The organism is Synergistota bacterium (genome assembly GCA_025060595.1).
Taxonomy (GTDB): Bacteria; Synergistota; GBS-1; order GBS-1; family GBS-1; genus 42-11.
Genome location: JANXBX010000005.1, coordinates 57,672 through 115,342 on the forward strand (window position 1 = coordinate 57,672; position 57,671 = coordinate 115,342).

The 57,671-nt window shown below is 38.6% G+C and carries 42 protein-coding genes and 1 tRNA gene (2 of these 43 cut by a window edge); 30 read left to right on the plus strand and 13 right to left on the minus strand.

Features of this window, described 5'->3' with window-relative positions:
* The 9 genes in view from pheT to NZ900_04895 are tightly spaced (at most 36 nt apart) and all read left to right on the plus strand, a layout consistent with a single transcriptional unit that may run on beyond the window.
* Positions 1-2,254: the 3' portion of a phenylalanine--tRNA ligase subunit beta gene (gene pheT, locus NZ900_04855; GenBank protein MCS7233413.1), read on the plus strand. Its footprint begins 143 nt before the window's first position; 2,254 of the gene's 2,397 nt are visible here — the last part of the coding sequence; the start codon falls outside the window, past its left edge; it ends in the stop codon at positions 2,252-2,254.
* A gap of 12 nt (positions 2,255-2,266) precedes the next feature.
* Complete coding sequence (zapB, locus tag NZ900_04860; GenBank protein ID MCS7233414.1) at positions 2,267-2,509, plus strand: cell division protein ZapB; 243 nt, start codon at positions 2,267-2,269, stop codon at positions 2,507-2,509.
* Positions 2,509-2,760, plus strand: coding sequence for a cell division protein ZapA (zapA, locus tag NZ900_04865; protein ID MCS7233415.1), 252 nt, complete (start codon positions 2,509-2,511; stop codon positions 2,758-2,760). The genes zapB and zapA overlap by 1 nt, the downstream gene beginning before the upstream one ends.
* Positions 2,742-3,251 carry a CvpA family protein gene (locus NZ900_04870; protein ID MCS7233416.1) on the plus strand — a complete coding sequence of 170 codons (510 nt, stop codon included), beginning with the start codon at positions 2,742-2,744 and terminating at the stop codon, positions 3,249-3,251. The genes zapA and NZ900_04870 overlap by 19 nt, the downstream gene beginning before the upstream one ends.
* On the plus strand, positions 3,242-5,575 hold the full coding sequence (locus NZ900_04875) for an endonuclease MutS2 (protein ID MCS7233417.1): 2,334 nt from the start codon (positions 3,242-3,244) through the stop codon (positions 5,573-5,575). The genes NZ900_04870 and NZ900_04875 overlap by 10 nt, the downstream gene beginning before the upstream one ends.
* Positions 5,576-5,586: 11 nt before the next feature.
* Positions 5,587-7,737 (plus strand): cell division protein FtsA, encoded by a 2,151-nt coding sequence (locus NZ900_04880; GenBank protein MCS7233418.1) that lies wholly within the window; start codon positions 5,587-5,589, stop codon positions 7,735-7,737.
* A 13-nt stretch (positions 7,738-7,750) separates the two neighbouring features.
* On the plus strand, positions 7,751-10,360 hold the full coding sequence (locus NZ900_04885; protein ID MCS7233419.1) for a UvrD-helicase domain-containing protein: 2,610 nt from the start codon (positions 7,751-7,753) through the stop codon (positions 10,358-10,360).
* A 36-nt stretch (positions 10,361-10,396) separates the two neighbouring features.
* Entirely contained in the window at positions 10,397-10,858 is a 462-nt protein-coding gene (locus NZ900_04890) for a chemotaxis protein CheW (GenBank protein ID MCS7233420.1), read from the plus strand.
* Between the two features lie 26 nt (positions 10,859-10,884).
* Complete coding sequence (locus tag NZ900_04895) at positions 10,885-12,024, plus strand: HD-GYP domain-containing protein (protein MCS7233421.1); 1,140 nt, start codon at positions 10,885-10,887, stop codon at positions 12,022-12,024.
* Here the strand turns inward: NZ900_04895 and rnr are convergent.
* Both rnr and guaA read right to left on the minus strand, forming a co-directional pair.
* Positions 12,010-14,088 carry a ribonuclease R gene (gene rnr / locus NZ900_04900; protein MCS7233422.1) on the minus strand — a complete coding sequence of 693 codons (2,079 nt, stop codon included), beginning with the start codon at positions 14,086-14,088 and terminating at the stop codon, positions 12,010-12,012. The genes NZ900_04895 and rnr overlap by 15 nt on opposite strands.
* Before the next feature lie 4 nt (positions 14,089-14,092).
* Complete coding sequence (gene guaA / locus NZ900_04905) at positions 14,093-15,616, minus strand: glutamine-hydrolyzing GMP synthase (protein MCS7233423.1); 1,524 nt, start codon at positions 15,614-15,616, stop codon at positions 14,093-14,095.
* Between the two features lie 88 nt (positions 15,617-15,704).
* Between guaA and NZ900_04910 the strand changes: the two genes are divergently transcribed.
* Positions 15,705-18,041, plus strand: coding sequence for a diguanylate cyclase (locus tag NZ900_04910; protein ID MCS7233424.1), 2,337 nt, complete (start codon positions 15,705-15,707; stop codon positions 18,039-18,041).
* Here NZ900_04910 and NZ900_04915 read toward each other — a convergent pair.
* The gene (locus tag NZ900_04915) at positions 17,973-19,775 is read right to left on the minus strand and encodes a DUF2207 domain-containing protein (GenBank protein MCS7233425.1); all 1,803 of its coding nucleotides are present in this window, start codon (positions 19,773-19,775) and stop codon (positions 17,973-17,975) included. The genes NZ900_04910 and NZ900_04915 overlap by 69 nt on opposite strands.
* Positions 19,753-20,298, minus strand: a complete 546-nt coding sequence (locus NZ900_04920; GenBank protein ID MCS7233426.1) for a LemA family protein — start codon at positions 20,296-20,298, stop codon at positions 19,753-19,755. Before NZ900_04920 ends, NZ900_04915 begins: the two co-directional genes overlap by 23 nt.
* Before the next feature lie 120 nt (positions 20,299-20,418).
* Between NZ900_04920 and NZ900_04925 the strand changes: the two genes are divergently transcribed.
* Both NZ900_04925 and NZ900_04930 read left to right on the plus strand, forming a co-directional pair.
* On the plus strand, positions 20,419-21,051 hold the full coding sequence (locus NZ900_04925) for an aspartate/glutamate racemase family protein (protein MCS7233427.1): 633 nt from the start codon (positions 20,419-20,421) through the stop codon (positions 21,049-21,051).
* Positions 21,041-22,264: a M20 family metallo-hydrolase gene (locus NZ900_04930; GenBank protein ID MCS7233428.1), complete on the plus strand. Its 1,224-nt coding sequence runs from the start codon at positions 21,041-21,043 to the stop codon at positions 22,262-22,264. The genes NZ900_04925 and NZ900_04930 overlap by 11 nt, the downstream gene beginning before the upstream one ends.
* Here the strand turns inward: NZ900_04930 and NZ900_04935 are convergent.
* The gene (locus NZ900_04935; GenBank protein MCS7233429.1) at positions 22,261-22,722 is read right to left on the minus strand and encodes a bifunctional nuclease family protein; all 462 of its coding nucleotides are present in this window, start codon (positions 22,720-22,722) and stop codon (positions 22,261-22,263) included. The genes NZ900_04930 and NZ900_04935 overlap by 4 nt on opposite strands.
* Positions 22,723-22,805: 83 nt before the next feature.
* Between NZ900_04935 and NZ900_04940 the strand changes: the two genes are divergently transcribed.
* The 4 genes from NZ900_04940 to NZ900_04955 are packed head-to-tail and all read left to right on the plus strand — an operon-like array spanning position 22,806 to position 27,341.
* The gene (locus NZ900_04940; protein ID MCS7233430.1) at positions 22,806-24,566 is read left to right on the plus strand and encodes a hypothetical protein; all 1,761 of its coding nucleotides are present in this window, start codon (positions 22,806-22,808) and stop codon (positions 24,564-24,566) included.
* Between the two features lie 32 nt (positions 24,567-24,598).
* Positions 24,599-25,312 carry an ABC transporter permease gene (locus NZ900_04945; protein MCS7233431.1) on the plus strand — a complete coding sequence of 238 codons (714 nt, stop codon included), beginning with the start codon at positions 24,599-24,601 and terminating at the stop codon, positions 25,310-25,312.
* Positions 25,309-26,061: an ABC transporter ATP-binding protein gene (locus NZ900_04950; protein MCS7233432.1), complete on the plus strand. Its 753-nt coding sequence runs from the start codon at positions 25,309-25,311 to the stop codon at positions 26,059-26,061. Before NZ900_04945 ends, NZ900_04950 begins: the two co-directional genes overlap by 4 nt.
* A complete protein-coding gene (locus tag NZ900_04955; protein ID MCS7233433.1) occupies positions 26,043-27,341 on the plus strand; it encodes an MlaD family protein in 1,299 nt (432 codons plus the stop codon). The genes NZ900_04950 and NZ900_04955 overlap by 19 nt, the downstream gene beginning before the upstream one ends.
* Here NZ900_04955 and NZ900_04960 read toward each other — a convergent pair.
* From NZ900_04960 to NZ900_04980, 5 genes are read right to left on the minus strand one after another with little or no spacing between them, the layout of a single operon-like run.
* Complete coding sequence (locus tag NZ900_04960) at positions 27,338-28,669, minus strand: aminopeptidase (GenBank protein MCS7233434.1); 1,332 nt, start codon at positions 28,667-28,669, stop codon at positions 27,338-27,340. The genes NZ900_04955 and NZ900_04960 overlap by 4 nt on opposite strands.
* A complete protein-coding gene (locus NZ900_04965) occupies positions 28,666-30,690 on the minus strand; it encodes a methyl-accepting chemotaxis protein (GenBank protein MCS7233435.1) in 2,025 nt (674 codons plus the stop codon). Before NZ900_04965 ends, NZ900_04960 begins: the two co-directional genes overlap by 4 nt.
* A gap of 48 nt (positions 30,691-30,738) precedes the next feature.
* On the minus strand, positions 30,739-32,022 hold the full coding sequence (locus NZ900_04970) for a TRAP transporter large permease (GenBank protein MCS7233436.1): 1,284 nt from the start codon (positions 32,020-32,022) through the stop codon (positions 30,739-30,741).
* Positions 32,019-32,519, minus strand: a complete 501-nt coding sequence (locus NZ900_04975; protein MCS7233437.1) for a TRAP transporter small permease subunit — start codon at positions 32,517-32,519, stop codon at positions 32,019-32,021. The genes NZ900_04970 and NZ900_04975 overlap by 4 nt, the downstream gene beginning before the upstream one ends.
* On the minus strand, positions 32,516-33,532 hold the full coding sequence (locus NZ900_04980) for a TRAP transporter substrate-binding protein (protein MCS7233438.1): 1,017 nt from the start codon (positions 33,530-33,532) through the stop codon (positions 32,516-32,518). Before NZ900_04980 ends, NZ900_04975 begins: the two co-directional genes overlap by 4 nt.
* Positions 33,533-33,928: 396 nt before the next feature.
* Here NZ900_04980 and NZ900_04985 point away from each other — a divergent pair.
* The 6 genes from NZ900_04985 to speD all read left to right on the plus strand — a co-directional run bounded on the left by NZ900_04985 (position 33,929) and on the right by speD (position 44,357).
* Positions 33,929-34,004: transfer RNA gene (locus tag NZ900_04985), tRNA-Arg, on the plus strand.
* A gap of 198 nt (positions 34,005-34,202) precedes the next feature.
* Positions 34,203-37,595 (plus strand): DNA-directed RNA polymerase subunit beta, encoded by a 3,393-nt coding sequence (gene rpoB / locus NZ900_04990; protein MCS7233439.1) that lies wholly within the window; start codon positions 34,203-34,205, stop codon positions 37,593-37,595.
* Positions 37,585-42,621, plus strand: coding sequence for a DNA-directed RNA polymerase subunit beta' (gene rpoC, locus NZ900_04995; protein ID MCS7233440.1), 5,037 nt, complete (start codon positions 37,585-37,587; stop codon positions 42,619-42,621). Before rpoB ends, rpoC begins: the two co-directional genes overlap by 11 nt.
* Positions 42,622-42,628: 7 nt before the next feature.
* Positions 42,629-43,396, plus strand: a complete 768-nt coding sequence (locus NZ900_05000; protein MCS7233441.1) for a fumarylacetoacetate hydrolase family protein — start codon at positions 42,629-42,631, stop codon at positions 43,394-43,396.
* Positions 43,377-43,802, plus strand: a complete 426-nt coding sequence (locus tag NZ900_05005) for a YkgJ family cysteine cluster protein (GenBank protein ID MCS7233442.1) — start codon at positions 43,377-43,379, stop codon at positions 43,800-43,802. The genes NZ900_05000 and NZ900_05005 overlap by 20 nt, the downstream gene beginning before the upstream one ends.
* A gap of 153 nt (positions 43,803-43,955) precedes the next feature.
* Positions 43,956-44,357 (plus strand): adenosylmethionine decarboxylase, encoded by a 402-nt coding sequence (gene speD / locus NZ900_05010; GenBank protein MCS7233443.1) that lies wholly within the window; start codon positions 43,956-43,958, stop codon positions 44,355-44,357.
* 84 nt (positions 44,358-44,441) lie between these two features.
* On the opposite strand, the gene cysS is transcribed toward speD, so the two are convergent.
* A complete protein-coding gene (gene cysS / locus NZ900_05015; GenBank protein ID MCS7233444.1) occupies positions 44,442-45,857 on the minus strand; it encodes a cysteine--tRNA ligase in 1,416 nt (471 codons plus the stop codon).
* Between the two features lie 82 nt (positions 45,858-45,939).
* Here cysS and NZ900_05020 point away from each other — a divergent pair, with 82 nt between their 5' ends.
* Together NZ900_05020 and NZ900_05025 are read left to right on the plus strand one after the other, a co-directional pair.
* On the plus strand, positions 45,940-46,893 hold the full coding sequence (locus NZ900_05020; protein MCS7233445.1) for a hypothetical protein: 954 nt from the start codon (positions 45,940-45,942) through the stop codon (positions 46,891-46,893).
* Positions 46,894-46,937: 44 nt separating this feature from the next.
* Complete coding sequence (locus NZ900_05025; protein MCS7233446.1) at positions 46,938-48,371, plus strand: excinuclease ABC subunit UvrC; 1,434 nt, start codon at positions 46,938-46,940, stop codon at positions 48,369-48,371.
* Here NZ900_05025 and lgt read toward each other — a convergent pair.
* Together lgt and NZ900_05035 are read right to left on the minus strand one after the other, a co-directional pair.
* Positions 48,270-49,181 (minus strand): prolipoprotein diacylglyceryl transferase, encoded by a 912-nt coding sequence (gene lgt, locus NZ900_05030; GenBank protein MCS7233447.1) that lies wholly within the window; start codon positions 49,179-49,181, stop codon positions 48,270-48,272. The two genes, NZ900_05025 and lgt, sit on opposite strands and share 102 nt — an antisense overlap.
* Positions 49,123-49,827, minus strand: a complete 705-nt coding sequence (locus tag NZ900_05035; GenBank protein ID MCS7233448.1) for a hypothetical protein — start codon at positions 49,825-49,827, stop codon at positions 49,123-49,125. Before NZ900_05035 ends, lgt begins: the two co-directional genes overlap by 59 nt.
* A 104-nt stretch (positions 49,828-49,931) precedes the next feature.
* Between NZ900_05035 and dnaX the strand changes: the two genes are divergently transcribed.
* The 6 genes in view from dnaX to pyk are tightly spaced (at most 15 nt apart) and all read left to right on the plus strand, a layout consistent with a single transcriptional unit that may run on beyond the window.
* Positions 49,932-51,521, plus strand: a complete 1,590-nt coding sequence (gene dnaX, locus NZ900_05040) for a DNA polymerase III subunit gamma/tau (protein ID MCS7233449.1) — start codon at positions 49,932-49,934, stop codon at positions 51,519-51,521.
* The gene (locus NZ900_05045) at positions 51,508-52,500 is read left to right on the plus strand and encodes a polysaccharide biosynthesis protein (protein MCS7233450.1); all 993 of its coding nucleotides are present in this window, start codon (positions 51,508-51,510) and stop codon (positions 52,498-52,500) included. Before dnaX ends, NZ900_05045 begins: the two co-directional genes overlap by 14 nt.
* Positions 52,497-55,862 carry a DNA polymerase III subunit alpha gene (locus NZ900_05050; protein ID MCS7233451.1) on the plus strand — a complete coding sequence of 1,122 codons (3,366 nt, stop codon included), beginning with the start codon at positions 52,497-52,499 and terminating at the stop codon, positions 55,860-55,862. The genes NZ900_05045 and NZ900_05050 overlap by 4 nt, the downstream gene beginning before the upstream one ends.
* A 15-nt stretch (positions 55,863-55,877) precedes the next feature.
* On the plus strand, positions 55,878-56,117 hold the full coding sequence (gene mtrB, locus NZ900_05055) for a trp RNA-binding attenuation protein MtrB (GenBank protein ID MCS7233452.1): 240 nt from the start codon (positions 55,878-55,880) through the stop codon (positions 56,115-56,117).
* Positions 56,113-57,072 carry a 6-phosphofructokinase gene (gene pfkA, locus NZ900_05060; protein ID MCS7233453.1) on the plus strand — a complete coding sequence of 320 codons (960 nt, stop codon included), beginning with the start codon at positions 56,113-56,115 and terminating at the stop codon, positions 57,070-57,072. The genes mtrB and pfkA overlap by 5 nt, the downstream gene beginning before the upstream one ends.
* Positions 57,073-57,083: 11 nt before the next feature.
* On the plus strand, positions 57,084-57,671 hold the 5' end (the start) of the coding sequence (gene pyk, locus NZ900_05065) for a pyruvate kinase (protein MCS7233454.1). Its footprint extends 1,167 nt past the window's final position; 588 of the gene's 1,755 nt are visible here — the first part of the coding sequence; its start codon is at positions 57,084-57,086; its stop codon lies beyond the right edge, outside the window.

The following is a 57,671-nucleotide window of genomic DNA, read 5'->3' on the forward strand; positions in this document are numbered from 1 at the left end:
GACTTTATCTGGTTTGAGTAGGCTTGATGATGGTTATATTGTTTATCTTAGGGTTAAAGATAAAACGTATAGAGCTTTTTATAAGGGCGAAGCAGTCTTGATCGAGGGTAAGAAAGTTGCTATTGCCACAGTAGGAGCTTCTATAGCTTCTAAATTGGTTAAAAGCTATGAAGTTTCTGGCTTAGAATTCGATGCTTTTCTTCCTTCGGAGGAAGAGCTTCGTATAGGTGAGGGGAAAGGACCTATCTTTCTTCCTGATGAATCTCAAGAGGGCGATACTCTTGTTAGGCTTTATGAGCTTGATGATGTCATATTGGATATAAGCGTTACTCCTAATAGAGGAGATTGTCTTAGTGTAATAGGTATAGCGAGGGAAATAGCAGCTATAAAGGGTATTGGTCCTAGGGGGCTTTTACCTAAGTTTGATCTTGAGGAGAAAGGAAGAGATATAAGAGAGCTTGTGAGTGTGGAAGTAGAAGATTACGATTTGTGTCCAAGATATGTTGGTAGAGTGATAGAGGGCGTTAAAGTTACTGAAAGCCCTCTTTGGTTAAAAAGAAGGTTGATTCACTGTGGGCTAAGGCCTATAAATAATGTGGTTGATGCTACTAATTATGTTATGCTTGAGCTTGGGCAACCACTTCATGCCTTTGATCTTAATTTAATAAGAAAGAGGAAAGTTATAGTTAGGAGAGCGCGAAACGGAGAAAAAATACGTTGTATAGATGGTGTTGAAAGAACTCTTTCAAACAACGACCTTGTTATAGCTGATGCAGAAAGAGCTATAGGTATAGCTGGAGTTATAGGAGGAGAGAATACCGAGATATGGAGCGGAACTAAAGATGTATTTCTAGAATCTGCCTTTTTCAATCCCTCTTCGATTAGAATGACTGCGCGATCTTTAGGGATAACTACAGAGGCTTCCTATAGATTTGAGAGAAGGGTTGATCCAGGTAATACTCTTTTTGCTGCAGATAGAGCCGCTTATCTTATTTCTAAAATTGCCCTCGGTAGGGTTTCGAAAGGATATCATGATCTTTGTAGAGATAGCTTTAAACCATGGTTTGTCATAATGAGACCCGAGAGAGTCAATAGAATTTTGGGGACTCAGCTTAAACCGGATGAAATTATAACTATTATTTCTTCTCTTGGTTTTAGCTCAAGATATAAAGAGGACCTTCTTGAGGTTGAAGTGCCTACCTACAGGGGTGATATTCAGAGAGAAATAGACCTTATAGAGGAAGTGGCTCGCATATACGGTTATGTTAAAGTTCCGCCAAGAATGCCTTGGGGAGAAACTCAGGTTGGGGGTTTAGATGAGATACAGAAGCTAGAGTGGAGGGTAAGAGATATTCTTATAGGAGAGGGTTTTAATGAGGTTATAACTTATAGCTTCATAGATCCCGAGATTTTCGATAGACTTCTTTTGCCTCAGGGACACCCATTGAAAGAGTGTATTTCTTTACTTAATCCTCTTAAAGAAAATCAATCTGTAATGAGAACATTTATGCTTCCTGGGCTTATTTCTGCTCTATTATTTAACTATAGAAAAGGGAGTAAAGACATATTTTTATTTGAAGTAGGTAAGGTCTTTAGAACAGAATTAACCTTTGAAGGACTCCCTGTGGAGATCAACAAGCTAGGGATGATAATGCTTGGAGGAATAGATAAGGAGCTGATTACAGGGTCTGTTATTCCTAGAGATATTCTTAACCTTAAGGGAGCTTTAGAAAACCTGTTCGAAAGCTTTAAAGTTGTTGCCGATTTTAGGGATATCGAGGAAGACTTGCCTTTTCTTGTAAAGTTTAGGTCTTCATCGATATATATTCTCGGTGAGAGAGTAGGTTGGATCGGTGAAATAAGTCCTAAAATAAGTATTGCTTTTGAAGTGAACGAACCTATATACGCTGCTGAAATAGACCTTGATAGGTTCTTTACTTTAGTTCCTAAGGAGATAAAGTATAAGGAGCTTCCTAGATTTCCATCTACGAGAAGGGATGTTTCTGTATTAGTTCCCTTAGATAGAAAGGCAAAGGAAGTGGAGTCTGTAATAAAGAGCATTGGAGGAGAAATCGTTGAAGAAGTTAGACTCTTTGATTTCTATCAAGGGCCTCAGGTTCCTCAAGGGTATAGAAGCTTGACTTTTTGTGTAATTTATAGAGCTAAGGATAGAACATTAAAAGACGAAGAGGTTGAGGAGGTTCATCTTAAAGTTAGAAAGGAGCTAGAAAGAAGCGGTTTTAAAGTTAGATAGGGGGGATAGCGATTGCTGGAGGAGCTTAAAGCCCTTGAGGAAAAGATAGATTCTCTTGTAGCCTTGGTTGGAAAGCTCAGAGAAGAAAACAGGGCTTTAAAAGAGGAACTTTCAAAGGTAAATGAGAAACTCAAAACCTATGAGGAGCTGGAAAAAGAAAGGGAACGCTTTTTAATGGAGAAGAAAGATATGGAAGATAGGATAAAGCGTATATTTAGCAAGCTTGTAAGTGTGGTTAACAAGGAAAGCAAGTAATGGCTAAAGTTAGGTTGACAGTGCTTGGGGAATCCTATTGGATAAAAGGTGAAGATCCGGAGGAAAAGCTTCAGGAGGTCGCTCTCTTAATAAGCTCTACTTTAGAGGATGTGGAGAGAAAGTATCCTCAACTTAAGGACAAGGAGAAGTTACTTATGCTTGCCTTAACACTTGCGGAAAAGTTGGTAAGCCTTAAATTTGAGTTAATAGGTATAAGTAGGAAGGTAGAGGAGTGTCTGGCGAAAGATTAAGTTTTGGGTTCTTAGATCTCCTTTCTTTAATAACGTTATTATTTTTCTCTGTAAGAGGGTGGTTTAAGGGAATAGCAAGGGAGTTATGCGCTATGATTGGTTTGGTTTTAGGATTGGTCGCAGCATTTAAGTATTCTTCAGCTTTATCCTCTATCTTGGGGAGAAACTTCCCAACTATCTCTCCTCTCTCTAGAGTTATAGCTTTCGCTCTGATATTTTTATGCATTTTGGTGTTTTTCTCCCTTTTAGGTGGATTTCTTAATAAAATTCTTAGAATTTTGTGGCTTGGCTGGTTTGATAGGATGGGAGGTTTGCTTTTGGGTTTGGTAGAGGGAGGTTTTATTATCTCTATTCTTTTCTGGGGGATTAATCTTTTGCCTGATAGTACCATTCTTAAGGAGCTTAAAGGGGAATCTTTTATTTATAAAATTTTTGAAAGTCATGCATTACCTTACTTAAGGGAGATGATAGGTAAACTAAAATGGAGGTAGGAAAGAGAACCATAGAACTTCTTGAATTTGAGGAATTTAAGGATATTTTATCTAAGTGGGCTTTTACCGAGCTTGGTAAAAAGAGAATCTTAGACAAAAGTATACTGTCTCGTGAGGAACTTGAAAGGGAGTTGTACATTCTCAAAGAGGCTTATGTTCTTCTTTCATCTAAAGAAACACCTCCCTTTTCTGGAGGTCTGGTGGATCTAACGCCGCTTCTTGGAAATCTAAAGGTTTCTCTAAAGTTGCTACCTGAGGAACTTCTTAAGATAAGGGATTTTTGTAAGGGGGTAGAAAAGCTTAAAGAGTTCTTTTTTAATAAAAGAGAGGCTTTCCCAGGAATTTACTCTGTAGCGAGGGAGCTAGAGCCTTTAAGGAATCTTAGCTCTGCAATTTCTAAAGCTATAAACGATAGGGGAGAAATAGACTCAGAGGCCACTCCTTTACTTTCTTCCCTAAGAAGGAGAATAAAAGCTTTAGAGGAAAAGATAAAAAACGAATTGCTTAAGTTAATACATTCCCCTGAGTTCGAGGATATTATTCAAGAGCCAATATACACATTACGAGAGGGAAGGTTTGTTATTCCCGTTAAAAGGGATAGGAAAAGCTCCTTTCCTGGAATAGTTCATGACCTTTCTGGTAGTGGAATGACTCTCTTTATGGAGCCTCTCTCAACACTCTCTCTTCAGAATGAGCTCAGAGAGCTTAAATCAGAGGAGGAAAATGAGGTAAACAGGATACTTTATAGTCTCGGGGAAATGGTAATGCTTCACTCTTTAGAACTTAAGAAAAATATAGATCTTGTGGCAAAACTGGACGACTTGTTTGCACGAGCTGCGTTTATGGCTGAGGAAGGAGCTGTAATTCCTGAAATAGATAAAAGGCCGTTGTTAAGATTAGTGGATGTTAGGCATCCACTTCTAGGGAAGGGAGCAGTTCCTATAACTATAGAAGTCGGAAGAAGGTTTGGCATTCTCGTTATAACCGGACCTAATACGGGAGGTAAAACCGTAGCGTTAAAAACTGCGGGTCTTATGTTACTTGCAGGGTGGTGTGGTTTTCCTATACCTGCGAAGGAGGCTATTATAGGTGAGTTTGATTTGCTCTTTGCTGATATAGGAGATGAGCAGAGCATAGCTCAAAATCTTTCTACTTTTTCCTCTCATATTGGGCCTATATCCGAAGTTTTACCTAAGATAACCTCAAGATCTCTTTTGCTTCTTGATGAGCTCGGGGCAGGTACCGATCCTCAAGAGGGTGCTGCCTTAGCTATGGCGATATTGAAATATATAAAAGGGAAGAAAGCCAAGGCTATAATCACGACTCACTATCCGGCTTTAAAGTATTATGCCATAAGAGAAGAAGATGTAGAAAACGCCTCTGTAGAATTTGATATAGAAACTCTTAGACCTACTTATAGGCTATTTATAGGTATCCCTGGTGCGAGTAATGCTATAGCTATAGCGAGAAGGCTCGGTATGATAGAGGAGGTCTTAGAAGAAGCTTCTAGGCTTATCTCCTATGAAGATGAAAAGATAGAGGAAGTTATAAGGGAGCTTCATGTCAAGATGTCAAATTGTTCTTTATTGGAAAGTAAGCTTAAGGAGGAGTTAAAGAAAGCTCAGGAGTTGAGGGAAAAGTATGAAAAGAAACTCGAAACCATCCGTGAGAAAGAGGAAAAAATTTTAGCCTCAGCTAAGCTTAAAGCGAACAGGATGTTGAAAGATGCTGAAAGGGAGCTAAAGGGTATACTAGAAGATGCCAGAGCTGATATCAGAAGTTATGCTGAAGCTAAGGGAAAACTTAAGGAATTGTCCAAGGAAATAGGTGAAGAAGTGGCTCCCCTATTTGAGCCTTTAAAGAGCGTTACCTTTTTAAAGGTTGGGGATAGGGTTTATGTTCCTAAGTTTGGGAAATGGGGGGAAGTTGAGGAAATTTTCCCTGAGGAGGAAGAAGTGGCTCTTCGAATGGGCTACTTTAGGGTTTTTGTTTCTAAAGATGAAATAAGTGGTGAGGGGATTTCCCAGCTGGAAGAATCAGGTATTAAAGAGGAGGTTAGCTATGAAATTGGAGATGTTCCTTATGAGTTTTCTATAAGAAAGAAGAAGTTTGAAGAAGCAAAAGAGGAATTGTTGAGGTTCCTTGATAGAGCTTTTCTTAAGGGATATCCCCAGGTTAAAATAGTTCATGGAAAAGGGGAAGGTATATTGCGTAAGATGGTTTGGGACCTGCTTAAAGAGATTCCTTATGTTAAGAGCTTTAGGTTTGGTGAGGAGGCCGAAGGGGGACAAGGGGTTACAGTGGTTTGCTTCGAAAGGGGATGAAGTTTAAATATATGAGGAAAAAACAGTTAAAAAAAGAAGATATCTTTGCTTTAGATATAGGGACGAGGACCGTTGTAGGACTTGTAGTTGAACCTTTAGATGAGGGGCTTAAGGTTAAGCATCTTGCTTTTGAAGAACATAGAACACGTTCTATGTTAGACGGCCAAATACATGATGTAACTCAAGTCTCAAAAGTAGTTTCCCGTGTTAAGGAGATCCTTGAGAATGAATATGGAAGCAAGCTTAGCGAGGTAAGCGTTGCAGTAGCTGGAAGAGCTTTAAGAACCATGAGGGGAAGTGCTGAGTTCCCTGTGGATATATTAAAAGATGTGGAAGAGGAAATAGTCAGGGAGCTTGAGCTTCAGGCTCTTCAAAATGCATTAAGAAGACTTAGAGAGGAGTCTTTTTCAAAGGAGGAGTTCCATTGTGTAGGCTATAGCGTGGTTAAATATACACTAGATGGGGATCCAATTAGGAATTTAGTGGGGCAGAGAGGAAGACGTATAGGAGTTGAGGTTCTTGCAACATTTCTCCCTCGGGTAGTGCTTGATAGTATGCTTTCCGTTTTAAGGAGGACGGACCTTAAACTTTCGAGTATAACTCTTGAACCTATAGCTGCTATAGAGGTTGTAGTTCCTCCAGACATGAGAATGCTTAATTTAGCTTTAGTTGATGTTGGAGCTGGAACGATGGATATAGCCATAACAAAGGACGGAGCTGTTGTGGCATATGGTATGGTTCCTGTTGCAGGGGATGAAATAACGGAAAAACTCTGTGAAAAGTATCTTCTTGATTTTAATATAGCTGAGAAAGTAAAGAGGTCATTAAGCGAGGAAGTTCCATTTGTAGAGTTTGAGGATATATTAGGAAACTATTATAAGGTTGAAAGGGAGGAGTTGATAAAGGTTGTAGAGCCGGAGGTCGAGAGGCATGCAAAGCTCCTTTCTGAGAAGATATTAGAGCTTAACTCTTCTCCTCCACAGGCAGTGATATGCGTTGGAGGAGGAAGTAAGATACCACTATTTGACCTTAAAGTAGCAAGCTTTCTCGGGATAGAGAGAAACAGAGTTAGAGTTAGAGGGGCAGAATTTCTTAAAGGTGTGGAAGATTTAACTGGTAAGCTAAAGGGACCAGAGATGGTCACTCCTTTGGGAATAGCTCTTGTGGCTAGGAGAGGGGGAGGGTTCAAGTTTATAGATGTGTGGGTAAACGATGAGATGCTTAGGCTTGTCTCCTTAACTGGAGAACTCAAGGTTTTAGACGCCTTAATACCTATGGGAATAACTCAAGAGGAATTAAGACCGCGTCCCGGGATGTCCCTTACTGTTGAGGTCAACGGTGAGATAAAAATTATAAGAGGAGAACTAGGGGAGCCGGCTAAGATATTAGTTAATGGGGAAGAAGCAACTTTAGATTATCCTATAAGACATGGAGACAGAATAGTAGTTAAAAGAGCTCGTCCGGGGAGAGCGGCTTTTGCATCCGTTAAAGATGTTGTAGGAGAATTGGTTTCTCTTAAACTATTTATAAATGGTAAGATGGTGGAATTTTTCCCTGAAGTTTACGTAGATGGGAAAAAGCTTCCTTTGAAAGCACCTCTTTACGATAGAGCTAAAATAGAAATCCTTCAGGTTAAAACAGTAAAGGAAGCTTTAAAGAGAGCTGGAGTACTTCCTATGCCTCATGAGATTAAAGTGTCTCTTAATGGGGAGGAAAGGGTACTGCCCTTATGGGATGGGAAGGTTCTTCTTAATGGCAACGAGGCCTCTTTAGAAACCCCTGTTAAAGATGGTGATAGGATAGATTTGCTTAATTTAAGAGAGGTTTCTTACAGAATTAGAGATATTGTTTCTGAACCTGAGTTGAAAAAGATAAGAGTTTACGTTAATGGTAAGCCTCTTGAGATTACCTGGGGAGGAGTGGTTATTTCCTTAGATGGAAGAATTGTCTCTTTAGATGAAGCTCTATATGATGGTGCTAAAATAGAAGTTAAGGAGATTTATGGTGATTCTCCTATGCTTTCACATATATTTAGATACTATCCTGTTGATGAGGTATTAAAAGGTAAAAAGGGTTACGTAAAAATGAGAGTCAATGGTGAAGAGGCAGGTTTTACAACCCCAATAAAAGATGGAGATAAAATAGAGGTTTTCGTTGAGTGAGGAGTGAAGTTAGTTGTTACTTGCTAAGCTGGGTAAATATAGGATAATCTCTTGGCTTGGTGGAGGGGCTTTTGGTGATGTATACCTTGCTGAGGATACCCTAATTGGGAAGAACTTTGCGATTAAAGTTTCAAAGCTTAAGGAGAAAGATATAAAGGTTTTAAAAAGTGAAGCACAAATTTTAGCTTCCCTTGACCATCCAAATATAGCTCGTTTTTATAACCTCGATATAATAGAAGGGAAGCTGGTTCTTGTTATAGAGTATGTAGAGGGCGATTCTTTAAGAAGCTTATTAGAGTATCGAAGGATTAAGATTGAAGAGATTCCTCAGATGTTCTTTCCTGTTTTAGATGCTCTTAGTTATGCTCACTCTAACGGAGTAGTTCACAGGGATATTAAACCTGAGAATATACTTATATCCAAAGATGGTTCGGTTAAGCTTGTTGATTTTGGCTTAGGAGCTTTCATAAGAGCTGGGAGCGTTAAAGCTACAGCTGCTGGTACCCCAGTTTATATGGCTCCTGAAAGCTGGAGTGGGGTTTTTCTGCCATCAAGCGATATATATTCTCTTGGAGTAGTTATATACGAATCCCTTACCGGGAAAAACCCATTCGATGGTGATACTCTTGAGGAAATAAGGAAAAAGGTTTTCGAGGTAGAGCCTAAACCTTTAGACTTTTATTTACCTTCTGCTTCTCAGGAGCTAAGCGGTGTTTTGTCTAAGGCTCTTTCTAAGAAGATAGAATTTAGATATGCAGATGCCCTATCTTTCAAGGAAGCTCTTTCCAGGGCCCTTAAGCTCGATAGATCAGTTGAGGTTATCACTACTAAAAAGAGTTATTTTTCCACTGTTGAGCTTCAGCTTACCCCCTGTCAGCATGATGTAGTTTTCTCACCTGCGAAAAGGATACTTCTTGTAGGTGGAGCTGGAACAGGGAAAACCACTACTCTTCTTTACAGGCTTTACAAAAAGTTGATGGAAGGGAAAGATCCATCCACATTTTTAGTTTTATCTTTTACAAAAAAGGCTGTTTTGGACTTAAGGGAAAGGCTTTCTCGCTTGTTAGGGAAAGATCCTAGGGATCTTTGGATAGAGACATTTCATGGGGCTATTTACAGGATATTGAAAAGGGAGGCTGAAAGGATAGGCTTCTCGCAGGATTTTTCTCTGGTTTCAGACTCCTTTCCAATTTTTAAAGAAGCTACTGAAGGAATAGAAGCTCCCCTTCTTAATAGAATATTCAGTGAGATTTCCGTATTGAGATCTAAGCTTATATCTCCAGAAGAATCGTTAAGAACTTATAAATTTCCTTGGCATAAGAAGGTATCCGAGCTTTATTTTAAGTTTAGCGAGCTAAAGAAAAAGAAAAATATTATGGATTTCGATGACCTTATTTTTTATGGGGTTAAATTACTTGAAGAGGATGACCTAAGGGAGATTTACTCTGGTAGGTTTAAATTTATCTTTGTTGATGAGCTTCAGGATTTAAATGAGGCTCAGTATCGTTTTATTAAGCTTCTCTCTTCTGATGATAGCGAGCTCTTTCTCACAGGGGACGCTACTCAGTCGATTTATCGTTGGCGAGGGGCTATACCGAACATAATTAATAGGGCTGAGGAGGAGCTTCGCTTAAAGAGATATGAGCTTACACATAGTTTTAGGTTGCCCAAGAGGATATTAAGTTTGGCTTCTTCATTAATGATTAAAGAAGGTATAGACCTATCCAACATAGTGAGCTTAAGGGGAGAGGGTAAAGTTGAGCTCTACATTGCTAAAGATGAGGCCGATGAGGCGAGATTTGTTGTTCAGAAAGTTAAAGAGCTTTCTTTATCAAGAAAGCTTTCCTCTATAGGAATATTTTATAGATTCAATCATCAATCCAGGATAGTAGAGGAACTTTTAGCTCAATTACGTTTACCTTATAGGATTGTGGGCGGATCTAGGTTTTATGAAAGAGAAGAAGTAAAGATGGTCGTGTCTTATTTAAGAGGGCTTTTAGAGAGGGATTTTGAGGCTATTGGTCGTTTCTTTTCTTGGATACTAGGCTTTAAAAAAAGTAGATTTAAAGCCTCAACTGAAGGGCTTTTTCTCGAAGAAGGAAGTTTCTCAAAGAGGAAAAAGGCGGAGAGGCTCCTAGATTTTCTAAAAAGCTTTCTTGAGAGTGGAAAATTAACCGTAGAAGAGCTTCTAAGGATACCTTTGGAGATAGCTGAGGTCTTTAAAAGAAGAGAAAAGGGATGGGTAAGCTATAGGGATGGGTTTCTTGAGCTTTTGAAATTAGCTTCGTCTTTTGATGAGGGAAGCTTAAAGGATTTTTTAAATCATATTTCGCTTATGGAAGAGATGGGCCTCGGTAGCAAGGGAGAAGCCTTAAACCTTTTAACTTTTCACTCTGCGAAGGGACTTGAATTCGATGTAGTATTTATAACTGGACTTTATGATGGGAATGTTCCATATTTTGCGAGTTTAGCAAGATTGGAGGAGTTAGAGGAGGAGCGAAGGTTACTTTTTGTTGCTTTAACAAGAGCGACGGAGCATCTTTATCTTTCGTATCCTCGGAGAGTGGATGGAAAAGGCGCAGAGCCATCCCGATTCTTACTTGAGATGATTGGTATGCTATAATATAATTGTTTAAAACTTTTATAAGGAGGAATGACAATGGAAGAGTTACAACTTGTTGTTTTTAGGCTTGGTAAGGAGGAATATGGGGTAGATATAGCTAAGGTGCAAGAGATAGTTAGAATTCAGGAGATAACTCGTATACCTCAGGCGCCGTCTTTTGTTGAGGGGATAGTGAATTTAAGAGGCAAAATAATACCAATAGTGGATCTTAAGAAAAGATTTAGTTTGGAAGGAGAGGAAATTTCAGAAAAGGAAAAGAGAGTTATAGTTGTTAACGTTAGTAATCAAACTATTGGTATAGTTGTGGATAGCGTTTCTGAGATAATAAGGATTCCAAAAGAGGATGTGGAGCCGCCACCTCCTATTGTTGCTGGAATTGAAGCTGCATATATAGAAGGGGTTGGAAAGATAGATAAAAGGTTAATAATACTTTTGAATATAGAAAAGATCCTGACTGAACGAGAGAAGGAAGAAATTAAGACTATGGGACTCTCTTAGATATCCTTTGGGAAGGAAGAGAGTTTTTGAAAGTTAGGATTAAAAAAAGCATTTTGGATTTGCAACCTGGAGATGTAATAGGTGTAGATGTTTTTGCTCCGGGAAAGGCTAGGGTATTACTTGTGCCTAAAGGATGGAAGATTGAGAGTGAGGAAGAGTGTGAAAATTTAAAAGTTAAACTCGCAAAATTTGGTATTGAAGATGTAGTAATTGAATCTGCTGAGTTAGAGGAAGGGATTCCATCAATAGCTAACATTAGAGAAAAAGCTCTCTCTCTTTTTCCTGTGATAAGCGAAGAGGCTAGAAGTAGAGCTTTGGATGCTGTTAAGAGGGTTGCTATTCTTGGAAGGATTGATATGAGAGAAATAGAGGAAGCTGTCGATAGAATAGTGGATGAAGTAGTGGAGAAGAGAGAGGTTGTTTTTAGTCTTTATGCTCTTAGAAATTATGATGATTATACCTTTGTTCACTCAGTTAATGTGGCCATGCTTACTGCCTTATTTGGTTTAGATTTTAACTATAGTAGGGATGAGATCAGGGTTCTTACAAAGGGTGCTATACTTCACGATTTAGGTAAGCTTAAGATATCCAATAGCATTATTAATAAACCTGGTCCCCTAACTCCTGAGGAGTTTGTAGAAATAAAGAAACATCCTATATACGGTGTAGAGATGACTTTATCTTCAGGTGAGACGAACGAAGATATACTTTCTATAATAGCTCAGCATCATGAGTGGTTTTCAGGAAAGGGTTATCCTCGTGGTTTAACCGGTGAGAAAATAAGTTTTATGGCTCGTATTGTTTCTGTAATCGATGTATTTGATGCTTTGACTACTGATAGGGCTTACAAACCTAAAATGCTTTCCTATGAAGCTGTGAGCAAGATGCTTCATGAGGGAGCTGCTCACTTTGATCCTAGGATATTAAGTAAATTTATAACAAGGTTCGGGATATATCCTTTAGGAAGTCTCGTTAAGTTAAGTGATGGGAGAATAGGAGTTGTTAGTAAGATTAATCCCATTTCTCCAATTCGCCCCGTAGTAAAGATTTTATATGACGAGTTTGGTTTAGAGAGAAGTGAACCTGATGAAGTAGATCTCTTTACCTCGGATGTTTTCATAACTGAGGTTCTTGATGACCTTTCCAAAAGCTTACTCTATAAGTAAGAAGTCTATCTTTCTTGTTAATGGGTCAGATTTAATTACCTGGACCTTTACTTTATCTCCGATCCTATAAACTCTTTTAGCCTTTGCTCCTATTACCATAAAGTTTTCCTCAGATACTATGTACCTATCTTTAGGCATAAGTTCCAATGGAACGAATCCTTCAACGCCATTATCAAGTTCTACAAATATTCCTTGTGGGATTACCCCGCTTATTATTCCTTCGAATATCTCTCCTAGTCTTTCCTTCATGTATAGACATTTTCTAAATTTCTTTTCTTCTTCCTCTACCTCATCAGCTATAAGTTCTCTTCTCGTTGAGTTTATAGCTGCTTCTATTAACCAGGCTGATAGTCTTTTTTCTCTTTGAGGTGAAATATATCCCTCTTCAAGAAATTCAGCAAGGACCCTGTGGATTGCTAGATCAGGATATCTCCTTATGGGAGATGTGAAGTGGGTGTAACATCTTGATGCTAAGCCAAAGTGTCCAAGGTTTTCCACATCGTATCTTGCTCTAGCTAAGGATCTTAAAAGTAGGGTAGAGATTATCTTTTCTTCAGGTTTATCTTTTATTTCCTTTAGAAGGTTTTGAAGATGTTTTGGTTTTATTTCTCCCTTTATTTTTAAAGAATAGCCGAAAAGTTTGAGAATATCTGATAGTTCCCTTATTTTTTCAGGGTCTGGATTTTCATGGATTCTATATATAAAAGGTAGAGATCTATAAAAGGCAAACTCAGCTATACATTCGTTTGCTACTATCATAAACTCCTCTATTATTTTTTCGCCTATGCCTCTTTCATAGCTTAAGATATCTTTTACCTTTCCATTTTCAGCTAATATAACTTTTGTTTCCTTAAAGTTGAAGTCAAGAGCTCCTCTTGAGATTCTCTTGTTTCTTAGTATAAGGGCAAGCTCTTTCATTAGATATAGTTCTTTTTTTAAGCTTTTATAAGGTTCTATCTCCTTTCCATCAAAGAAAGCATTAACTCCCTCGTAGGTTAATCGGGCTTTAGATTTTATTATACTCTTTCTGATATCATAGTTAATAACTTCTCCATATCTATCTATCTTTATAATAACGCTGAAGGTTAACCGGTCTTCTCCTTCTACAAGGCTGCAAAGCTGGTTTGATAGCTTAAATGGGAGCATGGGAATTGCCCTATCAGTTATATATACGCTGCAACCTCTTTTAAAAGCTTCTTTATCGAGTTCGCTACCTTCCTTAACGTAATATCCAACGTCTGCTATATGGACACCAAGTATATAGTTTCCGTCATCTCCTATCTCTATAGAAATGGCATCGTCAAAGTCTCTTGCATCTTCCCCATCTATTGTTACTATTATTTTATCTCTTAGATCAAGCCTTTTTCTTATTTCTTCCTGTGGTATTTTTTCTTTCAGAAGTTTGCTTTCTTCCTCTACCTCTTCTGGAAACTCAAGCGGAATATCATAGGATAGAAGTATACTTAGTACTTCAGTTTCTGTCTCTCCTACTTTTCCAAGAACTTTGGTTACCTTTCCTATAATTCCTTGGCTTCCCATAGGGAATGATACGATTTCTACTATGGCCTTATCCCCGTCTTGAGCTCCTTCTAATAGGTTTTTCTTAGGTATAAGCACAGGATCCCTGATGGAAGGATCATCAGGAATAAGTAGGGCAAAAGCTGGATAGATTTGAAGCCTTCCTATGAGTTTTGTTTTTGTACGTTCTATAACCTTAACGACTTCTCCGTATTTACCTCTTTTCTTTTCCTGCCTTACTTTTATAAAAACTTTATCTCCGTTCATTGCTCCGTTTAATGCGCTTGGAGGGATAAATATTTCCTCTCCACTATCTGTCTTAAAAAATGCGAATCCTCTTGGATGAACCTTTATTCTTCCTGCAAGTAGCTTGAGTTTCGAAGCTAAAATAGCCCTTCCTCTTGAGTCAATAAAAACCTTTCCTTCTTTTTCAAGATCCTCAATTATTTTCTTTATTTCCTTTAAATTAGCTTTACTTTCGGTCAAGTCTTCCGGTCGTAAAGGTTTAGATGCTTTAATTAACGCATTTAAAATTATGTCACGCATAGCTTTATTCCCATTCTATAGTGGCAGGTGGCTTTGAGGTTATGTCATAGACAACCCTGTTTACCCCTTCGACCTCTCTAGTGATTCTATTAGAAATCTTTTCAAGGATTTCGTAAGGAAGTTTAACCCAATCGGCGGTCATACCATCTTCACTACTTACAACTCTTAAGGCTATGGTATAACCGTAGCTTCTTTCGTCTCCCATAACTCCGACGCTCTTTATAGGAAGTAAAACAGCAAAAGCCTGCCATACTTTGTCGTACCAACCGTTTTCTCTAAATTCCTCTTGAACTATTTTATCTGCTTTTCTTAGTATATTAAGCTTTTCTTTTGTTACTTCTCCTAAAACCCTAACAGCTAGTCCTGGACCTGGGAAAGGATGCCGTTTAAGAATCTTTTCAGGTATATCAAGAAGTTTTCCAAGCTTTCTAACTTCGTCTTTAAAGAGGTCCTTTAGGGGCTCTAGAAGCTCGAAGTCAAGTTTTTCTGGTAGGCCTCCTACATTGTGATGGCTTTTTATCTTGGCGGCTCCTTTACCTCCACTTCCGCTTTCTATTACATCAGGATATAAGGTCCCCTGAAGCAGAAATTTTATTTTGCCCTGTTTAGAGGCCACCTCTTCAAATACTTTTATAAATTCGTGTCCTATTATCCTTCTTTTTTCCTCAGGATCAGTAACCCCTTTAAGTTTTTCTAAAAAATTTTCGCTTGCATCTATGTATACGAGGTTAAAGTTTCTTTCTTCAAAGAAGCTCCTTACTTCTTCTGGTTCCCCTTTTCTCAGCAATCCGTTATTTACAAAAACTGCTATTAGGTTGTCTCCTATGATCTCTTTGACTAAGGTAGCTGCTACTGTAGAGTCGACCCCACCACTTAGCGCACAGAGCACCCTTTCGTTTCCGACTTTCTCTTTTATTTCTATTATGGCTTTTTTAAGAAAGTTTTCCATGTTCCAATTTTTCCTGGCTTTGCATATTTCCGTTAAGAAATTGTCAAGGATTTTCATTCCGTAGTCGGTATGGGCTACCTCTGGATGAAATTGAAGACCGTATATCCTTTTTTGAGAATTTTCCATGGCAGCTATTTTTGTTTTTTCTCCCTCTGCTGTGATTGTAAAACCTGGAGGGGGTAGCGTAACACTATCACCGTGACTCATCCAAACAAAGCTTCTTTCTGGAATTTCCTTGAATAAAGGGGATTCACTTAAAACCTTTATTTCTGTTTTGCCGTATTCCCTCTCTTTTCCTGAGGATACTGCACCTCCAAGCATTTTAGCTATGATTTGCATTCCGTAGCATATACCCAAAATTGGTATTCCAGTTTCTAATATTTCTCTTTCTGGAGCAGGAGCATCAGGGCTAAGAACGCTTGCTGGTCCTCCAGAAAATATTATCCCTTCTGGTTTTTTATTTAAGAGATCGGGGAGAGTTATATCCCAAGGAAGTATCTCAGAGAAAACACCAAGCTCTCTTATTCTTCTTGCAATTAGTTTTGTATATTGGGAACCGAAGTCTAAAATGGCTATCATTTTTTTATCTCCTCCACAAGGATTTTAAGTATTTTCTTTATTATATCATAGTTAGATGATATAATCTTTCTCTAGAGGGGGTGTACGTGTGGATAAACTCAAGCTTTATAGATACCTTTTGATCATAAGTGTTATTTCTTTAGTTATCTCTATAGCTATTGTACACTATGTAGGGACAAAACAAATAACCGAGCTTTTTTTACAGGAGAATCGTGAGAAGCTGTTATCCTCGGCAAGAATAGTTAGGGAGTTTTTTGAGGGAAACGTTTCTAGACTAAAGCTATTGGCCAGTGAGATGGAGAGAATGCCAGTTTTAACTAATAATATAAGAGGCATTCTTAAGGCTTTTTATGAGGGATCTCATGGAACTATTCTTGCTGTTCAATGGATAGACAGAGAAGGGAGCATTAAAGATGGTTTCCCCCCAGAGCATACTCCTTACGGTTACAGCTTTAAAAGCGCTAGTTCTGCTTGGGATTTTTTTAAAAGGGTTACGGAATCAAAAGATGTTGTTTTTTCAAACTCCGTAACGCTTTTAGAAGGAGGTTTTGGTATCACTATAGCTTATCCTGTAAGAAGGGATGGGGAATTTGTAGGTGCTTTATGTCTTGTTGTAAGTTATGCTAAAAATCTTGGGCCTCGTCTTGATGGGATTAAAGATCTTTTAATAATTGATAAGAATGACGAAAGAATAGTTTACTCTTCTACGTTTACTAGATTTGTTGGTAAAGCCTTTAAAGAGCTTTTTGGCAAAGAGTTACCCTTATTTACTGATATAGAAGGTTCTTCTTATTTAAGTGGAGATTTTCAGGGGAAAAAAGTTTTAGTCCTGTTTGATAAGGTTTCTCTTCTTTCAAGAGATTGGTATGTGATGCTTATTTCGTATAGCCCATTCTTATATTCTCTGGGTTTCATACCAGGAATGAGATTTTCAGTTTTAATAATCTTTTTATTTAGTATATCTACATTGCTTTTTGCCTTTCTTCTTCTGAGGGAGTTCTGGATATACAAAAATAAGCTTGAGGGGGAAAGGAAGTTTACGGGTAGAGCCCTTGGTAGTATAAATATGCCACTTCTGATAATGGATAAAGCAGGAAGGGTAAGTTTTGCAAATGAGTTTGCTCGAGAGCTTCTAGGTAATGATATTGATGGGAAACCATGCCCATTCTTATCCATGTATCTTTCTTCCTGTTTCTATCATGGAGATCTTGAGAAAAAGGGTAGTATAAGACAGGAGTTCAAACTTGGTGAAAATAGGACTTTCGAGGTAGGTTGTTTCCTTATTAAGGAGGCAAGCGGAGATGTTGAGGGGGTGATGGTTTTAGCGAGAGATATAACTGAAAATAAAAAGTCAGAGCACAGGCTATGGGATTTAGCACGAAGATTGGAAAGGAAAATCTGGGAAGAGCATATACTTTTTGAAGTTAGCAAGGTTGTGGTAGTTCGTAGGGGGAAGGAAGACTTTATTAGAGAGGTTACTGATTTGATTTATGCGTACTTCCCTACAACTTTGGCTTTTATAGCATTTCTTGAGGAAAAGTGGAGAGCTCTTAAGGTTGAAAAAGTTAAGGGTGCTAAGAGGGAAGTTAAGGATCTTCTTATATTAGAGAAGGGCCTTTCTAAGGTGGTAGATATGGGGGAGATGCTCTATGTGCCAGATACAAGAGGCGCATTTAGTATAGGGAAAAGCTTCGGTGTTGAAACTATGAGCGAGCTTGTTATTCCCTTGATGGCAAGGGGTTCGACCTTTGGAATCCTCTTTCTCGGTTCTGATCGAGTTAATGCTTTTCCTGAGGAGGATAGAAACATTTTGAAAGCAGTGGCTGATGTTATAGCTATTGGCATAGATAATATAAATCTTTATCAAAGGCTTGAGGATCTTGCAATTACTGATGATTTAACCGGACTTTATAACAGGAGATTCTTTTATCAAAGGCTTTCTGAGGAAATAGCTCGTGCAGTGAGACAGGAGACTAATTTAATACTGATGTTCATTGATATGGATAACTTTAAGGCCTATAATGACGCTTTTGGGCACCTGGCTGGGGATAAGCTTTTGAAGATGTTTGGTGTTGTTTTAAAGGAGAGCATAAGAAAAGGGATGGATTATGCCTTTAGATACGGAGGAGATGAATTTGCTGTTATACTTACTTCTACCTCTTATGATGGAGCTCTTAAGGTGGCTGATCGAATAACCAGGGAATTTGAACGCTATGAGTTTGAAGTCGTAGGGTTAAGTTTTGGTGTAGCTGAATACGAGAAGGGAATGACGGAAGATAATATTATAGCTGCTGCAGATATAGCGTTGTATGAAGCTAAAAGAAAAGGAGGAAGAAAAGTAGTTCTTTATAAGAGCTTAACCAGCTCTTCCTCCACCACCACCAAATCCTCTGCCGATTCCACCTATCCCTCCACTTCCTCCTAGGAAGTCGGAGAAAATACTTTTTTCGGTGTAGTCTTGGGTTTTAACTATATAAGCATCCATTAGGGAAGAGCGAAGGTTTCCAATCCAAACCGTTGGAAAGTCCCAAACGGGGTAGAAAGAGCTTTCACGAATTGTTTCTCTTGGAATAAGGAATTTCATGGCCTTCCAAGTTTCTTCTGCTACTCCCAAGGCTGTAGCATATACGAGGTATTTATCCCATATAGCTATAGATGTCGGGGGATGCATCTTGAGCAAGCTGAAGTCACTTAGAAACCTTTTGAAAGCCTTCCATCTCATAGAATAAACCCTTCCGAAAGGTGTCCATCTTCCACCCACTTGCTCAGGTAGAAAGAAGGAAATTATTCCGCTTATAGTTAACAGTCCCATCGAAAGCATTAGAAGATTCCATACTTTAGGGTAAAACATTCTTTGAGAGCCTGCTGTTAAAATTGCCATTAATATAATTCCTAAGAAGAAAGCTAAGCTTCCGTAAATTTTAAGAAGTTTGCTTCCTGTGGCAGTGAAAAACCTTGTTGGGTTTAGCTCCTGTGTTACGATATCTTTCCATAGATCGAAGAAGTCTTTAAACTTCGTACTGTTTTTCCATGCTTCTGTTAGCTTTTTCCAGCCCTTTCCTTCGTTTTTTAGCTCTTCCTTAAGAAAATTTAGAATCTCCTTTTCTGGGGGATTTAATTCTTCGTTATTAGTCTTTTTAATTTTTATTATAATGTCGCTTCCTTTTTCATTTTCTATTTCAAGAAAACCCTTTCTTATAAGCTCAAGTATGCTTGCTATAAAGCCCTCGAGTGTGGGAATTCCTATTTTACCCATCATTATGGCGTTAACGAAAGATGGTGGATCTGGATAGGGAGGTTCGTGTTCGTAAGGGGCATAGTATGATACCTTTGGTTCCCTTCCCCACTTTAAGTATATAACTAAAGGTATAAATATTGAAAGAGCTGCTGTTAATAGAGCTAATCCCATGAATAGAGAAGATTTTCTCTCATAGGATAGCTCTATTTCCTCTATCTTTCTTAAGGCAGGATAGTTATACTTTTTCGCGAAGATAGCGTTTACAAACCATTCCTTAGGCATCAAAAGTCTTATTTCTATAAATTGATGTGATGGTATATTTTCAAAATTTAGAAGAAGTTTATTCCCTTCTAACCTTGTTTCCTTTAGATAGTCTTTAGGATGAATCCAGTATTTTACTTCCTTACTTATGGTTTTTGGTAGTTCTATCTCACCTTTAAGTAAGTTAAGAGGCTTGCTCCATCCTTCTCCCCAGAGCTTCGGGAATAACTCAGCTACGTCTTGAAATAGCTTTAGGGCTCCTTTAATATCGTATGAGATTATCAATGTTATGTCCTTATTTTCTACACCTTTATTTATATTTTGTGGATCTTCGCTAATGTAAGCAGTAATAATAATACCTTTTCCTTGTTCAACTCTTTTCTGAAACAATGCTGCTGCTCCTTTGACGCTTGCACTAACGTTTTCTATGAAAATATCCCTCAGAGGTATTATTCTTTCGACAAAGCGGAATCTTCCTGAAAAGCTGTAAGTAATCTTTTCTGTGACTTTTACTAATCCACTTTCAAGGGCCTTTATTTCTACATTGGCTTCTTTAAGGTAGTAGTTTTTTGCTAGACCTTCTAACGGAAGAAATAAAATTAGAATAGTTAAAATAAGGGGCTTCACAAAGCTCATTTTAAAAGGATATCTTAGGAGCAATTCTTTCACCCTCTTCAGCTTTAAAAAACTCTCTTTTTGTGAAGTTGAATAATCTTGCAATTATAATCCCCGGAAAGGTTTCTATAGCATTATTGTACATTAACACCGTATCGTTATAAAACTGGCGAGTGTAGGCTATTTTGTTTTCTGTTTCTGCAAGCTCTTTCTGTAGTTCCTGGAAGTTTGAGTTTGCTTTAAGTTCAGGATAGGCTTCGGCAATAGCAAATAAAGTTTTAAGGGCAGTTGTAAGCTCTCCTTCTGCTTGAGCGAATTCTTTTGGGGTTTTTGCACTTAGAACTGCGCTTCTCGCTTGAGTTACTTTCTCAAAGGTTTCTTTTTCGTGAGAAGCGTAACCTTTCACTGTTTCTACTAAGTTTGGTATAAGATCCGCTCTTCTTTTAAGTTGGACTTCTATTTGGGCCCATGCGTTATCTACTCTGTTTCTTAAGGTTATAAATCTATTGTAATAGATAACTATGATGCCTGCTATTAGTAGTAAAACCACCAATATAATCCATCCCATTTTTTAACCCCCTTCTCTGAAGGATATATCATAGTGTACCATAGTTTCCGCCTTTTATCAAAGGCTCTTGTTTTTTTTCTCCTTAGGTGGTATCCTTTGATAAATGGAGGTGAGGTCCTTTTGAGTAGAAGGAGGGTGCTTCTAATAACTCCTGGTGAGGTAAACTTGGATGACATTTTAAAAAGTTATGATACGATTTCAATTGAAGTTAAGCCCCTTTCAGAAGTTCCCTCCGTCGTAGAAGATACCTATGGGTTGGCTCAAGTGGTGTCAAATATCCTTGGCGTTCTGAAGAGCATTTCTAAGCTTTATGATGCTATAGTTATAAGCTGTTTTGAAGACCTTGGTTTGGACTTGCCTAAAAAAGTTGGTGTTCCTGTTATAAGCTTAAGTGATGTTTCTTTAATAAGCGGTTCTCTTCATGGTAGAAGGTTTAGTATTCTTGCTCCGAATCATTATATTGCTTCTCTTATATATAGGAGGATTCTTGAAAAGGGACTGGCTCCCTCTTTAGCTTCCATAAGGGTTGTTAGATCTGCAAGTAGCGATGTCTTTCCTTTTCTTCTTGCTGAAGCGAGAAAGGCTATAGAGGAGGATTGCGCGGAAGCGATAGTATTGGGTTATCCGGCATGGAGGAAATTTTCAGAGGTTTTGAGCAAAAAGATAAGTGTGCCTATTATAGAACCCTTATCGAAAGCTTTAAGTCTTATAGAGGTAATATTGAGGAAAAAGGAGGTAGAAGATGCTCACTAGGATAAGAACATATCTTGAGGAAAAGCGTGACAGCATGGTTAAGAGTTTATGTGATATAATTTCCGTTCCTGCTCTTGCACCTGAGGCTGGTGGAGATGGAGAGATGAAGAAAGCTAAAGTAGTTGTTAGGAAAGCTAAAGAACTTGGTCTTCCACTTCCACGGTGGTATGATTGCTTGGATTGGAGAGTTAGTGATGGAGCTCGACCAAATTTTATTATCACTATTGAAGGAGAGGATAAATCTAGAACCTTTTGGTTAATAACGCATTTAGATGTAGTAGCTCCAGGAGATTTAAGATTGTGGGAAACTGATCCATTCAAACCTGTTGTAAAGGGAGGAAAGGTTTTTGGCAGAGGCGCTGAAGATAACGGTCAAGAAATAGTTGCAGCTCTGTATGCTCTTTCTTTTTTAATCAGGGAAGGGATAAAGCCCAAAATTAACGTTTCCCTTGCCTTTGTTTCTGACGAAGAATCTGGAAGCAATTATGGTATGTTGCATCTTCTTAAGCAAGGTGTATTTAAAAAGGGTGATATTGCATTGGTTCCTGATGCTGGTGAGTCAGACGGTCTTTTCATTGAGGTTGCAGAGAAAAGCATGCTTTGGCTTAGGTTTACTTTAGGGGGAAAGCAAGCCCATGCTAGTATGCCTCATGAAGGGCTAAATACAAATTTTATAGCCTCTAAGATAATAGTTGAGCTTCATGAGGAGCTTTATAGAAAGTTTGATCAGCAAAACGAGCTTTTTATTCCTCCTTTTTCTACTTTCGAGCCTACTATGAGAGAGAAAAACGTAGACAATATAAATACCATACCTGCAAAGGATGTTTTTTACTTTGACTGTAGGATAATCCCACAAGTTAACATTGATGAGGTTTTGAGTTATATAAAGGAAAAAGCAGAGAATATAGCCTCTTCTTATGGAGCTACATTAGAATTAGAGGTAATAAATAGAAGTGAAGCTCCTCCTTATCAAGGAGTCGAGAGTCCAAGCTTAGAGCTCTTAAAAGCTTGTATAAGAAAAGGAATAGAAGGAGAGCCTCGAATCGGGGGTATAAGTTGGATCACGTTGGCTACCTTTCTTCGAAAAGAAGGTATAGATACTCTTGTTTGGAGTAAGCGAGATAATACAGCAAGTCGCCCCAATGAATATTGTCGTGTAGATAACTTGCTTAAAAGTGCTGAAATCTTTATACTTATGATGCTTGGTATTTAATTTATTACTTTTCTTCCCTCCCCTTCTTCCTTGGAGAGTAAACTTTTGACGTTTTCCTTAGGAACTCCTGCTTGGTGAAGGACCTCTTCATTTACATAAATAGGACTTTTCGTTCTTAGTGCAATAGCTATAGCGTCACTCGGACGAGAATCCATTACTACAAGTTCTCCGGTTTCCTTTTGTAGATAGAGATTTGCGTAAAATACATTGTTTTCAAGCTTTGTAACTACAATTTTCTGAAGATTGATCTTAAGACTGTCGAGCATGTTTCTAATTAGATCGTGGGTTAGTGGTCGGAAAAAGAAATTACCGTTTAATGCATCCCATATTGATCTTGCTTCCATTGGTCCTATGCCTATAAGTAAGGCTTTTTCTCCCTCTAGTTCCTCTAATAGTACGAAAAACCCTCCCTCATTAGGATCCATTAAAACTCCCGAGATGTGTACTACTTTTTCCATTTCTTTCACCCCCTTTCTAGAGAGATTATATCACACTTGTGATATACTTTTTATAAAGCTAAGAATTAAGGAGGTGCTTTTAAGTGTTTTTGAAGAGGGTGTGTATTTTTATTTTTTTGCTTTTTTTCTTTTCCTGTAGCTATGCTTTGTGCATCGAGATTATGCCTCTTAAAGAAGTTAAACCTGGAATGATTGGAGAGGTCAGAACTGTATTTAAGGGAATCGAAGTAAGGAGCTTTCCAGTTGAAGTTATAAGTGTAATAAAGTCTTCAAGAGGGGATCGTCACTTTATACTTATTAGAGCGTACGGTCCTCTTATTGAAAAGCTTGGAGGTATAGCTGCTGGAATGAGTGGAAGCCCTGTTTACATAAAGGGTAAGATTATTGGAGCTATAGGGTATGGGTGGAAGATGAGTGATCATCGTCTTGGGTTAGTTACTCCTATAGAGGAGATGATAAGAGTTTGGGATAAAAAATACTTACCTGAGAACTTAAATTGGGATGTGATTTTGAGGGAGAGGAGATCAGAGGAAAATCCTGAAACTGAGGAGAAGGAGAAAATCGTTATGATAGCCTCTGGTTTGAGCCCAAGGGGATTTTCGATGATAAGTTCTGATTTTGAAAGGTATGGAGTTAGGTTTGTTAGTGTTCCTATCTCTGGGGAAATAAAGGTTGCAAGAGATGTTAAGCTCGTGCCTGGAGCTGCTGTAGGGGCTCTTCTTTCCTGTGGTGATATTAACATTGGAGCCATAGGGACCTTAAGTTATCTAGATGGGGATAAATTTCTCGCTTTTGCTCATCCATTTATGTTAAGGGGTAATGTAAATTATTTTTTGACTACAGCTTATATTCATGAGTGTATATCTAGTATAGAGTTTCCTTTTAAGCTTGGAACTCCTGGAGATATAGTGGGTGTAGTTACACAGGATAGAATTGAAGCTATAGGTGGAGTTTTAAGGCGTTATCCCTTAAGTATACCTATAAGCTTCTATGTCAAGAGTTTAGATGAGGGTAAAGAGAGAAAATCCTTTGTTAGGGTAGTCTATGATGATGGTATACTAGATAAGTTGCTTAAGGCTATTTTCTTGAGTACATTTGATCTGGGATGGGGCAGAGTTGGAGATGGAACCGTTAAGCTAAAGTATAAATTGGAGGGCAGAAACATCCCCTATGTTGTTGAAAGGACTAACTACTTCTACAGTGGTGAAGATGTCTCGAAGGAAGCTTTTGAGGCCTTTAAGAGGGATTTCTTTTTGATATTATATAACGAATTTGCTGAGGTTTTTCCTTTGGGGGTTACTATAGAAGCGGAATTTACTGCTCAACCTAAGGTCTTATGGATAAAGGATGTTAAAGTTGCAAAGAAGGAGATCTCAAGGGGGGAGGAGTTGATAGTTAAGGTAAAGCTCCTTCCTTATAGAGGTAAAGGCACTGAGAAGGAAGTTAAGCTTAGGATTCCAGAGGATTTTCCGCAAGGAAAAGCTATACTAATGGTTAGAGGTGGAGGTATATATCCTCAGGGCAAAAATAAGGGGGATAAGAAGGAGGAAAAGGTTTATAAGAATCTTAAAGATCTTTTGGATGATCTTAGGAAAGAGGAAAATAATAACGAGGTTATAGTTGAGATTGTTTCTAGCGGGGATAGAGCGAATGCTCAGGATAAAGAAGGTAAAGGGAAATTGAATAGTAAGGATGAGGAAAACGATGAAAGTGTAGAGAACAATGAAGATTTAGAGGAATCTGAAGATGAACAAAATCGTGAGAAGAAACATCAAGTTAAGGTTGTCTTTGATACTGATTTTTATGTTGAGGGATATATAGAAAAGGAGGTTAATATTAAATAGTAAATCTTTTAGAACATGTAGGAAAAGCCTCTTTGCTTCTATTTAGAATATTTAAATGGGTTTTGAGAGGGAAGTGGGAGTTTTCCTCATTAAAGGAGCAAATGTCTCGAGTTGGAGTAGACTCCCTTCCACTAATAGTAATTACCTTTGCTTTTGCTGGAATGGTTATAGCAGTTCAAATGGTCGATCAGTTTATAAGATTTGGAGCAGAAAGTCTCATTGGTGGTATAATTGGCCTTTCTATTTCAAGGGAGCTAGCCCCTGTTATGACTGCTCTAATAGTCACTGGGAGGGTGGGAGCTTCCTTTGCAGCTGAAATAGGTACAATGAAGGTAACTGAGCAGATAGATGCCCTTGAGGTGATGGGGGTTGATCCAGTTAATTATCTGGTAGTTCCTAGATTTCTTGCATGTACATTCATGCTTCCTGTACTAACTATTTTTAGTGACTTTGTTGGTATAATAGGGGGATACTTTGTGGTCATGACAAGAGAAGTCAATGTCATGGTTTATAAAACTTCTTTAAGTGAACTTATGGATCCTATTGACGTTATCGGCGGCTTGATTAAGTCAAGTGTTTTTGGAGGAACGATAGCATTGGTTAGTTGTTACGCTGGTATGAATGCTTCTGGAGGTGCGAGAGGGGTTGGAGTGATGACCACAGCTGCTGTCGTGGTTTCCAATATGCTTATTTTGGTACTTAACTATTTTCTCTCAGTATTAATATTTTCTTTGAGGGTTATATGATAGTTGTTGACTCTGTTAAGAAAAGATTGGGAGGAAAAGAGGTATTAAAAGGTATATCTTTGGAAATTTTTGAAGGAGAAGCTTTTGTTATCATAGGCCCATCTGGTTGTGGTAAATCTGTGCTATTGAAGAACATAATGGGGCTTATAAAACCTGATGAGGGTAGAATAATAATAAACGATGTCGATATTACTAAAGCTTCCCGTGAAAAGCTTATGGAGGTAAGGAGGTCGATGGGTGTTGTTTTTCAGGGAGGAGCCCTTTTTGATTCTTTAACTGTTTTTGAGAACGTGGCTTTTCCTTTGAGAAAACTTTTAAATCTTCCTGAAAAAGAAGTAAGAGAGAGGGTTAAAATTGCTTTGGAGAGAGTTGGCCTTGAGGGAGTTGAAGGTTTTTATCCTGAAGAGCTTTCTGGTGGTATGAGAAAGAGAGTTGCTTTTGCTAGAGCTGTAGTTTCTATGCCTAGGATACTTCTCCTAGATGAACCTACCACAGGTTTAGATCCGGTTACTTCAGCTACTATAGATGATTTGATAATTAATCTTAAAAGAAGCCTATCTCTGACTTTAGTTATGGTTACTCATGACATGAGAAGCGCTTTCAGAATAGCTGATAGGCTTGCTATGCTTTATGATGGTTTTATAGTTTTGCAAGGTAATGCTAAAGAATTGAAGAACGGAGAAAATCCGTTCATAAAGCAGTTTCTTGAAGGGAGTCTGGAGGGACCTATATGCGTGAAGTTAGCTTAGGCTTAGTCATAGTGCTTTCTCTTTTAGCTTTGGGAACAATGATATTTTTGACAGGAGAGCTACCCTGGGAAAGAAAGGGGCACACTTTGATAACCGCTCGTTTCGATTATGTAGGAGGACTCAAGGAGGGAGATGCAGTTAGAGTTGCTGGGGTAAAGGTTGGAAAGGTTCTTTCTATTTCTATAGGTGATGACGGAGTATATGTAGTTATGATGCTTTCTCCAGAGGTAAGGCTTAGAAAAGGTAGTTTATTTACCATAGGAACTGCTGGAATAGTGGGCGAAAAGTATGTGGAGATCATACCTCAATTTGAGGGGGAGCCTTTTAAACCTGGTGAAAAGGTTGAGGGGATCTCACCTTATAGGTTTGAAGAGCTTTTAGGTGAGCTAAGGTTGTCTATACAGAGATTTGGGAGAGTCATGGATGAGGTTGAGAAGCTTATAGGGGATGAAGCTTTTAGGAGGTCTATAAAGGAGGGGACACAGAGGTTGAATGAAGTTCTTGAGGAAGCTAAGGAAAGCCTTGAGAAATTCAAAGTAGCCGCAAGCAACATTGATGAAAAGGCTTCTAAGCTTATGGATGAGCTGAGACTAACGGTTTCGGAAAACAGGAAAGATATCAAGGCTTTGGTTGAAAATCTCCGTTTAACGAGCGAAAGGCTTAGGGACTTCGCTAGTAGGTTTGCTACACCTGAAAATGTTCAAATGTTGGAGGAGACTTTGCTTTCTATTAAAAAAGCAGCAGAGGAGATTTCTTCCTTAGCTAGAGGGTTTTCGGAAAGTGATATAAATAGGACAGTAGAGGATGTTAAGTTTACCGTAGAGGAGACGAAGAGGGTAGTAGAGAGAATTAAGACCTTAAAAGTTGAAGGAGGGGCAAGATTTAGGTATGGTAAGTCTTCATTTGTAGCGGAAGAGGAAGGGTTTACTGATGTATGGTTCAGGTTGGAGCTCCCTAATGAGCAAGATAGCTTATTTGTGGCTATTGATGATTTAGGAGGAGAGAATGAATTTAGCTTCCTTCTTGAGAAAAAGATAGGGAGGAATTTTTCGCATAAGTTTGGAGTAATAAGGGGGGAGCCTGGCTATGCTATCTTTCACCAGGCTTCCCCGAGGTTTTCTTGGGAATTCACTTTGCGTAATGTTAAGGAGTTTGAGTTGGACCTCTCTTTGTGGTATAGGCTATTTTATAGCAACGAGAGAAAACTCTTCCTTTTTAGCAGGTTTGATTATCAAAGTGGTGAGTTGAGACCTTCTATAGGTATAGAGTATAGGTTTTAACTTTCAAAGAAAACTTTATACCCCTTTATTGCCGAAAAAAGATCTGCTTTACTCGAAATTTCGAAGGGCGAGTGCATGTTAAGTAAAGGTGGTCCACAGTCCACAACTTCTACTCCAAATCTTGCTAGAAACTTGGCTACGGTTCCTCCTCCACCTTCATCAACCTTTCCTAGCTCGGCTGCCTGCCAAGCTATATTATTTTCATTGAATAATCTTCTTATCCAGCCCGTGTATTCCGCATCAGCTTCGCTTCCACCGGCTTTTCCTCTTACGCCAGTAAATCTTGATATCGCAATTCCATATCCAAGTAAAGCTGCGTTTTTTATCTCGTGAACCTCCTCAAAGAGAGGGTTAACCGCAGCATGAACATCTGCTGAGATGGCCTTACTATTCCAAAGGGTTCTCTCAAGAATGAGATTAGACGAATTCCCTTCCCATTCTTCAAGAAGCTCTATTACCCACTTCCTTAGGATATTTGACTCTAGTCCGCTTATTCCAAAGCTTCCGATTTCCTCTCTATCAGCTAATATTAGGAGTATAGAGTGTTTGGGTTTTTCTACTTTCAGAAAGGCTTCTATTCCAGCAAATGCGCATATCCTATCATCTTGGCCATATCCTCCTATCATACTTTTATCAAAGCCTATATCCTGAGCTTTATAAGCTGGGACCGCCTCAATATCGGAGCTAACAAAATCTTCTTCCTCGATATCGTATTTTTCCTTTAATATCTTCAAAATTTTAAGTTTAACTTTTTCCTTTTCCTCTTTTTCTTCCTCTATAGGCATGTTTCCAACTACGATGTCAAGGGTTTCTCCTTCTATGAATTCCGAGGCTTTTTTTTCCATCTGCTTATAAGCTAAGTGAGGTAGCAGATCAGGTATTACGAATACAGGATCTTCGCTTTCCTCTCCTATTTTCCATTCTATGATTTTGCCGTTTTCCTTTACTATCCTTCCGTGAAGAGATAAAGGTATGTTAAGCCACTGGTATTTTTTGATACCGCCGTAATAATGAGTTTCAAATAAAGCTATGCCATGCTTTTCATATAAAGGATGTACTTTAAGATCTATTCTTGGTGTATCTACGTGAGCTGCAACTATCCTTAGACCTTCTTCTAGGGGAAGTTCTCCCTTAAGTGCTACTCCTATTATTTTTTCTTTAAGCTTGAATATCCTATGGGCTTTTTCTTTAAGGGCTTTTTCAGCATATCTTATAGCTTCCCATTCTGTCTTAACATTATTTAAAAACTCTTTAAATTTTTCACCAATTTTATAGCTTTCTTCTCTTTCCTCGGGAAGAAGCTTTTCCCATGCGCTTTTTCTCTTCATGCTTCGACCTCCTTTATTTGGGTTTCTTCTATCTTAAATTTTGAGATGGTTTCCTTCACGAACCTTGATATTTCCCTGAGTTCTGAAGCTGTGGAGGCTAGCTCTTCGCTAGAGGCGGTTATTTCTTGAACGCTTGCTGAAACATCCTCTATTGCTTGAGCGTTCTTTTCTGCTTTTACGCTCACTTCATTTATTATTTTAACTACTTCTTCTGAAGTTTTAACTTCTCTCGAAATTATATCCTCAAGGTCATCGATAAGTTTTTTGGTTTCACTTACTGAGGATATTATAGCTTCTACAGCAAGCTTTGATTCTTCTACTAAGCTTGTTCCCTTTTCTACAGCTTTACTGCTTTTGATCATGCTTTGAACTGCTAATTCGGTGTCTTTTCTTACCTCCTCGATAAGCTTTGATATCTGCATTGCTGCTTGTCCAGAAGCTTCAGCAAGTTTTCTAACCTCTTCAGCAACTACAGCGAATCCTCTCCCTGCTTCTCCGGCTCTTGCTGCTTCTATAGCCGCATTTAAAGCTAACAGATTAGTTTGATCAGCTATACTTGTTATTAGATCGACTATTTGACTTATCTCTCTAGATCTATCTCCAAGTTTTTTTACAGCCTCTGCTGTTGAAAGAACCTCTCTTCTAATTTCGCTCATGTTTTCAATTACGTGTTGAGAGGCTTCCTTTATTTTGATAGAAGCATCTTCAGCTTTAGCAGATGCATTTCCTGTAGCTTTCACATTTTTGTAAGCTGATTCTACTATATGGGAAAGGTTAGTTAGCGCTTGAGAGGCTTGCAGTAACTCTTCTGTTTGCTTTTTGGTGTTTTCTGTAACTTCTATGATTTTTTCTGATGTTGTAGAGGTAGCTTTAGCATTTTCTTCGCATATGTTTAATAAGATAGAGGAAGATTCGTCAAGCTTGAGGCTTCTTTGTGTTACACTGCTTATTATATCCCTAAGCGAGTTTATCATAGAGTTTAAGCTTTCACATAGGTCTCCTACTTCATCCTTTGTTAGCTTTGGTATGTAAAAAGAAAGATCTCCCAGTGCTGCTCTTTGAGCTAATCCCATAAGTCTTCTTATAGGGTTTACGATACTGTTTCCAAGTAAGATACCAATGAGAAGAAAGACAATGGCGATTACGATGCCGGCGAAAATGGACTTCTTTCTGATCGAAGATAATGGAGAAAGGATTTCTTCAAGATTTACGCCTGTTGCTACAGCTAATTTTATATCTCCGTTCTCAATATAATTTACCGCTACAAATTTTTCCTTTCCCTGAAATGCGTATCTACTGACCCTTTTTTGATTGGTTAGATCGTCTTCAAGCTTATTTAAGTTAAGCTCGCTTAAGGTTTTCCCAATATTTTCTAGTTTTGGATGGTGAACCAGCAAGCGTTTTTTAAGATCTACTATATAAGGATAAGCGCTTTCAAAACCTGTTTTGCTCTTAAGGTCTTCTTCTGATTTTTTAGTTACCTGAGATATGCTTGAAAAACGTAAAATTCCGATAAGTATTCCAAAAGTTTGAACGGGGTGTGAGAGAGCTATTCCAAACTTTTCCTCTTTTAAGTTTAGATCCAATACATTGCTTATAAAAGCTTTACCCTCTTTTCCTAAGCTTAAAGCCTTTTCTACTACTTCCCTAGGTATCTTTATGCTCTCTTCGTTTGTAGCTATCATTTTACCATTCATGTTGTAAAGCTGAAAAGCTAGAAATGAGGGATCTTCTTTAACTATCCTCATCATATCTCCTATGGCGGTTTCTGCCATATTTATAGATATAGCAGTTAAGAAAGAACCTCTTCCACTATATTCTTTCACACTTCTAAGCTTTTCTTCAATAAATGAAGAAATTTTAGTAGCTATAAAGTCTCCCATGATGCTAAAGAACCTTATGCTTAAATTTTCCACAGTTTGTCCGCTTGTATTTACGCTTATAAATGTGGAGACTCCTAAGGGGACTAAAACGCTTATGAGTACTAAAATTAATATCTTGAGGCGCAAGGAGGTTCTCATTATGGTTTCACCCCCTATTAGGTTGTTTTAGTTCTATAAAAGAGTATATCATATAAGAGTTATCTGAGGAAATAGCATGAGGAGGATTGCACCTAAAATTAATGCTATAAAGAAGGGGGTTACTCCTTTAAATATGGTTTCCATTGGAATTTCAGGGAAAATTCCTTTTATAACATAAGCGTTTATGCCCACAGGAGGGGTTATAACTCCTATCTGGGTTACAAGTACTACCATTACTCCGAACCATATTGGATCAAAGCCAAGTTTTATTACTACCGGATAAAATATTGGAATAGTTAAAAGTATCAACGCCAGAGCATCTATAAAACATCCGGATATTACATAAATCAATATTATGAATGCCATTGCAAGATAAGGGTAATTTTCAAATTGAAGAAGCCAGCTTTGAAGAGCTTGAGGTAGTCTTGTTATGGCCAGAAAGTGACCAAATACGGCTGCTCCTGCAACTACAAAGATTATCATACATGATATCCTGACACTCTCTTGAAGTGAGCGTTTTATTCCTTCCCAGGATATCCTTTTTCTTAGAAGAGAGATGATCCCTATTAATCCAGTTCCTACTGCTCCTGCTTCAATAGGAGTGAAGATTCCCTTTAGTAAACCTCCGACAACTAAAAGGAATATGAGCAAAACCTCAGAAGCGCTTAAAAGAGAAAAGAGCCTTTCTTTCCATGAACTTTTAGGGCTTTTAGAGGCTATCTGAGGGTCTATTTTAGCCCATACATATATAGCTATGGAGAAGAGAATTGAAAGCATTATTCCTGGGAGTATCCCGGCTATAAATAGTTTTCCAATGGATTGTTGAGTTAGTATACCGTATATTACGAATATTACGCTAGGGGGGATCATTATTCCTAGACTTCCCCCAGCAGCTACACATCCAGCAGCTAGAGATTCGGAGTATCCATATCTTTTCATTTCGGGTAATGCTACCATAGCCATTGTAGCGGTAGAAGCGTTTGTTGACCCACATATAGCTGCAAATCCTGCGCTCGCCCATATAGTAGCTATAGCTAGCCCACCAGGTAAGTGTCCTATGAGTTTATTAGATGCCTCATATAGCCTTTTACTCATTCCAGAATTGTGAGCTAGTTGTCCCATAAGCACGAATAGGGGAATTACTCCCAATGTGTAAGAGTTAAATGAGGAGAAAAAGTCAACTGCAAGCAGCTTCATTGCTGCGGGAAATGAAACTAGTAATCCAAATCCAATAAATCCAACGAGAGCCATAGCTATAGCTACTGGTATCTTTAGTAAAAAAAGTAGTATTAGGGTGAATGTGCCGATTGCCCCTAAAAATAAGGGGGTCAAGCTTTTTCCCTCCCTAGTTTTCTCATTTCTATTTGGATTTTTTCAGTTAGTTTTATCTTTTCTAAGAGAGGGGAAACTCCATTTATGAGGGCGAAGCCTACACATATTCCGATAATTGCGTAACTTAAATACAAAGGTATCCCAAGAGTCATTGAAACTTCACCTGAAGCTTTAGAATTTAGGCTTGAAAAGACCATACTTATAGAGAGTACAGCTAAAAATAAGGTTGTAATTGTGTGCGATAGGCGTTCTACAAGCTTCAACTTATGTTTTGACAAGATTTTGTCTATTAGGTCTATTTTTATCTGTGTTTCACTTTGAAAACTTTTGAGGATAGCCAGTGATAGCATTAAAGAGGTGAGAAACTCCGCTATGTCATAGCTACCAGGTATGGGATACCTAAATAATCTAAGTATAACATCAATGCATATTAAAGCAGTTAAGAATCCTAAGACAAGGGCAGAAAGCAAGTTTAGCTTACTTCCAAGCCATTTCATTTTTTAGTTTCCTCCTTTATAAGTTTTTTAAGGGTTTCTATTGCTTCTTTTCCGGGAACTCCTTTTTTCTGGATCTCATTCATGTACTCATCTATTACAGGTTCTACCGCTTTTCTCCATCTTTCATGTTCATCGTCAGGAAGGGATATTATTTCGTTTCCCAAGCTTAGCGTAAACTCCTTACCCTCTAAATCGCTTTCATCCCATGCTTTTCCGTGTTTTTCTACCCAATCTATGCTTATCTCTTCTAAAATCTTCTTCACATCTTCTGGAAGATTTTCCCATTTCTTTTGATTCATGACTACATACATCCCAGTTGTATAGCCTATCTTTGTACACATTATGGTGTGTTTTATCACTTCAGCTTGTTTCCAACCTTTCAAGGTTTCCATCGGGGCGAAAGTAGCTTCAACGATTCCTTTTTGAAGAGCCTCATATGCCATGCCCTGACTCATGGCTACTGGGACACCTCCTAAGGCTTTAGCAACTTTTGCACTAAATCCGGTAGTTCTTATCTTAAGTCCCTTTAGATCTTCAAGCTTATTTATTTTTATTTTAGAGTGAAGTATGCCAGGGCCATGGGCGTGTAAATATAGTACTTTGACTCCAGATAATTCTTTTGGATTTATCATGTTAAAGTATCTGTTAATCACTTTGGTTGCTGTTGTACCATCTGGGTAACCTAGAGGGAGATCGACGGCTTCCATAAGAGGGAATCTCCCACTTGTGTAGGCGAAACAAGACATACCTATATCTGCTATTCCATTCAATACGCCTTCAAAGATGTTAGGTCCTTGAAGTAGAGCACCTCCGGGAAAGTAAGATATTTCGACTTTTCCGTTGCTTCTTTTACCTACTTCCTTTATCCAGCTTTCAGCTAGGATAGATTGTATGTGAGATGGGGGAAAGAAATTTGCGTAAGATAATTTTATAACTCCCTCTGCTGAATTTAAAGGATTACCCAATCCTATTATTAAGCCTAGAAATACGCTTATTAATAATAGTTTCTTCACTTTTCATACCCCCTTTAGGTTATTTTTGTAAAATAAAAAAAACCGCCACCCGGGAAAGGTGGCGGTTTTTTTTATCAGAATTGCCGAGGAAGGAGCTTACCTCAGCAATAACGCAGCCAGCCTTTCCCGCAACTTGGCGGGCTTAAGATAATAGTAATAATAATAGTAAACGCAATAAGACTTATCCTTGAGGCTGACTGCGTTTATTATCATGCTTATATCCCCTTTCGCTTAAGTTTATATCACAGTGAAGAGACCGTGTCAAGGTTTTAGGAAAGAATTATTTTTAAATTTTTGGGAAGTTGCTTTTAGTGAATATCAGGGGCTGATTAATAGCATGTTTTGAGTTTAGCTTGACATATTGAAGTTTTTGAAGTATTCTTTATCTGTAGAGGCGTGCCTGTAGCTCAGTGGATAGAGCGTTGGACTCCGGATCCAAAGGTCGCGGGTTCAAATCCCGCCAGGCACGCCAGTGAGAGGGGACAATGAGATTTTGGAAGCAAGGATGAGTAATCTTAAAAAAGAAAAAGAAAATGTTTTAAAACCCCATTTTAATCCTCGAAAAAAGAAAGGGGTAACATTTGTTTTTTTGTTTCTTCTTAGGATAATATCATGACTTGTCATTTGGTTATCCCTCCCAAGCCTGTTACCTTGTGAGGTGATCTTTTATATGGAGAGTTTTGTTAAGGTGGGAAGGGAAAGAGTTTTTTATGGTAATTCCTCAAAGGTTCTCCCTCTGCCTAATCTTATAGAGGTTCAGAAGAACTCCTTTAAGTGGTTCTTAGAAGAAGGACTTCGTGAGGTTTTTAACGAAGTTTTCCCCATCGAAGGGTACAAGGGAGATATGGTGTTAGAGTTTGTAGATTATTACTTGGGAGAACCTAAGTGTAGTGAGTTTGAGGCAAAGGAGAAGGATCTTTCTTATCAGGCGCCACTTTTTGCTAGGTTAAGGCTGGTTAGTCGTTTAACTGGAGAAATTAAAGAAGAAGATGTATATATGGGAGATCTGCCTATAATGACTGAACGGGGTACCTTTATCGTTAATGGAACAGAAAGGGTTATTGTCAATCAGCTTATAAGATCTCCTGGGGTTTATTTTGACAAGGAAGTTGGTGCGCAGGGTAGGGAGATTTTCACAGCTAGGCTTATTCCTGACAGAGGGGCATGGTTAGAGTTTGAGCTTACACCAGGAGAGGTAATATCTGTAAAGGTCGATCGTAGAAAAAAGGTACCTGTTACTTTACTTTTAAAGGTTTTAGGTTTTAGGGATAATCAGGAAATACTAGAATACTTTTCAGAGGGTATTTACGAGGCGGAGATAATAGAAGAGCTTGTTAGAGGTAAGATTCTTGCTGAACCTGTGTTAGATTTAGAAACAGGTGAGGTTTTGATAAGAAAAGGAGAAAGATTAACTAAGGAAGATATTGAATTTTTGATCGAGAGGGGAGTTTCTAAAGTTGTTTTATATAAGGTTGATTCTGCCATAGCTAATACCTTGGAGAGAGATCCAACGGTCACTATGGAGGATGCCTTAATAGACCTTTTTAGAAGGTTGAGACCTAGTGAGCCTGCAAGACTTGAGGGGGCTAGGGAGCTTGCTAGGGCCCTCTTTGGAGACCCAAGAAGATATAATTTGGGTAAAGTTGGGAGATTCAAGCTTAATAAAAAATTAGGACTTGATATTCCTCTTGATGTGGTTACTCTGCAGAGAGAGGACATCTGTGGTATTATAGATTATCTTCTTCAGCTAAGAGACGGCAAGGGAGAAGTAGATGATATAGATCATCTTGGAAATAGAAGAGTTAGGGCTGTAGGAGAGCTCTTGCAGAACCAGTTTAGGATAGGTCTTTTAAGGGTTGAAAGAATGGTCAAGGACAGGATGAGCTTATATCCAAATGTGGGAAGCGCTACTCCTCAGGTTTTAATGAATATAAGACCTATAGTAGCTGCGGTAAAGGAGTTTTTCGGTTCTAGTCAGTTATCCCAGTTTATGGATCAAACTAATCCTCTGGCAGAGCTTACTCATAGGAGGAGATTAAGCGCTTTAGGGCCTGGTGGATTAACGAGGGAGAGAGCGGGGTTTGAGGTTAGAGATGTTCACTACACTCATTATGGAAGGATATGTCCAATAGAGACGCCTGAAGGTCCGAATATTGGACTTGTCACATCTCTGAGTACATATGCTCGTGTAAATGAATTTGGTTTTATTGAAACTCCTTATAAAAGAGTTGTGGATGGAAGGGTAACTGATGAGATTGTTTATCTTACGGCTGATGAGGAGGATAAGTATTATATAGCTCAAGCTAATACTCCTGTTGATGAAAATGGTTACTTCATAGAGGATAAGGTAATAGCTCGCCATCGTAGGGAGATCGTATGGGTTGATCCTAAAATGGTTAATTTTATGGATATATCTCCAAAACAGGTGTTTAGTGTTTCTACATCCCTTATTCCCTTTTTGGAACACGATGATGCCAATAGAGCTTTAATGGGTTCCAATATGCAACGTCAGGCAGTTCCTCTTATTAAACCGCAAGCTCCGGTTATAGGAACTGGAATAGAGAAAAAGGTTGCCTTGGATTCTGGAGCACTGGTTGTGGCAAAAAGAGGTGGCGTTGTTGAGAAGGTTTGTGCGGATGAGATAGTTATAAGAACTCCTAGTGGGGAGAAGGATGTTTATAAGCTTCTTAAATTTAAGAGGTCAAACCAGGGAACGTGTATAAATCAAAGACCTATAGTTAATAAGGGAGATAAAGTTGAAGCAGGAGACGTTATTGCTGATGGTATGTCAACTGATCATGGAGAATTAGCTCTCGGAAATAATGTTTTGATAGCTTTTATGCCTTGGGAAGGATATAACTTTGAGGATGCGATAGTTATAAGCGAGCGTTTGGTTAAAGAGGATTTATACACCTCCGTTCATATAGAGGAGTATGAGATAGAGGCTCGTGAAACCAAACTTGGTCCTGAGGAGATAACGAGGGATATCCCTAATGTTGGAGAGGATCAATTGAAGAATCTTGATGAAAATGGAATTGTTAGAATAGGGGCTGAGGTAAAAGCAGGAGATATCCTTGTAGGAAAGGTAACACCAAAGGGGGAAACGGATCTAACGCCTGAGGAAAGACTTCTTAGAGCTATCTTTGGAGAGAAGGCGAGAGAAGTAAGGGATACATCTTTAAGAGTTCCGCATGGTGAAGGTGGAAAAGTTGTTGACGTTAAGATTTTCTCTCGGGAAAATAATGATGAGCTTCCACCTGGTGTAAACAAGCTCGTTCGTGTTTATGTTGCTCAGATAAGAAAGATTTCTGTGGGGGATAAGATGGCAGGAAGGCATGGCAATAAGGGGGTTATATCTAGAATATTACCTGTCGAGGATATGCCTTATCTTCCTGATGGTACTCCAGTTGACATAGTTCTTAATCCCTTGGGGGTTCCGTCAAGAATGAACTTAGGACAAGTTCTTGAAGCTCATTTAGGCTTGGTGGCTAGAGAGCTAGGTTTTAGGGTTGCTTCTCCGGTATTTGAGGGGGCAACTGAAAAAGATGTGTTAGAGGGTCTTGAAAAGATATGCAAAATTAAGCCTTGGTTTAAACCTACAGGTAAAACTATTTTGTATGATGGTAGAACAGGAGAGCCCTTTGATCAGGAAGTTACTGTTGGTTACATGTATATGATGAAGCTTATTCACATGGTTGATGATAAAATCCATGCTCGTTCAACAGGTCCTTACTCTCTCATAACTCAGCAACCTCTTGGCGGTAAAGCTCAGTTTGGTGGACAGAGATTTGGGGAAATGGAGGTTTGGGCTCTTGAGGGATACGGTGCGGCTTATACTCTTCAGGAGATATTGACTATAAAGTCTGATGATATACCTGGAAGAATGAAAACTTACGAGGCTATAGTCAAAGGTGAGGATATTAGCGAAGCGGGTCTCCCTGAATCCTTTAAGGTTCTTGTTAAAGAGCTTCAAGGGTTGTGCTTAGATATAGAGGTAGAGCTTGAGAAAGAAGAAAAGGAATTGGAGGAGGAAAAGGGAGGATTAACCGGTGATGGAAATTAAAGGTATAAAAATAAGGTTAGCTTCTCCAGATCAGATAAGGAAGTGGTCAAGAGGAGAGGTTAAGAAACCAGAAACTATAAACTATAGAACCCTTAGACCTGAAAGAGATGGGCTTTTCTGCGAGAGAATCTTTGGTCCCACTCGTGACTATGAGTGTTATTGCGGTAAGTACAAGCACATAAAATATAAGGGAATAGTTTGTGAAAGATGCGGAGTCGAGGTAACCGAATCTCGTGTTAGAAGAGAAAGAATGGGGCATATAGAGTTAGCTGTTCCTGTTGTTCATATATGGTATCTTAAGGGAATCCCAAGTAAGCTAAGCCTTCTTTTAGGTATTCCTTCAAAGGATTTAGAGAAGGTAGTTTACTTCGCCTCTTTGCGCAGAAAAGAACAGCTTTATAAGGTAATGAGTGAAAGCAGAGGAGTATGTAAAAGAGGTGATATAATAACCGGCTCTCAGTTTAGAATTCACTCTCATTTTGATAAACAATTTGCAGCGGAGGAAGCCTATAGAGTTACTGATTTAACCGAGATTCCTCTTGAAAAGGGTGAAGTCATAACTTCTAGGCAGCTTGAGCGTCTTAAGTCTGAATTTGGTAACATGATTGATGGAGAGCCTTGTTATGAGATATTAGAAATAGACTCTACGGTTACAGGGGTTACTTATAAAGTAGGAGATCTTCTTCCTCTTTCTGAACTCGAGACAATCAAAGCCAAGTTTGGTGCAAGTAAGGTTAAAGCTGAGCCTTTTCTTATAAAAGGTGAGGAAACTTATATTGTAACAAAGGTTTTGAAGATGCCTTTCAAGAAAGGGGATTTTCTTGGGGCATCTGAGTACGAGCTTTATAGGAAGAAATATGGGGAAAAGTTTAAGGTTCGCCTAGAAACATCCAATTTAGAGGAGAGCTGTTACATAGTTATAAATCCGGGAAGCTCTCCGTTCAGGCTAGGCGACATAATTATTGAAAGCGAATATGAGCTTTGCAAGAAATATGATCCTTCCTTTGAAGCTGGTGTAGGAGCTGAGGCTGTGAAAAAGTTGCTCCAAAATCTTGACCTTGATCTTCTCGCTGAGGAACTAAGGCTACAGATAAAGGAATCCACAGGACAGAGAAGAAGCAAGCTTATAAAAAGACTTGAGGTTGTTGAAGCTTTTAAATATTCTGGGAATAAGCCTGAGTGGATGGTCTTGGATGTTCTTCCCGTAATTCCGCCAGAACTTAGACCGATGGTTCAATTAGATGGTGGAAGGTTTGCCACATCGGATCTTAATGATCTTTATAGAAGGGTTATAAATAGAAATAATCGTTTAAAGAAACTTTTAGCCCTTAAAGCTCCAGAAATAATAGTTAGAAATGAGAAGAGAATGCTTCAAGAGGCAGTGGATGCTCTTCTTGATAACGGTAGAAGGGCAAGACCAGTGGTTGGTCCTGGCAATAGACCTCTTAAATCTCTAACTGATATGCTCAGGGGCAAGAAGGGCAGATTCCGTCAGAATCTTCTTGGTAAGCGTGTTGATTATTCTGGTAGATCAGTTATAGTGGTGGGACCAGAGCTCAAGCTTTATCAGTGTGGATTGCCGAGGCAGATGGCTATAGAGCTCTTTAAGCCGTTTGTTAAAAGGAGACTTGTTGAGAAAGGTATAGCACCTAATATAAAGAGTGCTAGAAAAATGATTGAGCGAGGTAGACCAGAGGTATGGGATGTTCTTGAAGAGGTAGTTAAGGAGCACCCTGTTTTGCTAAACAGGGCCCCAACTCTTCATAGATTGAGTATACAAGCCTTTGAGCCGGTTCTTATGGAAGGTAAGGCTATAAGAATACATCCTCTTGTTTGCACCGCTTACAATGCTGATTTTGATGGGGACCAAATGGCAGTCCATGTCCCCCTATCTTACGAAGCTCAGGCTGAAAGTAGAATTATAATGTTATCTGCTAATAACCTTCTTTCTCCTGCAAGTGGTGGGCCTATAGTAACTCCTACTCAAGATATGGTCATAGGCTGTTATTATCTAACCATTGAGAGAAGCGGAGTTAAGGGTGAGGGAAGGAGATTTGTAACTGTAGAAGAAGCCTTGATAGCTTATGAGCATGGTACAGTGCATTTACATGCACCGGTTTTCTTAAGAGCAAAGGATGGTTATGTGGTTTTCGAAGATGGGAAGGTTAAGGTTGAGCCTATAGAAGACGGATGGTTTAAGACTACTATGGGTAGAATTTACTTTAATACTTTGCTGCCTAAGGAGCTGCGCTTTATTAATGAAGTTGTGGATAAAAAGAAACTCGCATCCATAGTTGAGCAATGTTATAGAGAGTGTGGCCAAAGGGTGACGGTGGAACTTCTTGATAGGATTAAAGAAACAGGTTTTCATATGGCTACTAAGATGGGGCTTTCAGTATCCATAACTGATGTTCACATCCCATCAAGGAAGCTTGAGATAGTTAAAGATGCTGAGGAGAAAACCCAGATCGTTGATGAGAGATTTAAGAAAGGGGTTATAACTGAAGAGGAAAGAATAAGAGAGAAGGAGAGAATCTGGAGCGAAGTAGTCAATAAATTGACTGATATGACTCTTGAGGAGATGGATATAATTAATCCATTTGGAATGATGGTTTCTTCTGGAGCTAGAGGTAGTCGTACTCAGCTTGGACAGATGGCTGGTATAAGAGGTCTTATGATGGATCCCTCTGGAAGAGTTATAGAGTTTCCAATAAGGTCTAATTTTAGAGAAGGATTAAGTGTTCTTGAATACTTCATCTCTACCCATGGTGCAAGAAAAGGATTAGCAGATACAGCCTTAAGAACAGCTAAATCTGGTTATCTTACGAGGAGACTTGTCGATGTGGCTCATGACATAATAATTAATGCAGAAGATTGCGGAACTGATAATGGAATAGAGATTGCCGCATTAGTTAGGGGAGGAAAAGTAATTATACCTCTTGAGGAGAGAATAATCGGCAGGTATGCTGTTGAGGATGTGGCTAATCCTAATACAGGGGGAATTATTGTTCGCAAGGGAGAAGAGATAACAGAGGAAAAAGCTAAAATTATCGTAGAAAGCGGGATAAAGAAAGTTAAAGTTAGATCACCTCTGACTTGTGCTCTTCGTTACGGAATTTGTGCTAAGTGTTATGGAAGAAACCTTGCAACTATGAGAAAGGTCGATATTGGTGAGGCTGTGGGTATAGTTGCTGCACAGTCAATTGGTGAACCTGGGACTCAGCTTACAATGAGGACTTTCCATACAGGTGGTATAAGAACCGCAGAAGACATAACGCAAGGTTTACCAAGAGCTGAACAATTGTTTGAGGTTAGAAGACCTAAGAAAGCTGCTTTTATTGCTGAGTTTGATGGAGTAGTTATTGAGATTAAGCAACAAGATGGAAGGTATAAACTTACTTTGGAAGCTGAGAATGGGACTAAGAAGGTTTATAGCATTCCAGCTACATTGCCTCTTCTTGTTGATGAAGGGGATGAAGTTAAAAAGGGAGAGCTTCTCACGGAGGGAGATCTTGATCCTCAAGAGATCCTTGCTGTTCAAGGTATAAATGCTGTTCAGAGGTATTTAGTTGATCAGATTCAGATGGTTTACAGGTCTCAGGGGGTTTCTATAAATGACAAACATATAGAAACTATAATTAGAAAGATTGTCCCACCCAACAAAGTGAGAGTTCTTAACGAAGGCGATACCCATCTTCTTCCAGGAGAGATTATATATACTGAGGACTTAGAAGCTATAGAGAAGTTTATAGATTTGGAAAATAAGAGAATTTTGGAAGACAATATCTCGCTACTTGTGGGTAAAAAGGTAGCTGAGACTGTGAAAGACAAAGAAGAGGGAGGCATTATTCTTCACAAGGGTGATATATTAGAAGAAGATATCGTTGTTGGATTAAGCTCTTCAGATTGTACTATTAAGGAGATAGCGATAGAGGACGAAGGGGAAGACGATGGTTCTTACATACGTATGATATTTGGTGAGCTTGAGTTTTCTCAAAGCGTTCTTAACAAGATTCTTGCGGAACCTGTTGTAGATGCTAATGGAAGTATTATAGCTAGAGAGGGAGAGATATTAACTCGTAGTCTCTTGAATAGGATACTCGAAAGTGGCATAAGGCAAGTGTGCATAAGGGATGAGAGCGTATTCAAAGATATTATAGGTGAGATAACCGCAGATCCAATAGTTGATTTGGATACAGGTGCCGAGTTGATTCCTGCAAATACGCTTATAACTGGAGAACACATAGATCTTATTCGTGGGAGGAGAGTAAAGGATATAAGGGTCTGGAGAAGAGTGGAACATCTCTCACTCAAAAGTAAGTTAAAGGAAAGACTCTTAACATCAGTTCTTGGAGGTACTTTCACGGCTCCATTGATGGATGGAGACAAGGTTATTTTTAAGGAGGGCTTTAGAATAGATAGCCCTGAAATAGTAAGTGCTATTATAGATGCTAATCCTGGAGCTATAGAAGTGGATGGTAAACTGATAGATATTTTAGAAATGAAAATGAATATACTTACCGATGAAGTATATGGGAAAATCCTCGCGCAACCGCTCTTAACTAAAGATGGAAAAGAGGCTTTTCCGGTAGGCCAGGAGCTCAATCAGAAGGTTCTTCAAGAAATAGCTCGTTTACCGGTAGATGAGATCGTAGTAAGAAGTTTACTTTCTGGGGTTGAAACATACAAAGTAGAGCAGAAGGTTGGATATGCTGGTCGTCAAAAGAGGAAACCTATAGTTAGGCCTCTTATGCAAGGTATCACTAAAGCTGCACTTACAACGGAAAGTTTCCTTTCTGCTGCTTCTTTCCAACAGACCGCTCAGGTTCTTACTTCGGCTGCAGTAAGAGGAGCTTATGATCCTCTGATTGGCCTTAAAGAAAATGTTATTATAGGGCATCTAATACCTGCAGGAACGGGTATAGAGCTTTACAGAAAGGTAAAAGTTAAAGAAAAGGCGAAATCTCTTAAGGAACTTGAAGCGGAAAGGGTTTTAACGGGAGAAACTATGATCAAGGGGGAGTGATATTCGAATGGCTTTTATAGCGCGCTTTGCTCTTGATGGAAGTGTAAGATGGGGATTTGTAAAGGATAACAGCGTTATGGTTCTAAAAGGAGATCCATGGGGTGAAGTTAAGTATTCTATTGAAACAGAAGTTCCTTTGTTTAGAGTAAAGCTTCTTCCTCCTACTTTACCTACTAAGATAGTAGCGCTTGGGCTTAATTATAAGGATCATGCTGAAGAAACAGGCTTTCCTATACCTAAGGAACCGCTAATGTTTCTTAAACCACCTTCAGCAGTTATAGGTAGTGGTGATACTATTCTCATTCCTAAAGATATTGGAAGAGTTGATTATGAAGCAGAGCTTGCTATTGTTATTGGGAAAAGGTGTAAAAACGTTGATAGAGACGAGGCTTCCAAGTATATATTAGGTTATACGTGTTTTAATGACGTCACTGCTCGAAGTCTTCAAGGGAAAGATGGTCAATGGACTCGTTCTAAATCTTTTGATACTTTTGCACCTATCGGTCCATGGATTTCTACGGAGATTGATCCTTTTGATCTGTCTATAAAACTTTATCTTAATGGTGATATTCGCCAGAACAGCAGGACCTCAAAGATGATCTTTAATATTTATGATATTGTCTCTTTCGTGTCGAAAGTTATGACTCTTGAACCTGGCGATGTTATAGCTACTGGAACCCCATCTGGGATTGGACCCATAAAAGATGGAGATGAGGTTGTGGTTGAAATAGAAGGCATAGGGAGACTTGTTAATTATGTCAAAGAGGTGGTATGAAAAGGGTTTAAGGTTCGAGTGCATTTCCTGTGGAAGATGTTGTAGAGGTGCCCCAGGATACGTTTGGTGTAGCTTAAAGGAGATTGAGAGGATTTCCGTATTTTTGGGAATTCCTCTCAATCTTTTTATTGAGAAATATATAAGGCATGTTTGTAAAGGTTGGTCTTTAAAAGAAAAACCTAATGGAGATTGCGTTTTTTATGATGAGAAAAGCGCAAAGTGCCTTATTTATGAGGTGAGGCCAATTCAATGTGTTACGTTTCCTTTTTGGCCTTCAAACCTATCTTCGAAAGATAATTGGGATTCTTTAGCGAGAGAGTGCCCAGGTATAAATAGAGGGAAACTCTATACTTTGGAAGAGATAGATGAGATAGCCTTTAATCAGGCCAGGTTATATGAGCTGTAACTTTTTCAAAAAATTTTTATTAAAAGGATTGACAACTGGGTTAATGTCGCTATAATTATCCTTAGCGTGAATAAGGACGGGGGGTTAAGTCCTGTGAGCAGGGCGGCTTCCCGTTTTTAAATTTGCAATTTGAAAGGAAAGGAGGGGGTTGGATTGAGAGTAACCGACAAGGCCTTGGGCAGGCATGTCCTGGTGGAGGTTTATGAATGCAATCCTGAATTACTTGATAATATTCAGTTTCTTCAGGAAGCAATGGTTGAAGCTGCGACGAGAACAGGAGCTGAGGTAGTAGATGTGGTTTTTAGAAAATTCCAACCTTATGGGGTGAGTGGTGTAGTGGTGATATCAGAATCCCACCTGGCCATCCATACTTGGCCTGAGTACGGTTACGCAGCTATTGATTTGTTTACCTGCGGGGAAACCGCAGACCCCTGGAAAGCTTTTAGTTATCTTACAGAAGCCTTGGAAAGTAAGAAGGTAACTACTTTAGAAGTGCAACGGGGTAGATATCACGATCTAACCCCCGTGAGATTTATGAAGGAGGCCACATCCTAAGCATACTCCCTCCTTTGAAGAGGGTTTAGATGGTAATAGGAAGTGGCAATAATTAAAGGGTGTTCTTTCGAAAGAACACCCTTTTTATTTTAATTTCCACCTTGTGCCTGTTGGAGTGTCTTCTAGTATAATCCCCTTGGATAGTAAGTATTTTCTTATTGAATCAGCTTTCTCCCAATTCCTTTCTTTTCTTGCTTCTTCTCTTTCTTTAATAAGTCTTTCTATTTCTATTATTTCAAGAGGGAGTTTTTCTTCCGTTCTTATTATTCCGAATATCTCATTGACGTTGTTTAAGAAGGCAATGGCCTTTTCTAAAAGACCTTTCTTAGGGTTTATTGCTTCCGTAAGATAAGTATTTATAGATTTTACAAGTTCGAATATGCTTGCCAGAGCCTCTGGCGTATTTAAGTCGTCATCCATACTTTCTTCAAACCTTAACTTGGATTTCTCTATTTCCTCTGAAAACTTAAAGTCTTCTTTAGATGATGGGTTTAAAAGTTCGCTGCTATTAAAGGCATCTTTTAAGTTAAACATAGCGTTTTGTATTCTCTTTTGCCCACTTTCGGCTTGCTTCAAAGTTTCGTCGCTAAAGTTTATGGGATGTCTATAGTGAGCTGATAGCATAAATAACCTTAAAACCTCAGGAGCATACTTTTCCCTGAGTTCTCTTGCTGTTAATATATTGCCTAAAGATTTAGACATTTTCTCTTCGTTTATTAATAAGTATCCGTTGTGGAGCCAAAAGTTGCAAAAGGGCTTTCCTGTTACGCCTTCGGTTTGAGCGATTTCGTTTTCATGATGAGGAAATATCAGATCTTCTCCACCTGCATGTATATCAATTGTTTCTCCTAAATGTTTCATCGACATTGCTGAGCACTCTATATGCCAACCTGGTCTTCCCTTTCCCCAAGGACTATCCCAGTAAGGTTCTCCTTCTTTGGCCCTTTTCCATAAGGCAAAATCCAAAGGATTTTTCTTCTTAGGATCTGGTTCAATTCTTGCTCCAGCTTCAAGCTCGCTTATAGGTTTTCCTGAGAGCTTTCCGTATTCTGGGAAGCTTAAAACATCGTAATAAACATCTCCATCAGTAACATAAGCGTGTCCTTTATCTATTAATTTCGACACAAGTTCTATCATTTCTTTAATGTGTTCAGTTGCTTTTGGATAGTAGGAAGCTCTTTTTATCTTTAAAGCATCAGCATCTTCGAAATAAGCCTCTATATATTTTTCTGCTATCTCCTTCCATGTTTTTCCTTCCTCATGCGCTCTCTTTATAATCTTATCATCTATATCAGTAAAATTTTGTACGTATTTAACTACATATCCCTTATACTCCATGTACCTTCTTGCTATATCGAATATAATAAACGGTCTTGCGTTTCCTATGTGGAAATAGTTATATACGGTTGGCCCGCAAACATACATTCTTACTTTTCCAGACTCTATGGTTCTGAAAGGCTCTTTTCTTTTAGTTAAAGTATTTTGGAAAACCAAACTCATGTTTCTGCACCTCCTCCTTGATTAAAAGAATTATACCATATATAATGATGCCGAATGAATAAGGAGGGAGGTGTGTTTAAAGTTGGATTTTAAAGCACTTTTAAGGGAGTTAACAAGTAGTGTTAAATCTGCTGTTAAACCATTTTTAGGAACGAGGCTTGCAAAAAGTATTGAGAGAATGGCTTATAGTGGTGACGTAACCTATGGTATAGATGTAATTGCTGAAAGGGAGGTCAAAAGGATACTCGAGCCTTTTCTCGCAAGAGGTGAGTTAGCTTATTGTACTGAAGATGAGGGACTTGTTAAAAAAGGGAACCCTGATTATCTTCTTATAATAGATCCCATAGATGGAACACGCTCGGCAGCTGCAGGGTTGGAAGCCTGCACTGTGTCTGTAGCAATAAGCGCTTTAAGTGAAGACCCTAAGTATAAAGATGTTTTCTTAGCTTGTATTCTTGAGCTTAAGGATGATAGGTGCTTTTGGGCTGAGAAGGGTAAAGGAGCATGGATAGAGGAGGAAGGTAATCGTTTTGAACCAAGACCTGTAGATTTAGAAAATCTTGACGGTCTTTTTTGGAGCCTTGGTTTCATTGGTAGACCCGCTCGTTGGATTTCCATATGTATGGAGGATTTAATAAACAGATCAGCGATGAGAGGGGGTTTCTTTGTTTTAAATAGCTGTACATATTCTTTGACAAGGATATTAACAGGTCAGTTTCATGCTTGGATCGATATAGGCAATAGGTTATATAGGGATTTCCCGATGCTTAGGGAGGAGTTTCACAGCATAACGCGTGGAAAGCCTGTAGGAATGCTTCCTTATGATCTTGCGGCTGTGAATTTAATACTTAAAGAAGCAGGTGTGCCTTTAACTGATGCCTATGGAATACCGTATGATGATAGGAGCTTGCTTGATTGGTCTATAGATGGTTTAGTTTCTGGGGTTTCAGCTTCAACTATAAGTTTGTATGAAAAGATAATGAATGAGGTTAATAAAGGTATCAGGAGGTTGGAAGAAGAATTAAAGAAAAGCTAAAAGAAAAGGCTCTCTCATTGCCTGAGAGTCCTGGGGTATATCTAATGTTAAATAAAAAGGGAGAGGTTATATACGTAGGTAAATCACATTGTCTTAAAAAGCGAGTAAGTTCCTACTTTATTCGATCTTTTGATTTTTCTCCAAAGGTTAAAAGACTTGTAGATGAGATAGCATCCTTTACATATATAACCACTGAAAGCGAAGCCGAAGCATTAATACTAGAAGCTGACCTTATAAAAAAGTATAAGCCCAAGTATAATACGATGCTTAAGTATGGCGTGAAATATCCGTACCTTTGTTTAACTCTTTCTGAAAGTTTTCCTAGATTGCTTGTTACTCGTGTATTCAAGGAAGACGATGGGAATCAATATTTTGGTCCCTATACAAGCGTTGGAAAGATGAGAGAGCTCTTAAAGTTTATAGAGAGGTTTTATCCTTTAAGGAGTTGTTCAAGGTTAGTTAAGCGAGATCGCCCTTGTATAAATTATTACATGGGTAAATGTAAAGCTCCATGTATGGGGTGGGTCGATGAAGAAGAGTATGGAAAGATGGTGGAATCTCTTTCTCTTTTTCTTGGAGGTAAGCGTGCGGAACTTATGGCTAAGCTCCTGGAAAGTATGGAAAACCTTGCAAAAGAGCTAAAGTTTGAAGAGGCTGCTAAGGTTAGGGATCAGATAAGATTACTGGAAAAGGTATTTAGGCAACCCAGGATATCTTTAAGCTATTCTGAAGATTATCTTGAGACCTCTTTGCTCAAGCTGAAAGAAGCTCTAAATCTTGATGTTCTTCCGAATGTTATTGAAGGAATAGATGTATCTAATCTATATGGAAGGGAAGCTGTTGGTGTAGTAGTTTGCTTTCAGGGAGGTATCCCTTTTAAGAAGAGATATAGAAGATATAAGATAAAGTATGTAGAAGGGATAAATGATCCTGGGATGATAGCTGAAGTTGTGAGAAGAAGATATGGTAAGCACTCCGATGAGGGTATCCCTGATTTAATACTTATAGATGGTGGTGTAAGCCAAGTTAACTCTGCTAAAAGTGTTTTGGATGAGCTTGGAGTGAATATCCCTATTATAGGACTTGCTAAAAAGGAAGAGCTTGTGTTTTTCCCGGGTGATTCTATTCCTGTAAAGATTCCTGAGGATTCTCCAGCACTTCATCTTCTTCAAAGAATTAGAAACGAGGCTCACAGGTTTGCTGTCAGTTATCATAGGAAGCTTAGAGAAAGGGATCTGCTTAAAACTATACTCGAGGAGATACCGGGTGTAGGTAAAGAAAGAATGAAAAAACTGCTTAGAGCTTTTAAGTCTCTTGAAGGTATAAGGAGAGCATCCCTTCTTGAGATAGCTAAAATTGATGGTATAGGTGAAAAGTTAGCCTTTACCATAAAGACCTTTCTTGGTCGATATTTCGAGATAAATAGCAATCCCGATGAAGATAATACTAACGATTTGAGCGACTCTAACCCCTCCTAAGTATAAGCTATCTGTTCTTAGATTTTCTATGAGCAACCTTCCTATGGAATAAAGAAGGATGTATCTGGAAAATAAAGTCCCTGGAGGAGGATTTTTTTTCTCTAGTTGAAGAAGATAGATGAATATGAAAAGATTCCACATGGACTCATATAGAAACGTTGGGTGGAAGTAAGAAAAGCTTTTGTAAGCAGCAGGGCGTGCAGCCCGCGGTATAAAGAGTTTCCAGGGAAGATCTGTTGGGGTTCCAAAAGCTTCGTAATTAAAAAAGTTTCCCCATCTTCCTATGCTTTGGGCTAAAGGAAAAGCTATAGCGCCTAGGTCAGCGAGTTTAAGAAAGGGGATCTTCTTAATTCCTGAAAATACTATAGCTGTTAAAAGTGCCCCTATCCATACCCCATGTATAGCTAGTCCTCCGTGCCAAAAGGCAATTATTTCAAAAGGATTTTTAGAGTAGTATTCCCAATTAAAGATAACATAATACAATCTTGCTCCTACTAGACCAGCTATGTAACCCGCAATTAGAAGATGATCTAGATCTCTTGCTTTTATTCCATACTTAGGAGCTCGGTTGTAAACTATCCGAGCTCCTAAGATGAACCCTGTTACTATGAGGATGGCATACCATCTCAGGTCAAAATTTCCTATTTTAAAGATATAAGGCTTTACTATTACTTCTCCGCTGAAGACTTTATGGAGTGCTATAGGTGTGACTAAAAATAATATAATTGGAATTAGATAGAAGCTAAGTTTTCTAACGGTAGGTCGCCCTCCATCTGTGGGTATTTCGATCGTAGAAGAAAATTTTGTCAACAGTATATACCACTACTTGTTGGGGTTCAACCATACCGCTTTGAGGTTTTATCCCTTCAGCTACAGCCCATTGGTGAAGGGAGAGATCATAAACATAAGCATTTTCAGGATTCCAGACTAAAAGGAAATTCTCGTTCATAGCCCAACCTATCGGATCTATGTCGTCGAGACCAACCCATTGTCTTAAGAAGGCGTCATAGAGATAGACAGAGGCAACCGTCATTATTACAGCAAAAGCGTCTGTAGCATTTGCCGCTGATATAGGATCAATGGTATCCTTTGCTATCCATTGTCTTAAGCTGACATCGTATGCATAAGCTCTGTTTGAGCTCCATACTAGAGCGAGGTTATTTCTGACTACTCCATTTACTGGATTACAATCAAGGAGTGGATGCCACTGGTGAATTCTTATATCATATATATAAGCATGGTTTTGATTCCATACAAGAGCAAGGTAATTTCCGCTTCTCCACCCTGTTGGTCTGAAATCATTAAGAATAGACCAATTTTTGAGTTCTGGATCGTAAACTCTTACTGTGTTTTTATCTACAAAGAGTTTGACTTCTGCATAAGACAGAGGAGATAATAGAACTAAGAGGAGAAAAACCACTAAACTCAAGGTTGCTTTTTTCAAATACCCCTTCATTTCTGTCACCTCCCGAATTTGCTCTAGGGGATAAGATAATGATACCATATATTTTGAGAAAATCCAATTACAGTGTAGTATAATGGTTAGGGAGGGAAAAGGATATGGCTTATCTTGCACTTTATAGGAAGTGGAGACCTCAAAAGTTTTCAGAAGTAGTAGGGCAAGAGGTGGTTGTGAAGATTTTACAAAATGCCATAAAGACAAATCGTATAGCTCATGCTTATCTTTTTGCCGGACCACGTGGTGTTGGCAAAACCTCAGTTGCAAGGATTTTTGCTAAGGCCTTAAATTGTGAAAATGGTCCTGGAATAGAACCTTGTAATTTATGTTTCTCTTGTAAGAAGATAACAGAAGGAAGTTCTTTCGATGTTCTTGAGATCGATGGGGCTTCCAATAGAGGCGTGGAGGAAGTCAGAGCTTTAAAAGAAAGGATAAGTTTAGCGCCCATAGAAGGAAGATATAAAGTATATATAATAGATGAGGTTCATATGCTTACAGTAGAGGCTTTTAATGCTCTTCTTAAGACTCTTGAAGAACCTCCTTCTCGTGTGATTTTTATTCTTGCTACTACAGAACCTCATAAGCTTCCGCTTACTATTAGGTCACGTTGTATCTTTTTAGCTTTTAAGTCTCTTGATCCTAAGTGTATGGTTGGACGACTTAAAGAGATATTAGATAGCGAGGGGATAAAAGTTCCTTTTGAAGTGTTACTTGAAATATCTAGACGAGCAGATGGTTCTATGAGAGATTCTATATCGTTTCTAGAGCAGCTTTTAACACTTGGGGAGGAGATAACCTTTAATTCTCTAGAAAAAAACTTCGGAATTCTCTCAAGATCTGAGGTCAGGGAAAAGATCCCCTTATTTAGGGAAGGCAGATGGATGGAAATCTTTGAATGGGTTCGTTCTCTAAAGGATAGAGGAGTTATGATCCCCTATTTATTTGAGGATTTTAGTGAGATTTTTAGAAAAGTATGGTTATTTAAAATATTTCCGCAAGCAGATGTAGTATTTGATATTTCTTCAGATGAGAGGGAGTTTTATTTTTTAGAAAGTAGATATTGGGATGAGGAAGTTTTATGGAGTATTTTAAATGTAATAGAGAAAAGGGGAGATAGGATTCGTATGGGTAGTTCTCCATTTAGGGAGTTCGAGATGTTTCTTTGGGATTTGAGAAGGAAAATTGCTTCTGGGTCAAAAGTAGTTATGGAAAGCTCTTCTTTTAAGGATGAGGTTAAAAAAGAAGAGCTTAAGAGACCTGTTGAAGCGGAAGTTAAGAGTCAGGCGATAGGTGAAGATAATAAAAAGTGGGAAGAGTTTTTAAAGAAACTTAAGGAGAAGAAGATTTCTCTTTACGCATTTTTAATGGATGCTAATAATTCTCTTAGTAATGGAAAGCTTAGAGTGGAATATCCTGCTGATCTTAGGTTTCACTATGAACAGCTTAAAAGGGCAGAAAATATCGTTTTTCTTAAGGAAGCTCTTAAGGAAGTTTTTGGAGAAGAGATTGAATTAGAAATCGTAATCTCTAACGCTGAGGGAGAAGTTCAAGAGAAAGTCTTAGAATCTATAAGAGAAGAGAAGCCTAGAAGTGTTTTGGAGCATCCGACATTTCAAACTATCCTTAAGCTTTTTGGAGGGGACGTAGTAGAAGTAGAAAGGGAATCTGGTGAGGAAGATGAAAGATCTTGAGAGTTTCTTTGAAGGGAAAAGGATCCTTGTTAGTGGAGGAACTGGTTCTATAGGTAAGGAGATAGTTTTTCAGCTTCTAAAACTTAATCCTCAGGTTATAAGGATTTTTTCAAGGGATGAGCATAAGCTGTTTCAGTTAAGAGAGAAAATAGGAGATGATAAAAGGGTTAGATATCTATTAGGTGATATAAGGGATAAAGAAAGATTAAGATGGGCGATTGAAGATGTGGATATAGTATTTCATGCAGCTGCGTTAAAGCATGTTACTTTTTGTGAGTATAATCCTTTTGAGAGTGTTAAAACGAATGTTATAGGTACGCAAAATTTGCTAGAAGTGTCCTTAGAGAAAGAGGTATCGGTTTTTATAACTATAAGCTCTGATAAAGCGGTTAACCCTACTAATACTCTTGGAGCATCTAAGCTTCTTGCAGAGAAGCTTACTTTATCTGCGAATCATTACAAGGGGAGGAGAAAGTCTCTCTTTTCCGTTGTTAGATTTGGTAACGTTTTGGGTTCTCGTGGTTCGGTTATTCCTAAATTTATATCACAAATAAAAAGAGGCGGACCTCTAACTTTAACTCATCCAGCTATGAGACGCTATATGATGACCGTTTCTGAAGCTGTTAATCTTGTTCTTAAAGCAGCTTTTCTGACAAAAGGGGAGGAAGTGTTTATTCTCAAAATGCCTAAGGTGTGGATGTATGATCTTGCTGAAGTAGTGATAGAGGTTTTCGCTCCTAAATTTGGTTTCTCTCCTAGAGATATTAAGATAGAGTTTATAGGAGTGCAGGCTGGTGAGAAGATCGACGAGCGACTCTTTTCTGAGGAAGAGATACAAAGGTTAAAGGACTTCGATGATTTTTATATTATATCAGATAAGCAAGGCAAGCCAGCCGTTTTTACTGAAGAAAGATTTTTAAGTAAAAATGAAATAAGAGATATTCTTGAGAGTTGGTGGAGGGGACTGGAAGAAGAATGAGGGAGTTTGTTCATCTTCACGTTCATAGTGAATATAGCTTGCTTGACGGAGCTTGTAGAATAAAGGATCTCGCTAAAAAGGCGAAGGAGGAAGGCATGCCTGCTGTTGCCATAACTGATCACGGTGTTCTTTATGGGGCTATAGAGTTTTACGAAGCTTGCGTTTCAGAGGGAGTTAAGCCAATCATAGGATGTGAAGTTTACGTTACGCCTGAAGGGTATACTAAGAAAGGAAACAAAAACAGCGAGTTGTATCATTTAATTCTTTTAGCAAAAAGTGAAGAGGGCTACAAGAATTTGATGAAGATTGTTACTATATCTCACATAGAGGGTTTTTATTATAAGCCTCGTGTAGATAAGGAGCTTTTGGCCAGGTACAGTAAAGGTATAGTAGCTTTGAGCGGTTGTATAGCTGGGGAGATACCTTCGATGATACTTACAGGTAAGTACGAAGAAGCCGAGAGGGCTGCTTTAGAATATAGGGAAATTTTTGGGAGAGAAAATTTCTATCTAGAAATACAAAAGAATGGAATGCCTCAGCAGGATGTTGCTAATAAGGGATTAATTGCTTTAAGCAAGAGAACTGGAATACCTCTTGTTGCTACAAATGATGTTCATTACCTTAATAAAGAGGATGCTTTTTGGCATGACATTCTTCTGTGTGTTCAGACTAATTCAAACCTGACTGATGAGGATAGATTGAAGTTTCCAACGGATGAGTTCTATTTTAAAAGCTGTAGTGAAATGGAAATGGCTTTCAAGGAGATTCCAGAGAGTATAATTAATAGTGTGAGGATAGCAGATATGTGCGAGCTTCGTCTGGAGTTTGGGAAGTTGCAACTTCCTCGTTATGATGTTCCGGAAGGATACGATCTTCATGAGTATTTAGTCCATTTATGTTGGGATGGTTTGAGAGAAAAGTTTGGAGAAGCGCCTCCTTCAGAGGTTATAGATAGAATGAATTACGAACTTAAGGTTATTAAGGAAACTGGTTATTCTGGGTACTTTCTCATTGTTTCTGATTTCATCAAATATGCTAAAAATGTAGGAATACCTGTTGGTCCTGGAAGAGGATCAGCAGCAGGAAGTTTAGTTGCTTATCTCCTTGGTATTACAAATCTTAATCCCCTTCAGTATGGGCTTTTGTTTGAAAGATTTTTAAACCCTGAAAGGGTTTCTCCTCCTGATATAGACGTAGACTTCTGTGACAGAAGAAGAGATGATATTATAAATTATGTCAGACGTAAATATGGTGAGGATAAGGTTGCTAATATAATAACTTTTGGAACTATGGCTGCAAGAGGAGCAATAAGGGATGTAGGAAGGGTTTTGGGTATGCCTTATAAGGATGTTGATAGGATAGCTAAACTTGTCCCTTTGGGTCCCAAGGTTAGTATAGAGGAGGCCTTATCTGAGAGCCCTGAGCTGGTAAAGTTAATTAAAGAGGACCCTCAGGTGGCAAGATTAATAGATGTTGCTAAAAAGATAGAAGGACTTCCAAGGCATGCCTCTCAACATGCAGCTGGAGTTATAATTGCTCCTGCCCCATTAACTGAGTTTACACCTCTTCAAAGAATGTCTGATAATTCTATAGTAACTCAATATTCAATGAAGCCTCTTGAAAAGCTTGGACTTCTTAAGGTTGATTTTCTAGGTTTACGAACCTTAACTATGGTAAGTGATGTTATAGAGAGCGTGAGGAAAAGCAAGGGAATAACAATAGATATAGATAAAATACCCCTTGATGATGAGAAAACCTATGAGCTTCTTCAAAACGGAGATACTACTGGCGTATTTCAACTTGAAAGCGATGGGATGAGAAGGTTACTTCAAAGGCTTAAACCTAATTGTTTTGAAGACTTGATAGCGGTTTTAGCTCTATATAGACCTGGTCCTTTAGGAAGCGGAATGGTGGATGATTATGTTCAAAGAAAACATGGAATTTCTCCTGTTAATTATCCACATCCTAAACTTGAAGGTATTCTTAAGGAAACATATGGTGTTATTCTTTATCAGGAACAAGTTATGCAGATAGCGTCGGTTTTAGCTGGTTTTTCTTTAGGAGAAGCTGATCTTCTTAGACGTGCTATGGGTAAAAAGGAACCAGAGATAATGGTTCAAATGAGGAATGATTTTGTGCAAAGGGCTGTTGATCGAGGTATAAATAAAGATGATGCGGAAAAAATATTTGACCTAATGGAGTACTTTGCAGGTTACGGTTTTAATAAGTCTCATAGTGCTGCATATGCTCTTTTATCTTATCAAACAGCCTACCTTAAAGCTCATTATCCGGTTGAGTTTATGGCAGCTCTTCTTTCAAGTAAGATGAGTAGAGTAGATGAGATGGCCTTTTATATAAGGGAAACGAGGAAAAAGGGAATTAAGATTCTTCCGCCTGATGTAAATGAAAGCGATGTAGATTTTAGGGTTACGGAGGAAGGTATAAGGTTTGGTCTCGCTGCAGTTAAAAACGTCGGTGAAAGCGCCATATCTGAAATAATAAGAGCTAGAGAGTCAGGAGGGAGGTTTCTTAGTCTTCAGGACTTTTGTAAGAGGGTTAATTTAAAAGTGGTAAATAGCAGGGTTATTGAAAGTTTGATAAAAGCTGGAGCTTTTGATTCTATGCCAGGTTCAAGGGTTCAAAAGCTTAAAATGCTTCCAAAGGCTTTATCTATGGCAGAGGAAGAAAATTTGTTTCAAAAGTCTATTTTTGAATTCGACCTTAATGGAGTTCCAGATCCAAGCATAGAGGAGATTCTCCTATGGGAAGAAGAGGTTACGGGATTTTATATAACTTGTCATCCCCTTGATTTGTGGGCAAGGGAGTTTTTTAAATATGTTACAATAACAAGCAAAAGATTAGCTTCTATAAAGGGGAGCAAAAAAGTCGTTGTTGGGGGGATGATAAGTAAGGTTGCTAAAAGGAAGGGAGCATTAATCTTAACTCTTGAGGATTTTGATGGTTTGGTAGAGGTGGTTGTATTTTCTCGTCCTGAAGGGGTGGAAGAAAAGCTTTTTAATAAAGGAAAGGTTATACTTGTTGAAGGAGATGTAGATAGAGGTGGTGACAGAGTTAGGGTTATAGCTTCAAAGATTGTTCCAATTGAAGAAGCTCCAAAACACTTTGATCCATGTTTTTGGATATCTGTCGATGTGGCATTAATAGATAAAGAGAAGCTTTTTGAGCTTGAAGAAATCTTAAGGAGGTATAAGGGAAGAAGCAGGACTTTTATGGAGATAAAGGATACATCAGGTAGGGTTGTACTTGATTTAAGCTCAAGATATAGAGTTTCTCCTTCAGAAGAATTGAAGGAGGAAATTCAAAGGGTGTTTAGTAAAGGGGAAGTACTGGTAAAGTTTTAGAGGAGGTGGATAAAGTTGAAGGAAGAAAGCGTTGTTTTAGCAGATTTTATAGTGGTTAAGGCATTGGAGAATGGTGTATCAGTTATAGGTCTTACGAGAGGTGAAGAGACGAGATTTCATCACACGGAAAAGCTTGATAAGGGAGAAGTGCTTCTTGCCCAGTTTACCATGCATACTTCTGCTATAAAGATAAGGGGGAAAGCTAAGGTAATATGTAAACATGGAACGGTGATAGCTGGTGTTGAAGAAGATTAAGAGGATAGGTGTCTTAACAAGTGGTGGAGATGCTCCTGGGATGAATGCTGCTATAAGGGCTGTGGTTAGAGCTGCTATATTTAATGGACTTGAAGTTGTCGGTGTAAAAAGAGGATTTGTTGGGCTTATGGATGGAGATTTCGTTGAGCTCGGGCTTGGTAGCGTTGGTGGTATCCTTCAAAGAGGAGGTACCATACTTCAGACTGCTCGATCTGAGAGATTTAAAACAGAAGAGGGTTTAAGGGAAGCATTAAATAGGCTTGAAGAGGCAGGAATAGATGCTCTTGTTGTAATAGGTGGGGAGGGGTCATTTAAGGGAGCCTGGGAACTTTATAAAAGAGGTATTCCAACTATTGGGATTCCTGGAACTATAGATAACGATATAGCTGGGACTGATTATACTATAGGTTTTGATACCGCTGTTAATATCGCTGTTGAAGCTATAAACAGATTAAGAGATACCGCTTCTTCCCACGAGCGCATGTTTATAGTTGAGGTTATGGGTAGAAAATCGGGTTATATAGCCTTAATGGCTGGAGTTGCTAGCGGTGCAGAATCTATATTAATTCCTGAGATGCCTTATGATATGGAGAATATATGTATGAAGCTAAGGAGGGGACATCAAAGAGGAAAAACGCACAGTATTATAGTTGTAGCAGAGGGAGTGGCTTCTGCAGCTCAGATAAGAGATCAGATATTAGATAAAACTGGTTATGAAGTGAGAATTGTAGTTTTAGGTCATCTTCAGAGAGGAGGCTCTCCTACAGCTTTTGATAGGATTCTTGCAAGTCGTTTAGGGGCTAAATCGGTTGAACTTCTCCTTAATGGAATCGAAGGTAAAATGGTTGGATGGGAAAAAGGTAACATTTCCGTCTATGATCTTTCTTATTCTTGGGAAAACGTAAAGGGAATCGATATAGAGCTTTATAGATTGGCTGATATGCTAAGCATCTAGGGGGTGGGGGCATGGTCAGTCTTAGGCGAACTAAAATAATAGCCACGCTTGGCCCTGCATCAAGTAGTGAGAACGTTCTTACAGAGATGGTGAAAGAGGGAATGAATGTAGCTAGGCTTAACTTTTCTCATGGTACTTATGAAACTCATGGAGAGTCTCTTAGGCTAGTTAGGGAAGTAGAAGAAAAGCTAAAAGTTCCATTGGCAGTAATGCTCGATACTAAAGGTCCGGAAATAAGAACAGGGAAGCTGAAAGATAAGGTTACCTTCTTGAGAGAGGGAAGCATGCTTGTATTAACTCCAGAAGAATTGGAAGGCGATGAAAAAAGAGTATCGATATCCTTTCCAGATCTTTATAAGGATGTGAAATCTGGGGATCACATATTGATAGATGATGGGAAGATAGATCTTGAAGTTGTTGAAATAAGGGATTGTGATATTCACTGTAGGGTTATTGTAGGAGGGGAGTTAGGCGAGAAAAAGGGGGTTAATATCCCAGGGGTTGACATTTCTTTACCAGCCTTGTCAGATAAGGATATAAGTGACATAAGATGGGGTGTTGAGAACGGTGTAGATTGGTTCGCTATATCTTTTGTTAGG

What these genes read in the sequence shown, in the direction of transcription:
- zapA (MCS7233415.1), top strand. Translation starts at nt 2,509, where the DNA reads ATGGCTAAAGTTAGGTTGACAGTGCTTGGGGAATCCTATTGGATAAAA.
- NZ900_04875 (MCS7233417.1), top strand. Translation starts at nt 3,242, where the DNA reads ATGGAGGTAGGAAAGAGAACCATAGAACTTCTTGAATTTGAGGAATTT.
- NZ900_04880 (MCS7233418.1), top strand. Translation starts at nt 5,587, where the DNA reads ATGAGGAAAAAACAGTTAAAAAAAGAAGATATCTTTGCTTTAGATATA.
- NZ900_04890 (MCS7233420.1), top strand. Translation starts at nt 10,397, where the DNA reads ATGGAAGAGTTACAACTTGTTGTTTTTAGGCTTGGTAAGGAGGAATAT.
- rnr (MCS7233422.1), bottom strand. Translation starts at nt 14,088, where the DNA reads ATGCGTGACATAATTTTAAATGCGTTAATTAAAGCATCTAAACCTTTA.
- guaA (MCS7233423.1), bottom strand. Translation starts at nt 15,616, where the DNA reads ATGATAGCCATTTTAGACTTCGGTTCCCAATATACAAAACTAATTGCA.
- NZ900_04920 (MCS7233426.1), bottom strand. Translation starts at nt 20,298, where the DNA reads ATGGGATGGATTATATTGGTGGTTTTACTACTAATAGCAGGCATCATA.
- NZ900_04930 (MCS7233428.1), top strand. Translation starts at nt 21,041, where the DNA reads ATGCTCACTAGGATAAGAACATATCTTGAGGAAAAGCGTGACAGCATG.
- NZ900_04935 (MCS7233429.1), bottom strand. Translation starts at nt 22,722, where the DNA reads ATGGAAAAAGTAGTACACATCTCGGGAGTTTTAATGGATCCTAATGAG.
- NZ900_04950 (MCS7233432.1), top strand. Translation starts at nt 25,309, where the DNA reads ATGATAGTTGTTGACTCTGTTAAGAAAAGATTGGGAGGAAAAGAGGTA.
- NZ900_04955 (MCS7233433.1), top strand. Translation starts at nt 26,043, where the DNA reads ATGCGTGAAGTTAGCTTAGGCTTAGTCATAGTGCTTTCTCTTTTAGCT.
- NZ900_04960 (MCS7233434.1), bottom strand. Translation starts at nt 28,669, where the DNA reads ATGAAGAGAAAAAGCGCATGGGAAAAGCTTCTTCCCGAGGAAAGAGAA.
- NZ900_04965 (MCS7233435.1), bottom strand. Translation starts at nt 30,690, where the DNA reads ATGAGAACCTCCTTGCGCCTCAAGATATTAATTTTAGTACTCATAAGC.
- NZ900_04975 (MCS7233437.1), bottom strand. Translation starts at nt 32,519, where the DNA reads ATGAAATGGCTTGGAAGTAAGCTAAACTTGCTTTCTGCCCTTGTCTTA.
- rpoB (MCS7233439.1), top strand. Translation starts at nt 34,203, where the DNA reads ATGGAGAGTTTTGTTAAGGTGGGAAGGGAAAGAGTTTTTTATGGTAAT.
- rpoC (MCS7233440.1), top strand. Translation starts at nt 37,585, where the DNA reads ATGGAAATTAAAGGTATAAAAATAAGGTTAGCTTCTCCAGATCAGATA.
- NZ900_05000 (MCS7233441.1), top strand. Translation starts at nt 42,629, where the DNA reads ATGGCTTTTATAGCGCGCTTTGCTCTTGATGGAAGTGTAAGATGGGGA.
- NZ900_05005 (MCS7233442.1), top strand. Translation starts at nt 43,377, where the DNA reads ATGTCAAAGAGGTGGTATGAAAAGGGTTTAAGGTTCGAGTGCATTTCC.
- cysS (MCS7233444.1), bottom strand. Translation starts at nt 45,857, where the DNA reads ATGAGTTTGGTTTTCCAAAATACTTTAACTAAAAGAAAAGAGCCTTTC.
- NZ900_05025 (MCS7233446.1), top strand. Translation starts at nt 46,938, where the DNA reads ATGTTAAATAAAAAGGGAGAGGTTATATACGTAGGTAAATCACATTGT.
- NZ900_05035 (MCS7233448.1), bottom strand. Translation starts at nt 49,827, where the DNA reads ATGAAGGGGTATTTGAAAAAAGCAACCTTGAGTTTAGTGGTTTTTCTC.
- dnaX (MCS7233449.1), top strand. Translation starts at nt 49,932, where the DNA reads ATGGCTTATCTTGCACTTTATAGGAAGTGGAGACCTCAAAAGTTTTCA.
- NZ900_05045 (MCS7233450.1), top strand. Translation starts at nt 51,508, where the DNA reads ATGAAAGATCTTGAGAGTTTCTTTGAAGGGAAAAGGATCCTTGTTAGT.
- NZ900_05050 (MCS7233451.1), top strand. Translation starts at nt 52,497, where the DNA reads ATGAGGGAGTTTGTTCATCTTCACGTTCATAGTGAATATAGCTTGCTT.